Here is a 55,955-nt window from a genome sequence, read left to right as displayed (position 1 = left end):
AAGCACTTGGCCGCACACCGCAAAGCTGGCTTGCGATGCAAGATTCCTATGATCTTTGGCACGCAGGTAAAAGCATTAGGCTCGACAGGGTTCACAAAGTCCAGTTGAACCCCGCATAACCATGAGCCGGTAAGAATTCACTCTGGGTCATAGCCGTATGCCTGTTTTCAGAGCCCGATCATGGATCGGTTGGCGGGGTGTATTCGGGTCCAGTACCAGCACATCGATGGGTTGGTCGCCCAGTGCCATCTGAAGCCGCGCCACCATCCGCAGGGATTGGCGCTTTCGCTCCTCCAGGGGCTGGGGGCACTGGATCAACAGGTCAATGTCCCCACCCCGCAGGGAATCATCCACCCTCGAGCCAAACAGCCACACCTGCACCTCGGGGCCAAACAGATCCCGTGCGGTTTGTTTGATTACCCTGGTCTGATCGGCTGACAGTCGCATCGGCTCACTCGAACACTGAAAGCAGACCCCTCAGGCCTGCTTGCGGACCTGCCGCAGCACCCGGGCCCCCTCCCGGATCATCTCCTCCGTCGTGGCCCAGTTCACGCAGGCGTCGGTGATGGAGCAGCCATAGCGCAGCTTGGAGCGATCCTCCGCCATGGGCTGGTTCCCTTCCTCCAGGAAACTCTCCACCATCAGGCCCACAATGGAGAAAAGGGTCGAGAGTGCCTGTCCATTCCTCCTGCGCCCACCCACGAGTAAAAGACAGCACTCACGGACTCACCGATGAAAGTGCCGACACCAGACCTGCCACCCGACCAAGAACACTCAACTCAAAGCTCATGACTGTCAGACATCTTTACAAAAAGCCAAAAACGCAAGGTCAAGCCACCCCGTCCTCTACCACTCTCCGCAAATGAAGCAAAAATAAATAATTTGCCAATTCCCAGAAAGTTAGCCATGACATCAATATGATACACGCAAAAAACTCAAGCCCAGGAAAGCATCAGGCTCGTTTTTTGCCTAACTTTAACGGGTTCAACCAACCCTAAGTCCTATCACCATGATTATGTGACAGGATTCACAAAATCACGACGCCCGCCCATCACAGGCAGAGCAAAGGCAAAAACGAATTAAATACATAGTCAGAGGCAAATGATCATGCGAAGTTTCAGACCTGCCGTACTATTACTATCGATCATCCTTATCACATACACAGGCAGCGCTTCCGCAAACATCATCAAGGATACCGAAGGTGGCGGCTTTTTCGACATCAGGCCCTTTGTCACCTTTGGAGACATGGAGGGCATCTTGAATGTCACGGCCACCTTTGCAGACGGCGCTACATCCACCTTAACCTGGACCGATCTGGGAGGCGGCCTGAGTGGCGTCAGAGAAGATGATCAACAAGGCCCCTGGACACTGTTCGGCATTAGCCAGGAAGATACTTTCCCAACATTCGACTCAGTTACCGAAACATACACGAGCGGCATCTGGACACTTACCAACGAAGACACTAGCGAAGCAATCACCGAACTGACATTGTGGAGCGAAGGGAAATACCGGATCGTTTTTGATGCGACGCTTGCCGATCCCGGCACAGAGGGTACTCTTGCGGGCATGGATTTCACCCCCGTTTCAGCTGCCGGTGAAATACTGGGTCTGGAGGATTTTACAGCAACATACTCCATTCCTGTCCTGCCGCTTATCACTGATCCTGAACACGACGCCTTTCTTCAGCTGAGCATCCTGCTGCCCGAGGGCGGAATCGCCGCCGGACAGAGCTTCTATTTCGTCCAGGACACGGATATCGCGATCCCTCTTCCCTCCACCATGGCCCTTCTGGCCCTTGGGTTGGGCTTGCTGCCTTGGATACGCAGACGCTCAAGACATCTTTAAATCAGCGCATAACCGGCAATACCGGTGGAGCCGACACCGTCTCCTTGACGCGGCCGGCTCCACCGGGAAGGTGATAGTCTGAGTCTTGGAGCAGCGGGCTGTGAAGACCTTTTATGACCAGCATCCGGCCCAACGATGGATGGGCTATCGGCTCGTTGCCGTGGACGGCACCAAGGCGCGACTACCCCTCAGCGATGAGTTGGCCGAGGAGTTTGGTACCCAGGGGAACCAGACCAAAACCCAGCGGCCGATGGCGCTGCTGGTCAGCCAGCAGGATGTTCTGACGCGAGTGCCCCTGAGTTGCGAGCTGGCTCCATGCGAATGGGTGAGCGCTTCCTCGCAGAACGCCTGCTCAGAGGCCTCAACACCGAAAATCTGGCCCTGTATGACCGAGGGTTCCCTTCCTTTGCCCTGTTCGTAGCCCATCGCCACGCCTCAGAATGAGCGTACATTGGGGAGAGGGGCTCGTAATGTATCTTTCATCACCGGGGGTGCCTCACCACCGTGATGTATGACAGTTAACACGGGCGCTTGATCTGTCCGGGCAGCCGAGTGTCCGGCAGATTCAGGCGCGTCTGAGCATCCTCGCGCAGACTCTCATAGGTGTCCATCAGCATTAGAGCATGATCCCTGGCCAGCAGCAGGCTCGCGGCAAACTCTGCGGGGCAGGTCATGTATTCGTGAACCAGTTCGTTGCGAAGCTTTCGTGCTTCCAACCACTCCGACGTGCTGTTCAGCACCCCAAGCCGCTCGGCCCGGTTCAGCACCTCAATCTGGCTGCCTGGGGTTTCCGCCAGTGCCTTCAGCCAACGAGGCAGCAGCTTGTCGGCGATGGTGTCCTGCATCCTGGAGAATCTCGATACAAAGGCCTCCAGTCTCTCAGCCATTTCCGGCCGATCTTCCAGTTGGCGAACCCATTCCTCGGAGATGTTTTCGGTGTAAAGGCGTCGCCAACTGTAGGCCAGGTGATGCCCCTCTCGAGATACAATCTCCAGGGTGTGGAGAAAACGATCAACCGGTAAAAATTCCTCCCGACTCATAAAGGTATACCTGTTTTCAGCGCCCGATCATGGATCGGTTGGCGGGGTGTATTCGGGTCCAGTACCAGCACATCGATGGGTTGGTCGCCCAGTGCCATCTGAAGCCGCGCCACCATCCGCAGGGATTGGCGCTTTCGCTCCTCCAGGGGCTGGGGGCACTGGATCAACAGGTCAATGTCCCCACCCCGTAAGGAATCATCCACCCTCGAGCCAAACAGCCACACCTGCGCCTCGGGGCCAAACAGATCCCGTGCGGTTTGCTTGATGACCCTGGTCTGATCGGCTGACAGTCGCATCGGCTCACTCGAACCCTGAAAGCAGGCCCCTCAGGCCTGCTTGCGCACCTGCCGCAGCACCTCGGCCCCTTCACGGATCATCTCCTCCGTGGTGGCCCAGTTCACGCAGGCGTCGGTGATGGAGCAGCCATAGCGCAGCTTGGAGCGATCCTCCGCCATGGGCTGGTTCCCTTCCTCCAGGAAACTCTCCACCATCAGACCAACAATGGACTGATTCCCCTCGCGGATCTGATGCATCACATCCTTCATCACCAGCGGCTGCAATTCTGGCTTCTTGGAGGAATTGGCGTGAGAGCAGTCCACCACGATGTTCTTGGGGATGCCCGCCTTCTCCAGGGCCTGCTCGGCCAAGGCTACGGAGACCGTGTCGTAATTGGGCTGGCCATTGCCACCGCGCAGCACCAGGTGCCCGTAGCGGTTGCCCCGGGTGCGCAGGATCACCGACTGCCCGTCGCTGCCGATGCCCAGGAAACTATGCGGGTTGGATGCCGACAGGATGGCGTTCACCGCCACCCCCAGATCCCCATCCGTGCCGTTCTTGAAGCCCACCGGCGTGGACAGCCCCGAGGACATCTCCCGGTGGGTCTGCGACTCCGCCGTGCGGGCGCCGATGGCCGTCCAGGCGATCAGATCCCCGTAATACTGGGGCGCGATGGGATCCAGGGCCTCGGTGGCCGCCGGCAGGCCCAGTTCGTTGATGTCCATGAGAAAACGCCGTGCCTTGGCCATGCCCTCGTCGATCCGGAAGCTGTCATCCAGATACGGGTCATTGATGAAGCCCTTCCAGCCCACGGCGGTGCGGGGTTTCTCGAAATACACCCGCATCACCAGCAGCATGGTGTCGGCCACCTCGTCCGCCAGCAGCTTCAGCCGCCGGGCATAATCCAGCCCCGCCTCCGGGTCATGGATGGAGCAGGGCCCCAGCACCACGAATAACCGCGGATCCTTGCGATCCAGGATGTCGCACAAGGCCTGGCGCCCCTGCAGCACCGTGTGCTCCGCCGCCTCGGACATGGGCAACTGGGCCTTGATCTCCCGAGGCGAGGGCATGTAGTCCACGGAGGCGATGTTGAGGTTGTCGGTCTGTGCAGTGCTCATGCGGCTGTCCGGGTGATGTGAATGGCAATCTCGTCAGTTTAACGCGAAAAACGGGGGCTGTGCGTTGCGGGGGAATGACCCAGGCGGATGGGATCCGTTACACTTCTCGGCAAACAACCAACACAAGCTCCCATGACCCGCCCAGGATTCGAAGAACAATGGCGACGCCGCTTTGTGGAACGTGGCCAGCGGTTTCAGGATGACGCCGGAATTGCGGGGTGGAGCACCTCAGGGCTGGAAACCCGTTTGCGGAACTTTCAGCGCGTATGGCAGGGGGATGTGCCCGATGCGCTGTGGGTTGATGCCGGTTGTGGTGCCGGCAGCTACACCCGTTACCTGGCTGAGCGCGGGGTGTGTGCCATCGGCCTGGATTACTCCCTCCCCTCGGTTCAAAAGGCCAGAGCACGCAGTCATGCCTCCATTCCCTGGGCCGTGGGCGATGCCACGCAATTGCCCATTCAGCCTGGAAGTCTGGATGGGGTGATGTGTTTTGGAGTGCTTCAGGCACTGTCCCGACCGGAAGACGCTGTTCGGGAACTCACCGCCACTGTCCGCCCCGGTGGGCAGATATGGGTGGACGCCCTCAACCGAGACTGCCTGTCCACCCGCGCCAGGCGATTCGTTTCCCGCCTTCTCCGAAGACCACTGAATCTACGCTACGACCGCCATCGTCAGCTCGTTGACTGGTTGCACCAGCATGGGGGTGTCGATGTGAAGGTGCACTGGGTACCGATCCTGCCGGGGCGTCTGCAGCGCTTCCAGCCCTGGGTGGAGCACGACTACCTAAGGCGGCTGCTGGCCCGAGTACCCGCAATGGGAGCCCTGCTGAGCCATGCCATCCTGTTGTCGGCCAGAAAGGCCTGAGCTTCTCGAATACTACCGGCGCTGCTGGCCCTCCAGCCACAGATCCAGCACCATCAGAATCCAGACCAGCTCCCCGTAGTAGGCGGCGTGCTTGTTTCGATGCAGGGAGATCAGTTCATCGATAAAGGCCGGTCGAATGTAACCCCTGGTTTTCATGCGCGACAACGAATCGTAGGCCATTTCCCGCAAGGGCGCGTAGTCACGAAGCCAGATGCCGAATGGCAACCCAAAGCCATGCTTTTTCTTGGCGAGGATGGCCTCCGGCAAAAATCCACGAACCCCTTGTTTGTAAAACCAACGCAGTTGCGAGCCCCGCAACTTGTCCCGCGAGGGTATGCGTGTGGAGAGCAAAACCAGATCATCGGCGACCATGGGATACGCCACCTCAACCCCGGCAAGATGGCAGGCGGTATTCACCTTCACAAGATCGTTGTCATGCAACGTGAAGTGCCAGTCCAGATACAGCATGCGATTGAGCTTGCTGGCGTTCCTGGGCTCGGCAAACAGTGATCGCTTGATCTGGCGAGGCTCGCCGGGATCTACCCGCCCCAAAAAATCCTCCTCGAACACATCCATGGGGTCGTGTCTTTCCAGAAAGGCGTAGGTATCCATGCGGTCGGGCAAGGGTACGCGAGCCTGCGCGATGTAGCTGTGAACCTTGCGAGCCAGCGGGACGCGGGCCAAGGGAACACTGCCCTTCACGGCCAGAGCCTGAAGCCATGCCGGTAAACGATTGAAGTGCTCAAAGACACCCTGCTTGGCATAGCGTTCGTTGCCGGCAAACAGCTCATCGCCGCCATCGCCCGCCAGGAGAAGTTCCACGCCATCCTCGTGGGCCTTTTGGGCGCAGAGAAAGGCTGGCAGCACGGACGAGTTGCCAAAGGGCTCGTCGCAGGCCATGGCCACTTGCGGCAGCCAGCGGGTGACATCTTCCGGCGTAACGTAATATTCGTGCCCATGGGCACCGAAATGGTCTCGAGCCACACGGGCGAAGGCCATCTCATCATATCCGGGCACATCAAACCCGATTGAATAGGCGTGCGCTTCCTTGCTCGCACGGGCCAGCATCCCCGTCACTGTGGAGCTGTCCAGTCCGCCACTCAAAAATGCCGCCGACTTGTCGGCACCCGCTTGAGCGACGTCCGCGCGCACGCTGGATTCGATGATGGACAGCATCTCCCGGCCAGCCATCTGCACATCCACGGGTGATTCCTGGAAATCGGGCAACCAGTAAGGCGCAATCCGTGTCTCGCCCTTGCGCCACTCAAGCACATGCCCTGCCGGCAGTTTTTGAATGCCCTCGTAAATGCTGCGAGGGCTGGGCACAAAATGGCAATACAGGTAGTCATAGAGCGCCTGATCGTCCAGAGCGGGAGGCGCAGAGGAAAGCGCTGCCAGGGGCGACAATGCAGAGCAAAAGCTCAATCCGTCTCCATCGGCGCGACAGTAGAGTTGTTGAATCCCCACCTTGTCCACGGCCAGCAGCGCATGATGGTTTTGTGGGTCCAGTATGGCCAGAGCAAAAGGCCCCGCCAGCCTCTCCAGCACCTTGATGCCAAGACGTCGGTAATCCTTGGCCAGTGCTTGCAGGACGGCATCGACGCTGGTAGCGTCCCCGTAGCGCACACGCCCCACGATGCCAATAATCAAACCCTCATCAATGAGCGTGTTCCCGCCAGTAGCCGCGCACAAGGCGTTGTCCGCACGACTCACCGACGGTGCGCCCTTCAGCCTTTTGGTGAGAACATCCTGCTTCTCGCCGGACACGGCGCCACCTCGCAAGAGGATCCCGCCAAGGCCGGTTGAAAGGGGTTTGTCGCGTAGGTCAACGTTGTCAGACATGGTGATGTGCGCACATGGATGCCCAAATGGGGCATGGTAATCTGAACCACCGGGATGGACCAGCATGAGAATAGCAATCTTTGGCATGGGCTACGTGGGTGCCGTATCGGCCGCCTGTCTGGCCCGGGATGGCCACAGCGTGATCGGCGTCGACATCGATCCACATAAACTGGATCTGCTGCGGCGCGGTCATTCGCCCATTGTGGAAGAGGGCATACAGGAACTCACGCGGGAAGTGGTGGATGCCGGCCGCCTCACGGTTACCGATGACGTGGCGCAAGCCATCTCTCAAACGGACATCTCGTTCATCTGCGTTGGCACGCCTTCCCGAAAGAATGGTAGCCAGGACCTCGTCGCCGTCGACAAGGTGGCCGAGCAGATTGGTCAGGCGCTGGCAGGTGTGGATCATTATCACACCGTGGTGCTGCGCTCCACGGTGAAGCCCGGCACCACCCTTGAGCGCATGAAGCCGCTACTGGAGAGCCATTCCGGTAAAACACTGGGGCAGGAATTCGGGCTCGCCTTCCAGCCCGAATTCCTCCGTGAGGGGTCGTCCATCAAGGACTATGACAACCCTCCGTTTACCGTGGTCGGGGGTGACTCGGCGCGCACACTGGATCAGGTTCGCCCGATTTTCGAACACTTGCCCTGCGATTTTGTGGGCACGGAAATCGGCACCGCCGAAATGGTCAAGTACGCCTGCAACGCCTTCCACGCCCTGAAGATCGTGTTTGCCAACGAGATCGGTCGCCTCTCTCAATCGCTGGGTTTGGACTCGCGGGACGTGATGCACCTGGTCACACTGGACCGACAACTCAACATCTCCCCCGCCTATCTGCGCCCGGGGTTTGCCTTCGGCGGTTCCTGTCTGCCCAAGGACCTGCGCGCCCTGCTGCATATGAGCAAGGAGTTGGATACGGATGTGCCCACCTTGGGCAGCCTGATCCCAAGCAATCATCTGCAGGTGGACCACGCCGCCAATTTTGTTCTGGAGACTGGCAAGCGCCGCATTGGGCTTGTTGGGCTGAGCTTCAAGAGCGGCACCGACGACATGCGCGAAAGCCCACTGGTGGAACTGGCCGAACGACTGATAGGTAAGGGCCTGGAGTTGAAGATTCACGACCCCAACGTGCAGTTGTCGCGCGTGATCGGTGCCAACCGCCGCTACATCGAAGAGACCCTGCCGCATCTTGCATCTCAACTCATGGAGGACTGTCGCGCCATGATTGAGGCATCTGAGGTGATTGTGGTGGGCTTGAGTGATGCGGCACTGGTGGAGCAGGTGATCTCCCATGCCAGAGAGGATCAGCTCGTGATTGACCTGGTGGGACTGAAAGATCGGACGGCCCTCAAGGCGCGGTATCAGGGGCTTTGCTGGTGAGTGATCGCCCCCGCCTGTTATTCGTATCGCCACGTTTCCTGCTGCCACCGGACGAAGGAGGCAAGATCAGAACCACCCAGATCCTGCGGGGCATGAAGGGCGGTCGGTTCGAGATCATCCTGGCCTCGCCGGAATCTCCTGGGCAATCCGAGGCCCATCAAGAGGCGCTTGGCGCCATCTGTGATCGGTTTGTAAGCTGGCCGGCCGTGCCTCGTTCGGGCCTTCAAAAAGCCATGCGACTCCGCCATCTGGTGGCCGATGTGCCGGTGTCCGTGGCGGCAGGGCGCAACCAGCCCGCCATGGACCTCGTGCGGCAACAGTTGGCGCAGGGTATCGATATCGCCGTCTTCGACTTTGTGCATGCCGCCACGTTGATGCCAGAGCAGAGTGATTGCCCCACGCTCATGTTCACGCACAATGTGGAAGCGGAGATCTTCCGGCGCCATGCAATGGTGTCGCCCAACCCTCTCAAACGCCGCGTCTGGTCGTCCCAGTACCGCAAGATGGCAGCATTCGAAGCGCAGCAGTTGCCGCGTTTCGACGCCGTGGTGGCCGTCTCTGAGCGGGATGCCGACAGCTTCTCGAAGCTTGAGGGCGTGCAACGGGTGGAAACCATCCCCACGGGAGTGGATCTCGAATTCTTTTCCTATCATGAGCCGGGAGATGAAGACCATATCGTGTTCACCGGGGCCATGGATTGGCAGGCCAACATCGACGGCATCGGCTTTTTCATGGATGAGGTCTGGCCTTTGCTCACCCGGCAACGCCCCAACGCACGTGTGACCATCGTCGGTCGAAATCCGGCGCCCGCACTGGTGGAAGCGGCGCAAAAACGCCGGTTGCCCTGGACCTTCACCGGTTTTGTGGACGACATCAGGCCACATGTACAGGGCGCGGCGGTCTACGTGATCCCCCTGCGCGTGGGGGGAGGCACACGCATCAAGGCTTACGAGGCAATGGCCATGGGCCTGCCCGTGGTCTCCACCACTCTGGGTGTGGAAGGCCTGCCCCTCACCCCTGATGAGCACTACAGGCTGGCCGATTCGCCCGAGGAGATGGCGCGGGCCATCGATCAGGTTCTGTCCGACGCAGCACTCAAACAGCGTCTATCCCGCTCGGCCCGGCAGCACGTGGAAGATCATTGCTCATCACTGGCCGTGGCACGGTGCTTCGAGGCCATCTGCTGGGATACACTGAACCGCGAATAACAAACCTGCGCTCACACGAATCAAGCGCACGACCCATCAGGGATACAAGCGGCCATGCAGGAATGGTTGATCGGCAAAGGGGTGTTTCCACTTCACGAACGCTTGCGTGGTCGGAGTACTGCCGCCTGTTATCACTCCCTGCGAAACACTGAACGCCTCCCCCTCGAAGACCTCCAGGCCTTGCAGAAACGCAAACTGCAATCCCTCCTGAAGCACTGCTGGGCGCACGTACCCTTCTACCGCCGGCGCTTTGAGGCACTGGGGATCAAGCATACGGAAGAGCTGAGCATTGAGGTATTGGACCAACTGCCAGTGGTGGAACGCGATGACGTACGCGAACACCTGTCCCACATGGTGGCCGATACCCACACGAACCGGCTGATCCGGCACTCCACCGGTGGCTCCACGGGGCAGCCGTTGGTGTTCTTCACCGACAGGCAAAAGGAGTCCTGGCACAATGCGGCCAAGCTGCGTGGGCGAGCATGGTTCGGCATCCAGCCGGGCAGCCGTCAGGTGGATGTGTGGGGCTCTCCGGTCGAACTGAACAAACAGGATGCTATCCGTCGCTTCAAGGATCGCTGGTTTCTCAACCAGATCGTGATATCAGCGCTGGATCTCAGTGATACCGCGCAGGCCCGAAATGCGGCAATACTCAAACGCTTTCGCCCCCGCCTGGTGTATGGTTACCCGACAGTGCTATTCCACATGGCACTCTACATGGAGCGCCACCCCGATGCGTTCGGCGGGTGGCGTCCTGAACTCACCACCTGCACCTCGGAAGTCCTGTACCCCCACCAGCGTGAGAAGATGAGGGAGGTGTTCCAGTGCCCCATCGGCAACGAGTACGGTTCCCGTGATGGCGGTCACCTGGCCCACGAATGCCCCGCTGGCAACATGCATATTGCTGCCGAGCACGTCATGCTCCAGGTAGACAAGCCCGACCCCCAAGGCGCAGGAGACCTGATCGTCACCAACCTGGATGGCTATGGCATGCCCCTGCTTCGGTATCGCCTGGGGGATCGCGTTCAATTGAGCCATGCCCCTTGTGCCTGCGGGCTCACTCTCCCGGTGCTGGCGCAGGTGGAAGGGCGCATGACAGATTTCCTTGTGGGACCCGATGGCAATCTCATTCACAGCGCTGCTCTGGTGGGTATTCTGCGCGACCTGCCAGATCTCAAGCAGTTTCGCATCGTCCAGAAAAAGGACCTCTCCATCGAAGTACGATTGGTGCGCGACGCGCCGGTACCAGAGGCCGAGCTAGCAAGCATGCGCCAGCGAATGCACGCCATGATGCACTCGGATCTGCCCATTTCCTTTTCCTTCCACGACCACATCCCTCCGGCCAAATCGGGCAAGTATGTCACCCTGGAGTCGGAGGCCTACGCGGCCCGAACATGAGTCAGTCGTCTCCATCCTTGCGAATCGGGCTTGTTGGGCCTTTGCCGCCCCCACCGGGGGGGATTGCCAATCAAACCCGACAACTGGCGCGGCTCCTGGAAGAGGACGGCCAGTCAGTGCATCTGGTACCGACCAACGCCCCTTACCGGCCGGACTGGGTAGGCCGCATCCGGGGGCTGCGCGCTCTGTTCCGGCTTGTGCCTTACCTGGTGCAATTGTGGCGGATGTCCGGTCGCGTGGATGTGGTGCATGTGATGGCCAACTCCGGCTGGGCCTGGCATCTTTTCGCGGCACCAGCCATCTGGGTGGCCAGTTTTCGGCGGGTGCCCGTCGTGGTCAACTACCGTGGTGGTGGAGCGCTCAAATTTTTTCAAAGGGCATGGCGTTGGGTGGAGCCATCCATGAGGCGCAGCACTCGAGTCATTGTGCCTTCGGGTTTTTTGCAGGACATCTTCCAACACTTTGGTAAGCGGGTATCCATTGTCCCCAACGTTGTGGATCTGTCTCGATTCAATCCTCAAGTTACCTCTGCGGCAGGTGCACGAGCCGGGGAGGGTGCGGTGGAGGCCCGCCCGCACCTGATAGTGACGCGCAACCTCGAAGACATTTACGACAACGCCACGGCAATTCGGGCCCTGGTGTTCATACGAGCGCGCTATCCAATGGCTCATCTGACGATTGCTGGCGATGGCCCGGAAAGGCCTGCCCTGGAGGCCCTGGTGCAAGAACTCGGACTCATTCCATGGGTGAGATTCACCGGGCGCCTGGATGGCGCAGAACTTCCCGGGCTCTACGAGCAGGCCGACATCATGCTCAACCCCAGCCTCACGGACAACACCCCCAATTCCGTGCTTGAGGCCCTGGCCAGTGGCGTTCCCGTGGTGAGCACCGATGTGGGAGGCGTACCCTATCTGGTAGAGCACGGTCGCACGGCGTGGCTGGTGCCGCCCGGTTCGCCCGAGGCCATGGCTAAGGGCGTGTTGCAGGTGCTGGATGATGGCGGACTGCGGGATGAACTGACTCGAGCCGGTCTTGAAGAGGTCAAGCGATTTCAGTGGGAGCACGTCAGGCCCCTCTTGTATACCACCTATGAGGAGTTGATGATGCCATGAGCCACCCTCCGGCACAGACCATTATGGCGAGGGGCTGGACCCCGCCGCGCGCTGGCGGGTGGGCCGATCAGGGCCTGGTCAACCTCTCCCGGATGTTGTTGCCCCTGTTCAGCCCGGGAAACCAGCGCGGGCGTCTGTCCATCCTGATTTTTCATCAGGTGCTGTCCGAGCCGGACCCCTTTCGTCCGGAAGCTCTGGATGCCGTCACCTTTGACTGGCAGATTGCCCTTCTGGCCCAGCACTTCAACCTGCTGCCACTGCCTGAGGCCATCGACCGGTTGCGCGACGGCACGTTGCCCTCTCGCGCCGCTTGCGTCACGTTCGACGATGGCTATGCAGACAATGCCACCGTTGCCCTGCCCATCCTCGACAAGTACAGGGTGCCGGCGACCTTTTTCATCTCCACCGGGTATCTGGATGGAGGGCGCATGTGGCATGACACGGTGATCGAGGCCGTGCGCCTGATGGAAACGGATCTGCTGGACCTGAGCGATAGCCTGGGGCAACGCTTCCTCACAGGATCGATCCATGAAAAACGCCGCTCCACCCGCCGCTTGATTGCACTGCTGAAGAATCTTGACCCCATGGACCGTGACGCCCTCATTCAGCAAATCATCAGGCCGGTGTCGAGCCGATTGCCGACTGACCTCATGATGACCTCGGACCAAGTGCGCATGATGCAAAAATCCGGCATGGTCCTGGGTTGCCATACAGTGACACACCCTATCTTCACCACGGTGAGCACCGATACGGTACGCCAAGAGATCCAGCAAGGACGCGCCGACCTTCAGTCGCTGCTGGATGATTCAGTCACGCTGTTTGCCTATCCCAATGGCCGCCCGTTCGATGATTACCTGGCCGAGCATGTGGCGCTGGTGCGAGAGCTTGGCTTTGATGCAGCCTTTAGCACCGCCAGCGGTGTGGCCACCCTGGCTTCAGACAACTGGCAATTACCTCGCTTTTCGCCCTGGGACCGCATCCCGGCACGGTTCATGGCGCGGCTTTTACAGAATGCGGCCGATACCCGCTCAATACGTGTGCCTGCCAATCCGTGAAACACGGCGCAAGATGGGCTTGACCAAGGGGCATAACTTGTCCAGTACATATCGCTCCGCACCCGGCGGGCCACCCGACACCCACCAGAGCAACGCTACGGCGAATATATAGCTCAGTACACCGATGGCAACCCTGCATACCAACAGCCACCAATCAGGCCCGGATAGGAGACCACCAAGTCCCAGAACGCACACGCTCATCATAAGAGCAGCAAGGATGGGGCGGTAAACCGCCTTGATGATATCGAGTACGGCGAGTCCTTCCAGTGTGCGGGTAAGAATCCACGCAAAAACGCCCACGCTCAATAAAGCCGTGAGCAAGCGAATGGCGGCGATCTGCTCGGCATCTGCCTGCGTAAAAACTACCGTGGCCAATAGTGCAAACAGGGCTACTTGAAACCAGGCATAAAAGGCCATCAATGCCACGCGGCCCAGAGTGATGCAGACAAAAACCCCGCTGGACATCAAGGCTGTCACCACTGTGACCAAGGCAATGATCTCCACAAAGGGAACGATAAAGCCCCACTGCTCGCCTAGAAGGAGCATGACTGCCCCCTCTGCCACCAGCGCAAGCCCGACACCGGCAGGGATCACGATCAGCGCCTGCACGCCCTGTGCCAGCAAAAACAGCCGTTTAAGCTCGGACAAATCATGTTTAACCTGAACAAAGGCCGGGAACAGCACGCGATTGATGGGGGCCAGCAACTCCGTGGTGGGCATGCTGGAAACCTCATTGGCCATGGAATAACCCCCCGTTACCCCGGTGGTATCGCGGCGTCCCACCAGCATCAGATGAAGGGACTGATCCAGATACACCCCCACGTTACGAGCCAGAACCCATTGCGATACCCCAAAGATCTCCCCAAACCGCGCCAGGCTGGCGCGAGGGCGCATGGGGTGCATGGCGTAACTCAGGGCAAGTCCAACCAACCGCGCCACCAGCGTACCCGCGACCAGGGCCCAGAAGGATTGCAACAGCAGCGCCAGGCTAATCGTGGCGATAAATCCCGCCATGCGCTTGGCGAACAGGAATTGGAATTCCTTGCCAAAGCGCATCTCCTTCTGAAAGTTCACCACCCCGATATTTTCAAGGCCACTCAAAAGAAACGAGATAGCCAATACCTGGATGACCAGCGTAACCTGAGGTTCATTGAAGAAGCCCGCTGCCCACGGAGCGGCGAGCCAGACCAAGCCGGCAGCAAGCGTCGCCTGCAGCAGTCGCAGCGTCCAGGCGGTATCATAATGGGATTGCGTGGCAGAGCGGTTCTGAATGAGGGGGATATGAACGCCTAGATCAAGCAGGGCATCCACCAGACCAATGACCAACGAGGCCATCACGATGATGCCGAAATCCTCGGGCGCCAGCAGGCGCGCAAGGATGATGACGCTGACAAGGCCGATCAGGCGGTCGGCCCAGCGCATGGAGATCGTCAGCGCGGCACCCTTGGTGACGCTCGTGGGGGCATTGGCCAAAAAAGAACGCTCTGACTATCTGTTCAGTTCCAGTGGCCCGCACGCTGGAGCTTGTTTCTCAGGCCCGGTAATGGATGGCCGAGGGAATAGGCTTTCTCAGCTTGTTCTCTGGCCCCCGAGTAGTCTCTTAGATCAAAAAGTAGAAGCCCGAAATTGTAGTGAAATTCGGGAGAGTCCTCACCTAATTCTCTGGCTTCTTCAAATTGGGCGAGCGCGCGCTGAGGTTGTCTTGATAAATGAAGATGCATGCCGTACAACATTCTCACTGTGCCATCATCGGGCGTGAAGCGCATCGCCCGATCAAAGTAGCAATCGGCGCTTCGCCTCCACCCGCTCAACCTTTCAGCACCAGGAAGCGCGCCTCTATTCATTCGCTCCAGACGCGAGATTGCCCATAGGGCACGATGATGGTTTGGCCATTCCCGAAGTGTATAATCAATGTCATCTAGGAGGAAGCTTGTTCTCCCTCGCTGAAGACTTTCGATTTCCGGCGTGAAATGGTTCGTTGACTGGGGTATCCCTCTGCTGAAGTCCGCTTTTCGGTAATCAAAAGGACCATCTGGATTTCTTAGGCTTCCGCATTCTATTTCTCCCCCGGAAAATTCTGCATTTACCTGGGGCACAGAAATAAGCGTCAACAGTATCACGAAGGTGGGTATCGATTTGTGCACGGTTAGATTCCAAAAAAATAATTCAGTACCATGACGTGTATACCGTAACGTCCGCCTTAGGTCAATGTTCTTATTCCGCAGCAGGGTTAGAAATGAATATAGTAGCCGTGATTAACACATTTAATCGAGTGAGCGAGTTGCGGGCGGCGCTCGACTCCATCGAGAGCCAGCTTCGGAAGCCGGATTCAGTGATTGTGGTCGACGACGGTAGCACGGATGGCACCCAGGTATTCATGGAGGGCTTCACTAAGCGTTGTTCATTGCCCTTGCGGTACATCAGAAAGGAAAATTCCGGACTATATCCATCCCGCAATGTTGGGCTCATCGCCGCGGAAGGTGACTATATAGCGTTCCTTGATGATGATGACAGTTGGCGCAAGGATCATCTACATAGGTGCGAACAACTGGCATCAAAGAACTCTCAAGCTACCGTGGTGGGCGGCTTTATCTCTTCTGATGACGGTGACACGCTTGTCATTCCCGGAGAAAAGTATCTGAACGATTTCGATCGGATCCGGGAAGCGAATGTGTCTCTCTTGTGTCGAAAAGCAAAGGTTCCGGATAAACCATTCTTCGCCCCTCACCTGTCAGCTTGTATGCTAAAGCTGAGCTCAGCAAAGTCCGTAATGTTCGATGAGTCATTTCGGTTGCGAGGCGATATCCTGATGGTCTGGAAACTGGGCGCCCTGGGCGACGTCGTCCTAGAGGAAAAAGTGCATGCCGACACAAAAATTCTGCCCGAAAGTCTCTCTTCAGGTATTGATCAAGACGCATGTCCGAAAAAGTTCTCGAAACAACGTGCTGTGGCGAGTCACTGTCAGTTTAGGGTTATTGAACAGACAATCGCTGGTCGCCCATCAAGTCTGGTTCCCGATCTTGCCAGTGAAGCGACCTCCGAGCTTTGTTCGGCGTCCACTCATTACGCCAAGTCGGGAGAGTTTGTCAATGGATTAACGCTCGCCTTCAAGGTGCTCGCATTTGGTCCGTTATCTCGGTCGCTCCCCCTTTGCGCTAAACTCATGACGGCGGCTGTGTTTTACGCGGTGCGAGCACGTTTTCAGAACTGTTGATGCAGCGAAAGACAGGGCTCTGCATTCTTTGGCGTTATTTGTAATGGCAGGGACGACAAAGGATTTAAAAAGACTTCTTTGCGTCTTACTCTTAATTGCTTTTGCTTAGCGCAGTTTTCTGAGGTACTGTCGTATTTTCCTGGCTTCTTGCACTCTTCCCGTTTTGCAAGCGATGAGCTTGTGAAGTCGTTTGTAATTGCGAAGAGTTACGGCTGCGCGATAAGCCTTTTCTGCCTCTCCATGCTTGTCTGAGTGCCAAAGTTCATCACCAAGGAAGTTATACAGTCCAGATAGGATTGCGTCGCTGGAGCCCTCTTTCTCAAGGTGTCTTAAAATCGAGTCGTGATTCTTGCGCATGGTATAGAGAAGGGAGGGTGCCCATTTGTCCATATTGACGGACGATAGGCTGCCAACCTGGCGGGAAAGATAAGTGACAAGGCTCTCGTTTATGATGCCGAAAGGCGCTTGAAATGCAAGCCTGAGCCACATATCGCGATCTTCAACGATGGTGAGAGTTTCATCAAAACATCCGGTTCTTTCTAGAGTCTCCCTGCGGACCATTACGCCAGAGGTTGGAACGAGCGATGCAGTAACGAGGCAGGTAACTATTTTTTCAAGAAGGTCGCCGGTTCCCGTTATTTCTGAATAGAGCGGGTGAGTCTTGAAGAACGACTCATGTAATATTTCCCTATCTTCGCTAATATGGGTTTCGTCGCATATTACAGTGCCTAGCTGAGGCTTGGCGTCGAATAATGCGAGCTGTTTCTTGAGTTTGGCAGGCTGCCAGGTGTCATCCGCGTCAAGAAAGCATATGAATCGACCCTGGGCGAGTTGAATGCCAAGGTTTCTTGCTGCGGAAACCCCCCGGTTTGGCGTCGTGTACACTTTAACCTTGGGGTAATAGGATCGGGCGACTATGTCAGTGCCGTCAGTCGAGCCGTCGTTGATGACAATGACTTCGTGGCTGATAGCGGCGTCTTGGTTTAGCGCGCTCTCGATAGTAGGCTGTAGATGAGTTTCGGCATTGTAGGCTGGTATGATGGTGCTTACTATAGGCATGAGTTCAAGCTCCAAACAAAGACTACTCCAATGTGGTTTTTCGGTTAGGTACGATGGCAATGGATAATGTATTTTTTTTCATGAAAGACAGGGCCCTCTTGGACGACCTGAGCGCGATTGATGTTGAGAGAGACTGGGGTTATTTTAGCACTGGTGTGAAATGTTGGAGCAGTCAGACCTTCTTGAGATTGAGGGCTCAAGGTTACGACGTTAAAGCGGGTAACCACCCACCGCAGGCAGGTGTGGTCTGCTGTCATGCAGATGACCTACATGCATTGATAAACCACCCAAGCTGTAGTGACCATCTGTTGATTGCATGTGCTCGAGCAGACAGGGAGCCACAGCTTTACGCGGATTATGAAATTGTTCAAAATCAATGGAGTAGCAACGACGTGCGTTGTCGGTTTATCCCGCATTGGCCCCAGCCAGGCCTGCGAAGACGTTCTCCAGAGAGGAGGGCCTTGAGGTGCGTGGGCTATAAGGGCGAAGAAGGTAATTTACATCCCTGGTTTCTTGCCGATGAGTGGGGGGGGTTCCTCAAGGAAAACGGCCTCTCCTGGGATTTGGATACTACTGCATGGTCTGGCAGCGAAGCTAGTCATCATTCACGCTGGAATGACTACTCGTCGATTGATGTCTTCCTATCGATACGCAAGGATTTCCAGGGGGGATACTATCATAAGCCCGCAAGTAAACTGGTGAATTCTTGGCAGGCCGGAGTGCCAGCCATTTTGGGCTCAGAAGTCGCTTACCTGGAGCTGAGGAAATCTCCATTGGACTATATTCATGCTCAGAGCCCGGAGCACGTGAAAGAAGCATTGCTTTCTCTCATGCGCAATCCCCAGCTCTATAGCAATATGGTGGAAAATGGGCTGAAAAGAGCCGAGGAATTCACCGCTGAAAAAGTGACCAATCGTTGGGTTCAGGTGTTTTCAGAGCTTGCAATAATCCAAAGGTCCCGATTGTGGCAAGTGTACGCCCGTATGCCAAGGGGGGTGCGGATGAGGATCAGGCGAAGGTTCGCGCGTGGCATCGTAAAGAATAATCGCGAACGATTAGTCACCGATGTAACGCGATGATTGGTCTCGTTTGTCAGTGGTATGGTGGGTCAATCTCCATTGGCTATTTGTGATTCGGTGCTTAATGGTCGAGGCACTGAGAGGTTTTGCGTCTTGATCTGGGGTCGAGGTGTGGTTGTGATAAATCACTTCTTTGCGATGCGGATCCCCCCGCAACCTCGGCGTGTAGCTGGGCTACCTCTCACGGGAGTGTGGGGTTGTTTTTTTTTGCCGCGTGAACAATACATCCACTTGGTGGTTTGGCGTTGTGACAATTTCCTCTAACCGGGGGAAACGGGGTCTGGTTAGATAGTGTGCAATGTTGTAGGGATTGGGGAGCTGGTAGGCCCTGTATCCTGAGCTGAAGAACGATTGAAATATCTGTATCGCATCTTCGTGACCTCTAGGATACAGTTCGGGTGTTACTTCTAATATCCATTCGGTTCCTTCGGAAAATTCCTGAAGTCGAGGGAGTAATGGAGCTAATACTTCGAGTTCCGCGCCTTCAACATCGATCTTGATCAGCCTTGCGTTCGTGATGGTCTTGAAATCAATGACATCTTCGAGGCGGTATGATTGGACTTTGCCTTCCAGGATAAACCCTTCCTGTTGTGCCGCCTTTGCCACGCAAGTAGATTGGCCTAGATTTCGCGCGCCACCCGACCAAAAGTCACGTTCGCCGTGCTCAGAGCCAATTAAAGCCTTTATAGAAGTAATATTGCTTATGCGGTTTCGCTTGATGTTTGCAGTAAGTTCATGATAAATGTTTGGGCTTGCCTCTAGGGCAAAGACCTTTCCGTGCTTCCCGACTATTTCAGAGCCAAGCAACGAGTAATATCCCACGTTTGCTCCAATGTCGATAAAGGTGTCTCCAGTCCTAAGGGTTGCTGAAACATAGGCTGTGATACTTGGTTCCCACACACCCGTCATGTAGATCGAGGTCTGTACTGCGTCGGGTGGCGCGACATTGATTAGATGCCCGGTTTGTGTTTTCGCTTTTCTTGGTGTAAGTGTGGTTCGCCAAAGGCAGTATTTGTATGCCTGCTTCCAAGCGGCTATTTTCTTGAAATTAAAGGGGCTGTACCTGATGTAAGTCCTTAAGATGCTAAGGTACATGTCTGCAAAGGCGGTCTTGATCTTTCGTTCCTTCATTAGGGATGGTTCTCGCAGAGGCCTAGGAAGTATCTACTGTAAGTTGTGGTTGTTCATGATGCTATGAATAAAGGCAGTTCGTGGAGTTCTTGCATACCCATCAACATCATTACCCCAAAGGGCCTGAATGAAGCTCAGCGGAGTTGGCGTCCGCTGCAGTTGCAGTTGGCCGGCGCAGATTATTTTCGGTGTTTTCCCAAAAGACCCTTCATGACGACAGACGGTTTCTTCAGTATCTTACAGATCGATCTGACGCTGCTATGCAGGTAAATTGTCAAATTAAGTAGGATGCACGTAGTATTGACTTGGCTGTCAATCGCTAAGGTGTCTCTGCCTAACTTGTGGGCTTTGTAACGCCGCTCAGTTAGATAGTGTATTAGCGCTTTATAGTCTTCTTCTGGAAGGTTATGGCTCTCAAAGTATATTAACTTGGGCCTTGTGTCGCAGAGATTAGAGTTGAATATAACAACATCATCATATCCCTCGGCATCGATTTGAAGGACATCGATAGGTGTCGGCCAGTTCAGCTCCTGCAATAGCGTTTTGAGTTCTTTGGCGGGTATGTTGAGGACGTCAATCGCACTATCTGGGTCAATGTCTTGATCAGTGAGTGCTTTTTCAAGGTGGGATTTGATTGCTGAAGTGATTCCTGTTGCCGCCCTATATGATGGCCACCCTTTTGCGTAAAAGGGTTGAAAAAGGTCCCAAAACTCTCTTTTCACCGCGTAAAGGGTTAACGTTCCTTCTCTACCAATTGCGCAATTCGCTATCTGGTGTGAGGGGTGTGATGAGTAATTGCTTTTTAAATGTGGAATTAGCAGCTTGTTTGGTTCTATGAGAAGTATGTTAGTTGCGCTTGCTCTGCTCATTACAAAGTCATAAATGGGATCGTTTGTCTTGCCGTCATTGGCCCCTACAGCAACAATATTAATTTTGCGCTTTATCGCTATGAGCGATCTTAGTGCTACTTCGTATGTGTTATAATTCCGCATGATTAAGAGTCTCTATGATGGCCGTTCATTATAGCATATAATCATGTCTTTTCCCCGCGTGCACATTGCCGAAAGATGTCTGCAGGGAGCGCATCGTTACTACTCGGTCGCGTCAAGCGACAATGTGGTATGGGGTGCCGGTATTCGCGAAGGCGCATAACTCCTCGAGTAACTGGTTGCACGATGGCGGTTGCGCATCAAAGTTACCTTAGAATCGCACTCAGCAGATCCATATTACCGGCATGCAGGCCGGTGGCCGACACACCGCCGGGCAACGAAACGGTCAGGCCTTCCGCGGATTCCAACCTAGCGGGGGCTGGAGCCGCCGGGGCAAATCCGGTGAGCACCGCTCTATCTGGTTAGGTAAACCGGACAGCTTCCTGCGCCAATAAACAAACCGACCACCATAGGCCAGCGACTCCTGTTTGCAATAGGCCGTCCCGGACAATCCGGATGATCGCCACCGCGTTATATTCTCCTGCCAAAGTTCATCGCCTTCGCGGGCCATGCCGATTCCGCCTGAGAATGTGGGGAATCAGTGTGGTGAACCTCAGGCCGGTAGGGTAGGTGATGATTCTCTGGCGTGCCTACGTTCTGTGGGGGCCGGGAGCGGGCGGCCGCACGCCCGCAGCTACACGGCCACAATTATTTTTTCGCCACGATCCAGGTGACAATCGGCCATAGTGGATCATTCCTTATCGCCAGCTTATGAAGCGGATGCCACTTTGCATTAGGGACTCCAGTAAACCTGAGGCCATCCTTTACTACCGACCACACGTCGCAGTTACCCCAGCCACCAACGTCAATGATTTGCTGCCAATTAGAGTGCAACAGCAATAGCGCGTCTGGCGAAAATCGCCAAAGATCTTTCGGCCCATAATGTATTGGATTTATGAAACAGGTCGTATGAATGGCTATTCCGCCCGGGCGGAGAACTCGATAACACTCATCGATAGCTTGCTGGGGGTTGCCCTCGACATGTTCGAGCACTTGATCTGTAAGAACAAAGTCGAACGAGCTCTCATCAAAGTCAAGAGAAAGGAGGTTATGCTCCGGGTAATCTGCCGTAACAATCTCGCTTGGCTGAAGGCCAGTCAAAACGGATAAGTCTTCAGAGCCGCTGATAGATAGCGCTCGACCCCCGCTGGTAGGCAATTTCGCCCTAATCGAATGAAGGTGGTTATACATATAGTAGCGCGTAATATGCGGCCCCCGGGGGAGGCCTCGCATTGATAAGCGCCATGCGAGGTTTCTGAGCTTTCGATATTTGTTCATTTTTTCCGCGTAAATGTTCTGTTGTCCATAGCGTGCCTTATCCAAGCCCCGACTCCGGCTACGACGCAGCCGCCTCGGCCTGTACATAGTGCGGCTGACAATCGCAGGCCTCATGCCCGCCGTAGCTATCACAGTATCACCGAAGCGCGTCACTGTCATAAACCTTGTCGGATACGATGTAATCACAGCGAATTACTGGGCGGCCTATCGATCCGGGCAAATGAGCACGCCCCACCACCGGCTTGAACCATCTGGAACCCGCATGCTGACACGGCGACAACTCAAATGCCAGCGGGTGTGTCCATGGCCGTCGCTAATCAAGTGGATCTTGGTGGTCAGGTCGTCGCGAGTGCGTCCTAGCGTGTGGTCTATGGGGTCTTCAGATCACCCTTTGTACCACCTCTAGGAGCAGTGCAAGTCGATGTCGAGTCAAGCATCCACGTCTCCAGTTCCTTCAGGTCTTCCTCGCGAAGCAGCAATCGCAGGCGCCCCAGTTCCGCGTCGTAATTACCGTCACTTGTCGCCAGTGCAGAGAATCCAGCGAATACCATTGTTCATCTCAGGATCTTCATGGCGGCGGGGCATAAGCTGTGGTGTCGATGCGATTTCCTTGACCCGCCTGCGTCGGAAAGCTCGTACTGCCCTACCGCGAGTGACCGAAGCCTGGCGCCCGCTCTTGTTCGCCGATACCGAACGGGAACATCGGGCGCAGGCCGACCCCGTCGCACCGGCCACACGCTCCGATGCAGCGCTGGAAAAGGTCGCCACCAAAACACTCGACGATGGCACGCCTGCCCACAGCTTCCGAACCCTGCTGAACGAACTGTCCACCATCGTCCGTAACACCTGCCGCCGCCGTCATCATGAGGCCGAGGAACCGACGTTCGAGCTCGATACCAAACCCAACGCCAAACAGCGTGCTGCACTGGATCGGATCAACGATATCCGGTTGTAGCCAGACGCCTGAACCTTGAATCGCTGATTAAATCAATCGATTCAACAGGTTAGATTGCTTGGCAGGCTGAAACTTCAGCTTAAGCGTTGCGAGCGAGCGCAAAGTAGGAGTATGTGGCAACTGTTGCCCCCCCCTACGCAGACTTGATGATGGACCTGAGGTAGCGTTCATACCGGTAGGCAATATTATTGGGGTCTAACTCGGATCGTAAACTGTATTTGTATGCTCTATCTGAAAGCTTTTGCCACTCTTGCTCGTCACACCAAACATGATTTAACGCTTGGTGCCAAGCTGGCATATTTTGCGGCTCCACCAAGAGGCCTCCAGGCCCAACGGACTCCGGGAGGCCCCCGATGTCACTCGCTAGTACCGGTATGCCAGAGATATGCGCCTCGGATGCTATGCGTCCCCAAGCTTCTTGCCACTGAGAAGGAGCAATCAATACCCGCGTTTGTGCGTAGACCTTTGCCATCTTTCGCGTGGAACGATGCCAACTAATGTTGCCAAGCTGCTTTGTCTTGGTTTTTAGGGCGGCTTCTTCGCTGGGAGGTATGTGCCAACTCTTCACGAAAAGGAATGGTATGTGTGGGTTTGCTTCAGCTAGCTGTAGCGTTACATTTAGGCCCTTTTTCACGATAGGGTTGATGAGGGTTACGTGCCGGCCAGGTCTTCGGCAAGAATAAAGTTCTTTGTGGAATATGTTATGAATTGTGACGGGCGTTATTCCGTAGCATTCTGCGAATTCCCTGGCTACGAAGTTGGAGCATGCGACGACTCCGGCCGGTGTTGACTGTTTCATATCTCCAAGGGAGTGAAACTCGACATCACGTTGATGTAGCACGGCGGGTATCCCAGAGTTATGAATGGTAGCAACTACGTTCATTGTGTCGCCGCCGCATGGTTGTACTACCGCAATGTCGGGTTTCCATCTTGTGAGTGCTTCGTGGAGGGCGCGATTGTAGTCCCAGCCTCGTGCAACTGGGTAGCCGCACGAATAGTCCACCGGTGCGGCTATGCCGGTAACCTTGCGTCGAATCCTGTTGGTGATGCCAAGCGGGCCGCTCGATATGAGCCCGGCCACGACGAAGCACTCATGGTTCCGTTTTCTTAGTTCCAAAATCAATGAGTGAGTAGAGGATTCGGCCCCACCAAATCTCTGCGGCGTGTAGGCCCTGTCCGTCGCGAATAATATCCTCATTGTGTCCTCGTTGGTGGAGCGAGCGAGCTTTATGGTGGTATATCCTACCATCAAAAGTTGCGTTCCAGTCTAGCCGGAGAGCGATTTTCGAGTAAAGCATACCCAGAGCCGGGAAATTGTCTTGGCTTTACTCTTCGGGGGATACACGCCGGCATCTCCGTTATACCCCTGAGAATCTGGCGCGTCAGACAAGGTGGTGCTTACAAGGGGTGCCTAAGTTACTAAAGCCGACTGAGCAAATATGAATCCCCATGTTCTTTTTTGACATATTGTCTTCGAAGGCGAGTGGCTCTTTAGGGGGGGGGCATCATGGGCACAGGTCTTACCGGTTACGCAAGTGCGGCGGGATGCGATGCGCTTATTTCATCCCAGGTACCCTTGGTCAAGATTTTGCCTTTGTCGATTACGATGATCTCATCGCATGATCTTACAGTCGATAAGCGATGCGCTATGAGTATTATTGTTTTAGTGCCAGAAAGTTTCTTTATGGAGCGCATGACTAGCTTTTCAGTTGCATTATCCAGCGCGCTTGTGGCTTCGTCGAAAAACAGAACATCAGGGTTATTGTAGAGCGCTCTGGCGATTCCGATGCGTTGTCGTTGTCCGCCGGACAGCCGGACGCCTCGTTCTCCAATGATCGTATTATAGCCGGACGGAAGTTCGGATGTGACGAAGTCATGCAATTCGGCTAGTTTGGAGGCGTGGATGACGCTGGCCATGTCGATTTCGTTTTCCGGAATGCCGAGCGCAATATTTTCTTTTATGCTCTGATCCGCAAGGAAGATGGTTTGAGGTACATAGCCTATTGATTTTTGCCATTGTCGGGAAGCAGCGTCGGTCAGTTTAGTGTCATCTATAAAAACGGATCCATTGCCTGGTGTCAGGAGCCCGAGCATGATGTCCGCGAGTGTGCTTTTTCCGGACCCGGAGTGTCCAATAATTCCAATGGTGGTATTGGCTTTGATCGAAAGGGATAACTGATCGAGGGCGAAGCCTTTGCTGTCGGGGTAGCGAAAGCTAATATCTGTTAGTCGAATCGTGTGTTTTGGGCGTAGTCTGGACTCGTTAGTATTCGAAAGAGGCAGTGTTTTGGGGGTGTCGGATTCGAGGTCTTCCAGAACGTTATCCACGGCAGGCAGGTTGAACCGCATTGCGGTAAAAGTGCTGAATATTTTGTGAAAGGCAGGTATTAGCTGCCTTGCTGCGAGGGCGTAAACGCCAATGATTGGTATTGCGTTTTCAATGCCCCCTTCTACTGTAATTAATAGTGTGACGAGGATTAGAACCCCCCCAAAAGTAAATGCCTCGATTGCATATTGGGGGGTGTCGTTTAGTAGCGATGAATTGGCTTCGTGTTTGGCTAGCCGTTTGGCGGGTTGGCGGTATCGCTCCAGGTAATTGTCTTCTCGTCCCAAGAGGCGAATCTCCTTTGCTCCCGTGAATGCTTCTGCGGTGGCAGTGTACCGTTCCTTGTTGGCATCGACTCGGTCTCTACCGATCTTGTTAAGCCACTTTCTTGCGGTCAGGTAAATGGTGAGATATATGACGCCTATGATGGAGGCAGCTAGAATAGAGATCCAAGGGTTAATGGCAATTATGAAAGCGAGAACAAATCCGGCGAGCATGATTTGGCTCAGTAGTCTCATCGCCGGGAGCAGGGCGCCACTAATGGCCTGGCCAGTTTCATGGAGTACAGTTTTGGCCAGATCGCTCGAGTTGCGGCTCAGGAAAAAGCTGTATGGGCGTCTGAGGTAGTCTTTCATCAACCTCCTTGACAGCTCGTATTGCTGCATATGTGTGAATCGGACAATGGCCCAAAAGGTTATCGCCTGTAATGCTGTTCCAGTGACAAAAATTATGAAGGCAATTATCCCTAAAGTGTAAAGAAAGGACTGTGGCGATGCGAATTGCAGCGTTTCGTAAACTGCAGATATCCAAGGGGTTTCTTCTATAGCGCCGGGATTTGAAAGTACGTTAAGGAATGGCATAATGGATGCGATTCCGATGGTCTGCACGATCGCGGTAACAATCATGAGTATCACGAGTGCGTAGACCTTTATCTGATCGTCTTTGTTGATCAAGGCGTGTAGTTTTCTAACAGTTTCTAACATGGTGTGGTTATCACTCGGGGGTACCTGATGTTTAGTTGGGATTTGTCGGGGGCGAAGTTTCGGGTGTCGCGCTGGGTATGCGGTTACGATAAGCGGCGGTTATCGAGCTCATTAATGAAGTGGGGCATAAGTTCAGGTGACGTGCTTATGGTTCATGCTGCTTGGCGCACTACTAATGGGTTTCGTGGGCGACCGGTTGAAATGATCGATACGCTAAAGGAAGTCGTTGGTCCAGATGGATTGCTTGTCATGCCTTCATTGACATACCAGAACGAAAGTTCTCGGGAGTTCTTGAGTAGAGAGATTCCGATGGATGTACGCCGCAGTGCCTCAAGGATGGGGTTATTGTCTGAGGTTTTCCGTAGAGGAAAGGGGGTGTGGAGGAGTTTAAGTCCGACTCACCCATTACTAGCGTGGGGTAGCCAAGCGAAGGCCTTCCTGGAAGACCACGATAAAGTATTGGTGCCCTTTGGCTCTGGCTCACCCTTTTCTCGCTTGCTCGACATGAACGGCAAGATATTGACCATTGACGCGCCCTTTTCGGCAGTGACTTTCACCCATTTCATTGAGGATCGTGTTGCTGAAACCATCCCCGTGCCATTGTACGAGCCTGAGCCGATGGAAGGAATGGTTGTGGACCATGAGGGGACTTCACGGAAGGTGCCTGTAAAAGTGATCAGTGGTGTCGCGAATCGGTCAAGGCGGGATCACGTGCTGGAAGCGGAGTTGCTTAAGCAGGGGGTGTTGAAGCGCCGACGTGTGGGCAATACCCGGTTTGGCCTGCTGGATTGCCAGGCCATGACGGAGGTCGTGGACCATATGGTGGCTTCCGGACGGCATTTTTTCGATTCACCGCAATGATTCCGCAGTTTTTTTTGCGCTGCTCCCCTCGGGGCAGCACAATAACCGATTTCCAGGGCGCCTCTTGAGCCCATGAACCGGTAACGCATCGGTGCCGCCGGTGCCCCAGACAAGCCAGGGTGTGGATATGGCGATTACGGATACATTGCGTCAATACGGCCGTGTGATGGGAGACAGGCTGGGCATGGGGCTGCATGCCCCGCGAGAGATTCGGGATCACCTGCGGGGGGCAATGGATTGGCTCAAGCGTGCCCAGGATGCAACACCCGATGCCGGTGTTGCCCAGACCTGGTTGGTGCGTTCCAGCCGCTGGGCACCGTCCTACCCTGAGACCACGGGCTACATTTTGCCCACATTCTACCGCTATGCCCACCTGACCGGGGATACGGATGCCCTTAGCCGTGCCCGGGCCATGGCCGACTGGGAATGCGAGATCCAGTTGCCGGAAGGCGGTGTGCTGGCCGGTGCGCTGGGCAGTTCGGATCAACCCACCATCTTCAACACCGGCCAGGTGCTGTTTGGCTGGGTGCGGGCATATGAGGAGGAAGGCGACGAACGCTATCGGGAGGCGGCCGTCAAGGCGGCTGCCTGGCTTTGCGATGTACAGGATGAGGACGGTTGTTGGCGGCGTTTCGGGTCGCCATTCACGAGCACCGCAGTCAATACCTACAACACTCGCTCGGCCTGGGGCCTGGCACGGGTCCATCACATCACTCAGGAACCGCGGTTTCTGGCGGCGGCGGTGCGCAACCTGGAATGGGCGCTGTCCCAGCGCCATGACAATGGCTGGTTGCCCCACAACTGCCTGCAGGATGACGCCCAACCCTTCCTGCATACCATTGCCTATGCGATGCGCGGATTCCTGGAAGTGGGAGCCTACGCACAGCGGGAGGATTTCATGCACCAGGCCGTTACCATGGGAGACGCGGTGCTGGCCTCTCTGCCGCCGGATGGCTATTTGCCGGGACGATACGATGCCCGCTGGCAACCGACGGTGAACTGGTCCTGCCTGACGGGCAATGCCCAGATCGCCATCAATTGGGGGCGCTTGCACCAGCTCACCGGCGAGGATCGTTTCCGGGAGGGGGTCAGCCGGGTGAATGGCTTCACCCGTCGGACCCAGCGCCTTCACGGCGGCATCCCGGATGAGCGCGGTGGGATCAAGGGCTCCCACCCCATCAATGGTGGCTACCATCCCTGGCAGTATCCTAACTGGGCCGCGAAGTTCTTTGCCGATGCCTTGATGATGGAAGAATCCATCCTGGCCGGTGCCGGGCGCCCCGCCACACTGTCCACCGACGCCGACTGGTCCTGAGCCCATGGAATCCGTGCACTGGGCCCGGGGTCGACCGGTCAACCTGATTCCCAAGCGCCCCGCGACGATCCTGTACCTGGAGACCGGCGTGGGGTTCGGCGGGGCGGTGATCAGCCTGCGTACCTGCCTGGAACACCTGGACGCGGCCTGTTTCCGTTCCGTGGTGGTGCACTCCCTGGATGATCCCAAGTTTGCCTCTTTCCCTCCGGCGGTGAAGACGATCCACCTACCGCGACGGCACCACGGGGGGAATGGTCGTGGTCGCCCCATCTGGCAACGGCTGGATGCAGAGATATTCCGCTATGCCCACCACCTGGCCCGTATTGCCCGCACCGAGCGGGCGGATCTCATTTATCTGAATAATGATTTCATCGCCAACATGGCCGGTGTGATGGCGGGCCGTTTGGCTGGCTGCCCGGTAGTGCTCCATGAACGCAACATTCCCAGCCCGGACTCCCGGCTGGCGGTGTTTCTCACCCGCTGGATCAGTCGTTTCCTGGCCATTTCCGGTCCCGTCCGTGAGGGGTTGCTGGACCTGGGCGTGGTGCCCGAACGAATCACCATGGTTCCTGAGGGATTGGATCTGGCCTCTTACATGCCGAGAGATAACGCTCAGGTGCAAGTGGTGCGTGAGCGTTTGGGTGCAGGTGCGGGAGATCCGTTGGTGGTGATGGCCGGCATGATCATGGACTGGAAGGGGCAGCACGTGCTCATTGAGGCGGCGCCCAAGGTGCTGGCCGATCATCCTCGAGCCCGCTTTATCTTGATTGGGGAACATCCGCCCGGCCGTGATGACTACCTGCGGTCGTTGCAGCAGCAGGTGAGCGCCCTGGGATTGAATGATGCGGTGCATTTTGCTGGTTATCAGGAGGATGTGCCCTTGTTCATGCAGGCGGCAGATGCCGTGGTTCATGGTTCGGTGTCACCGGAGCCGTTTGGTCGGGTGGTGATCGAGGCCATGGCCATGGGCACACCCATCCTGGCCACCAACATCGGTGCGCCGCCGGAGATCATTCGTGATGGCGAAACGGGTTTTTTGGTGGCCCCGGGGGATCCTGCAGCACTCGCCCATGCCCTCAACCGGGTGCTGGGAGACGCTTCCTTGAGAGAAGGCATGGGTCGGGCGGCGATGGCCGAGGTGGCCCAAAAGTATTCCGTGCAGCGCCATGCAGGCTTGATACAGGCTGTGTTCGATGAGTTGTTGACACCGGATTTTTCCTTGAATCTTTACCTGGGGTGAATATTTCGATGAGTGCTGTGCCGCGCCGTCGGGTGCTGATTGTGGCGGTGGAGTTTCCGCCGGCGAAAGGGATCGGTCGGTTGCGGCCGCTCAAGTTCTGCCAGCATCTTCAGGGGCTGGGCTGGGATGCCGCTGTGCTCACGCTGGCCGAAGGGGACATGCAGCCGGTGGACAGGGCCACCCTGGATGAAATCCCTACGGGCACCCCGGTGTATCGGGTGGCCTTGCCCAGGCCTCGGGACCGCGTGATTCGTGGTCTCAAACGTTTATTGGGACGTGCTCCAGCCGATGGCTGCGAGGATCCCGCTACTCGTGAGGAGCAAGGGGGCACCAAGCAACCCGCCTCGTTCCCTGCGCGGGAGGGCGGGCGTCTGGATTGGGCCAGGCGCATGGTGGCCTCGGTGGATCGTTTCGTTCATCGGCATTTGCAGATCCCGGATGACCTGGTGCTGTGGTGGCCTCCGGCTGTGCGCCAGGGAGCGAAGGTCGTGGAGGAGTTTCGCCCCGACGTGATTCTGGCTACGGCACCTCATTTTACGTCGCTGATCGTGGGGGCCCGTTTGTCTCGCAAGACCGGGGTGCCCTGGGTGGCGGATTACCGTGACCTGTGGACGGGGGATGTGTTGCGTGCCTGGGTGCCGGCCTGGCGGCAGCGGTTGGAGTTGGCCCTGGAGCGCCGCGTGGTGACCACCGCCGGTGCGGTGGTAACCGTCTCGGGGCCCAAGACCGAGGTGATGCGTAAGCGCTTGCCTGGGCTTGCGGATGAGGATCTGGTGACCATCACCAACGGCTACGATCCGGAAGAGTTCGAAGGCGTTGCAGCGGAGGGACGGGAGCCCGGCGTGCTGCGCATCGTATATGCGGGGCGGTTGTTCAAGAATCGGCGGGGGTATGAGCTGCTTGAGGCGGCGGGGGCTTTAATCAGGGAACGCCCCGAGCTGGCGGGGTGCTTCCGGTTTGAATATTACGGGGGGCGGGCCCCGGAGATCGTCGCACGCATGGATGAGTTATTGGCCTCACACGGCCTGGAGCAGACGTTTTGTTTCTTTCCGGATGTTGCCTACGCGCGCTCCAAGGCCTTGCAGAAGGGTGCGGATGTGCTGCTGCTGATCGTGGATGGTGGTGAGACCACGTCGGGGGTGATTCCTGGCAAGCTGTTCGAATACATTGCCGCCGGGCGACCCATTCTGTGTGTGGCTGAAGACGGAGCTACACCCGAGATTATCCGCCGAGGGCGCCTGGGTTGGGTGGAACGCCCCGGCGATGTGGAGGGCATCAAGGCGCGTTTGGCGCAGATTGTTGATGCGACGGATCCCTTCCCCACGCCAGATGCCGCCTACGTGCGGGGGTTTGAGCGGCGTCATCTTGTGAGCCGATTGGCGCAGGTGCTGGAACGCGTGGCCGGGAAACGGTCATCGTAATGGATGACTCCCTGGGGCGCGTCCAGGTGTTCGGCAGTCTGGCGGCGTTGCCCGAGGGGTGCCAGGCACTGTTCGACGAGGCTGCGCCCCATCATCCCTTTTGTACCTGGCCGTGGTTCGAATGCATGACGAACCATGCTCTGGCCCCCGGGGACGAGCCTCGTTTTCTGGTGGCTTGGGCGCCTGGCGGTCAGCCGGCCTGCGTGTTGCCCTGCTTGGTGGAGAAGAGCCGGCCGAGGCGGTGGCGAGCCTTGCAGAACTTTTACGCCCCTTTTTTCAGGCCGGTGATGGCGGGGGGCGGTTTGGGCGAACAGGGGTTACGGGCGATTGTAAGCCATCTGCGCGAAACCCCCGGGCTGTGTGACGCACTGGATTTGGGGCCCGTTTGTCCGGATGACCCATTGATGGGACAACTGGAGATGGCATTACGGGAGGCGGGTTTCCTCGTGAAGCCCTATTTCCGTTTTGGCAATTTGTATCTTCCCACCCAGGGTGTGGGTTGGAGCCGTTATCTGGCCAGCCGGCCTGGAGCTCTGCGGAGTACCCTGCGCCGTAAAGCGCAGCGGCTTGAACGCTTGCATGAGGTGAGGTTTCGTCTGTATGAACATACGAAAGACCTCACTGAGGCGGTTGCGGGCTATAAGGCCGTGTATGCCTCCAGTTGGAAGAAGCCGGAGCCTTTTCCCGGTTTCATGCCGGGGTTGATTGCCATGGCAGCGAAGGCAGGCATGTTGCGGTTGGGGGTGCTGGAAGTGGAGGGTACCCCGGTGGCGGCACAACTCTGGCTGACCCACTACGGGCGGGCCTATATCTACAAGCTCGCCCACGATCCTCATTTCGACAGCTTTTCCCCCGGCACTTTGTTAACGGCGTACATGATGGCGGTTGCGTTGGATCGCGACCGGGTGGTTGAGGTGGATTTTCTCACCGGCGATGACGCTTACAAGTGGGATTGGATGACCCACCGCCGGGAGCAGTGGGGCCTGCTTGCCATGAACCGGGGTACCTGGGTTGGCCGCGCGCTGATGGTCAGGGAGTTTGCCGCGGGCCGGATGGGGTGGTTGCGGCGCCAGTGGTCTGCACGTTTTCGCGGGTCCTGACAAAGTCGCGCGCGGGTGGTGTGTTGGCTGTTGAGTCCAGGTTGCGCACGTGAGCCGGCTGGGTGCTGGGCACCTCGGTTGTGTCCAGTTCCCGGCGCAGGATCACCGTGATGGCCAGCATGACGAACATGAGGTCAAAGTAGGCGCGATCCAGGAAGGCTCCGGCCACCAGGTAGCCAAACAGGCCCACCTGGATGGCCCAGGCGAATTGCCCCATCCATTCCTTGCCTGGAATACGCCGGGACTGCCTGCGTATTCGATTGAGGGTGAGCAGGGTGAACGCTATCATGATCATGAAGACTGCGAACCCGCCGATGCCGTGATGGCCAAGCAACTGGAAATACAGGCTGTGCGCCACGCGTGCGGTGTTGGGATCCCAGGGGCCTATGAAGTTGGCATAGCTTAGCCAGCGTTCGTTCCCCATGTACACACTGTTGAAACCGGCCCCCAGCAGGGGGTTTTCCTTCGCTATATTCCAGTTGACGCCCCAGGCCTGGACTCTTTGCATGGCGGAATGGTCTTCTTCGTAGGTTTCGATGGTTCTCCAGCGATCAAGCAATTGCTCCGGGAGGGTGACTCCGATCACTGTGATGGCCATCACCGCTGCCAGTACCAGGCTGCCCTTCCTGCGCATCTTCAAGAATATGAACGGTGCGACGGCCAGCAGGCCCAGCAGCGCTCCCCGGGAGTAGGTGAAGATGATGGCCAAGCCGGTCAGCCAGAATACGCTGTAAGCCGCATATCCGGTGACTTTGGGGTAGCGTGAGAGGATGCCCAGATCCACCCAGTTCTCCCGGAACATGCGGGCAACGATCAGCAGCATGGGCAGCACCATGATCATCGCCAGACCCAGGTCGGTGTTGCCACCAATGAAGCTGGGGCGTGGCCCCCACACCATGTAATTTCCACCGGTCAGGATTGAAAAAAGCCCCCCCTTGAAGCCGTAAAAGCCAATGGACGCAGCCACTACCAGGATCAACAGCAGGGTGCGGGTTTGGCCATGGATGAGCATGAGCGTGACGAAGGTCATGAGCAGGATCTTGATGACCGTGTCCCACTGGATCCAGGCCATATCAGTCCAGGCGAAGAAAGTGGTCATGGTGATGTAACCGGTGAAGATCACCAGCATGACCACTTCGCGGGTGAAGGGCAGAGGCTTGCGGTCGCGGGTGAGCACCAGCGCCACCAGGGTGACAGCCCCCACCATCATGGCCACCGGCATGTCGGTGATGAAGGACCACCCCAGTCGGTGCGGGTTCATGAGGCCGATCCAGTACCACATGAGTACCCCGATCCAGGGCATGAAGAGGATGAAGGGCAGGGACCCGCCGATGATGGTGATTAGCAGTATGTCGCGCATGGGCTATCGTCGGGTGGTGAGTGGGGGCGCGTCGCCGAGGCTATGTTAGCATTCCCGCTTCTTCATAAGCCTTGGATCATGGAGCATAAACCTTGGAAACGCAGAAAGAAGTCCTGGCAGTGATGGATGAGGCGCTCGGTCTTGGCGGCCGGGCCCTCACGTTCAACGCGGATACCCACCTGCTGGGCAGTGTGCCTGAGTTCGACTCGATGGCGGTGGTTACCCTCATCAACGCCCTGGAAGAGAGATTCGATTTTTTCATTACCGACGACGAAATTGAAGGGGAAACCTTCGCAACGGTCGGTTCTCTGGTGCAGTTTGTCCAGGGCAAGCTGGAATCGTCTTGAGGCGCCGGGCATTTTTTTTGGGTGAGGTGGGCCGTGAGCGCTTCTGCCTGGCTACCGGGCCCCAGGGGCCGCCCTTGGGCGGGGTGCTTTTTGTGCACCCCTTTGGCGAGGAGTTGAACAAGTCGCGCCGGATGGTGAGCCTGGCGGCGCGGGCCTTTGCCGACCGGGGTTGGCTGGTATTGCAGTTGGACAGGCAGGGGTGCGGAGACAGTGCCGGGGACTCCGGGGAGGCCTCGTGGGGCCGTTGGCGTGACGATGTGTCGATGGGGTTTGATTGGCTTTGCCGTCATTGTGAGGGCGTGCCCGTGGTCTGGTCCCTGAGGGCGGGTGCCTTGCTGGTGAGTGATTGGCTTGAGGGCATCGGGAAACCGGTGCCTTTGTTGTTTTGGCAGCCGGTGGATTGCGGTGCACGGCATTTGCGGAGCTTTTGGCGGCTGAAGGCGGCGGCGGACATGCTGGAGGGGCAGGCGGCCTCCCACTCGGTGACGCGCCTGCGGGATGCATTGGCGGCGGGCCGCTCCGTGGAGGTGGCCGGTTATCGCGTGGCGCCGGAGCTCGCCGCTGGAATGGAGGCCGCTCGACTGTCTTTGTCGACCGGTTATGCCGCGCAAGTGGGTGTTGCCGAGGTGAATCCGGGGGGGCGTGAAGGGCTTTCCACCCACATGGCGGAACGGGTGGCTACATGGCGTCAGGCGGGTACGACGGTGGTCTCTGCTTCATTGCGCGGCCCACGTTTCTGGGACGCCCAGGAGATCGAAGTGGCGCCGGAACTCATCGGTTGGTCGTTGGATTTTCTGGCGGGGTTGCGCTCATGAATTGCTCCGAAAGGCCTGTCCTGTTCGAGTGTTCGGGAGAGGAGTTGGTGGGGGTGATCGCGGTGCCCGATCACCTGGTCACTGATGTGGCCTTGCTCGTGGTGGTGGGTGGTCCGCAGTACCGGGTGGGCAGTCACCGGCAATTCCTGTTGCTGTCGCGTGATCTGGCTCGTTCGGGCGTGGCTTGCATGCGCTTTGATTTCCGGGGTTGTGGCGACTCGACCGGTGAAGCCAGGGATTTTCGGTGTGTGGAGGAGGATATTCACGCGGCGCTGACTTGCCTGCTGAGTCAGGTGCCAGGCGTCAGGCGGGTGGTGCTCTGGGGCTTGTGTGATGGTGCCAGCGCGGTATGTCTTTATGGCGCCAGGAGTGACGAACGTGTGGCAGGGGTGGTGTTGCTCAACCCCTGGCTGGAGTCCGATGAAGCTGAACACGCACAGGTGGTGCTGCGGCACTATTATCTGCGAAGGGTGATGGATGGTGATTTCTGGCGTCGCCTGATACGGGGAGGGATGGGGTGGCGATCCCTGAGAACGGCGCTGAGAGTGGTGCATCATGCCCTGGGGCAACGCCGGTCGTCGCGCTCCGTAGCCGATATGCGTTTGGATGAAGCGATGCTGGCGGGGCTTTGCAGTCTTTCGGTGCCCGTTCTACTGGTGTTGAGTGGCAGGGATCTGACGGCGCGCCGGTTTGAACATCATGCGATGAGCAATGCCCGTTGGCGTGCGCAGTTGGAGCGGTTTCGGGTGGAGCATTTGCGGGAAGCGGACCATACCTTTTCCCGGCGCGAATGGCGGGATCAGGTGGCCGCCTGGACATTGGACTGGCTATTGTTGTTGGCTAATGATGCCGACGGGATGCAACAGTCTGCCGGACCCATTGGGCGGCACTGAGCAGCCCATATAGCCAAGCCTGTGTCCGCAGGGGCTGGTAACGGAGGGCCTTGAAAAAGCAGCGAGTGGCGATGTGCGGCCTGCCCGACCAGTAGGCATCGTAGCCAAAATCGAAGCATAAGGCGCCCAGACGTGTCCGGATGGCTCTGGTGGGCGTGCGTTCGCCGCCTGGCCCTTCCGGCCCCCAGCGTTGCAGCGCGCTGTGAATGACCTCGAATTCGTAATCCCTGTCGGGCCATTTGATGGCGCACCCTTGGCCGTGCCGGCGATAGAGCACGTAGGGCTGGTCGATCTGGTCGATGGGGGTGAGCCTGGAGGCTCGCAGCCAGTAGTCGTAGTCCTGACCTCTTTTGAGGTCGGCGGAGAACAGGCCAACGCGGTCAACCAAGGAGCGCCGCATGACTACGGTGCTGGTGAGCAGCAGCGAGGTGAACAGCAGGCGGTTGTAAAGCCAGCCGGAGTGTTCGGGGACGATGTCTGCACCGCTCGCTGCGCCGCTGGCTGGAGCAATCGCCGTCGTGGGTGCTGGGTGGGTGGGTGGTTCGGGGGGTGACCAGACCAACCAACGTGTGTACACCATGTCTACTTGCGGCATGGATTGCAGGTGCTGAACTTGATGGGAGAGCTTGCCCGGCAGCCAGATATCGTCGGCATCGATGAAGGCGATGTACTCCCCCTGGGATCGGGTGATACCCAGATTGCGTGCGGCGCCGGCCCCCTGGTTGGTTTGCGTGAGCAGAATGACGGCGGGTTGATGATCACTGACGATCTGCCGGGTGGCATCGGTGGAACCATCATCGATGATGATCAGTTCCTTGTTGGGGTAGTCCTGCTCCAGAACGCTGGCAATGGCCTCTTGGATGGTGTTTGCCGCATTGTGGGCTGGCATGATTACCGACACCTTGGGCACCGTCGGGCCCAGCGTGTCGGGTTGTTCAGGCATGGGGGGCGGTATTCTGGCCGGAGATGCCTGCGCTAAGCCACGGCTTGAGAATGGCCGCAATGCGTTCGGCGGCATTGCCATCCCAGTATTCGGGGATGCGCTCGGGCCGGCTTGTTGGCTTGAGGGCCGCTTTGAGGGCTGCGATGATCCGTTGCGGATCGTTCCCCACCAGGGTATTCGTGCCTTCAGTGACGGTGATGGGGCGCTCGGTATTGTGGCGCAGGGTGATGCAGGGTATGCCCAGGGCGGTGGTTTCTTCCTGAATGCCGCCGGAGTCTGTCAGGGCGATTCGGGCACTCTTCATCAACCCTAACAACTCCAGGTAGCCCAGGGGCGGCGTGCAGATAATGCGATGTGGATCAAGGCGTTCCAGCAGGCCAAAGGCTTCCAGGCGACTGCGGGTGCGGGGGTGCACCGGAAACACCAGGGGCAGATCGGCGGCGATCTGGTTGATGCAATCCACCAGGGGTGCAAGCACCGCGGGGTCGTCCACGTTGGAGGGGCGGTGCAGCGTCAGTAGGCCATAGGGCGTGTCGGAGCCGATAAGGGTTGTCTCCATGCCCAGTTCCGCAAGGGTTTGTGCGGTGGGCTTGGCCTGGCGCAGGTTGTAGTGCAGCGTGTCGATCATTACGTTGCCCACGAAATGGACGCGTGCGGGATCGATGCCCTCTTGCTTGAGGTTGTCCAGGGCTGTGCGTTCGGTAGTGAACAGCAGGTCGGATATCTGGTCGGTGAGCACCCGGTTGATTTCTTCTGGCATGGTGCGATCCCTGCTGCGCAGGCCGGCTTCCACGTGGATGACGGGAACACCCTTCTTGGAGGCAACCAGGGCGCAGGCGATGGTGGAATTGACATCGCCCACCACCAGGATGGCGGCTGGTGCCTGCTCATCCAGAATGGGCTCGACCTTGCGCATGATCTCGGCCGTTTGCTGTGCATGGCTCCCGGAGCCCACGCCCAGATTGATATCTGGCTGGGGAATGCCCAGATCCCGAAAAAAGGCATCGTTCATGTCGGCATCGTAGTGCTGGCCGGTGTGCAGCAGCGTGGCGGGTATTCCCTGGCTGCTGAACGCTCGCATGATCGGTGCGATTTTCATGAAGTTGGGGCGCGCGCCGACAACGCAGAGGATGGGGGCTTGGGGTGACATGCGGCTGGCCTTCCCTATGTTAGATCCGTTGCCGGGCGATGGTAGCATGCCTCCCGACCCGTCGCGTTACTTGCCATCGCGCCGGACGGGAGGGGTTGGGGTTGAGAGGGGCGTGATCGATGGAGTGGGGAAACGGCATGAGGGTGAATGGATGAGGCTACCGGGATCAGGGCAGTCCGCTTACGGGGTGATTTGGGGGCCGTTGGCGGCAGGGGCATTACTGCTTTGCGCGGCCATTTATCAGGCCGTGAACCATCCGATCAGTCCTTTGGGGGCGCTATTGGGTGTGGCGGCGGTGAGTGCGGTGCTGATGCGCTGGCCTCAGGCATGGCTGTTGTTGGTGCCTGCAAGCCTGCCGGTTCTGGATTTGACGCCCTGGACTGGGCGGCTGTTTCTGGATGAGTGGGATCTTCTTGTCCTGGCTACCCTGGTGGCTCTTTGGCTGCGCTGGGGGTTGGGCTTTGTCGGGTCGGCCCCCTCGTGGCCGAGGCTTGGTCGAGCAGGGCGGCTTTGTTTGATTCTCTTCCTTGGCTCTTACCTGGTGGCGGTAGGCATCGCTCTTTGGCCTCCGGCCTGGCCCAGGCCTCTCGAGTTTACCGATTTGCATACTCCCTACAACGCCCTGAGGCTGGCCAAGGGGGTATTCTGGGCGTTGTTGTTGTGGCCGTTTTTCGCCGTGGGGTCGCGTGATCGGGCCGCAGCTTTTGACCGCTTTGCGCTGGGGATGGTGCTTGGCCTCGCTGCGGCAATTTTGGCGGTGTTGTGGGAGCGGTTGATATTCCCGGGGTTGCACGACTATTCGACGGAGTACCGTGCGGTGGGGCTGTTTTCGGATGTGCACACTGGCGGGGCCTTCCTGGAGGGGTATCTGGTGGCTGCAGCGCCCTTTCTGCTGATCATGCTCTTCTGGCGCGCGAGATGGTTCTGGTGGCCCTTGGCCGGGGTGTTGTTTCTGCTGACTGCCTATGCAGTGGCCGTGACCTTTGCTCGGGCTGGGTACGCCGGGCTATTGGTGGTGGTGATGGTGGTGTTGGCCAGTGCGTTGTGGCGCTTGGGTGCGCAGCCCCGTGCGCTGGCCGGTGGTGCCCTGGCTGCGGTGATCGTGGGGGCGGGCGGGATCTACATGCTTACCCATGTGGCTCAGGATCGGTTCATGAGCGAGCGCACGGAGCGTGGGCAGGTGGAGAGTGACTGGCAGACCCGTATGGAGCACTGGGGGTATGCGGTGGATCCGGTGATGCAGGGGCTGCGGTCGGCAGTGTTCGGTTTGGGTGTGGGGCAGTTTCCCCGGGTGTATTTTTGGGACTCGATGACGGATGAACGCTCCACACCGGCCGTTCATTCCTTGACGGAGGGGGGTGGCAGTGCCCGCTTGAATCTATTTCCCGGAGGTGATCAGCGGTTCATGCAAGCGGTGAGCTTGTATCCGTCCACGGAATATGAAGTGCGGGTGGTGGGGGAGTCCCTGGGCGAGCACTGGAGGCTGCAGGTGGCTGTTTGCGAGTTGTGGGTGTTGTATCCATGGCGTTGTGTAACCCGAAATCTTCGCGCTGAGGCCGATGATGGGCGTCAGTTGCTCGAGGCCACGCTGGTGACGCGCGAGCCTTTGACGCGTTTCAGCTTTTCCGAGCGCCCCACAAAGCTCATTGTTCGCAACACCAGCAGCAGCCACGGGATGATTCTGGACGCGGTGAGCCTTCAGGATCCTTCCGGCCGCGAGTTGCTGGCCAATGGGGACTTTTCATCAGGCCTGGATCGGTGGTTCTTCACCTCGGACGATCACCTGGCCTGGCATATCAAGAATATGGGACTGCAGGTGCTCTTTGAGCAGGGTGTGATCGGGCTGCTGTTGTGGGCTGCTCTGGTTGCCTTGGCGCTTTGGGGGGCATTGCGTCAGGGCATCGATCCACGACCCCAGGGGTGGGCTGGGGTGATGGTGTTGGCTGCCTTGCTGAGTTTTCTGACTGTGGGCATGTTTGACAGTCTGCTGGATGCCCCGAGGATGGGCACCCTGTTTTTCCTGCTGATCTTTCTGGCGCTGCTCGCACCTGAACCACCGCAGTCGTCACCGCCACCACGCCCGCAGCGCTCGCCTCGGCCACGTCGTCGTCGGCGGGACCGCACCGCGGACGGATTTGTACGCGGTGGGGGCGAGTAGTGAATCATGTGCCTGGTGGATTAGGGCGGGTTGTGGGCTCCCAGTGTTGGCCGGGTGCGGGGTTGATGGTTGTGATCCTTGTCCAGGTGAGGGAGATCGAAGGATGAATGCGTGTGATGCTCCAGGCTGAGCGCGCCTTGGCGCGGTCGGGTGTCGATTTGAGGACGCTCGTGCGCCTGAGGCGCGATGAGGTATGTGCTGGCCTGGTCATGGCTTTTGCCGAGATTGTCCCGGTGTTGCACATGCCTGTGGAGGTCCAGAGGTGGATTGGCAAAGATGGCATTACCAGCGACCATCTGTTGCGCGCGCCTGTCTGGATTATCGAATTTGATTCCGAAGCCACGGGCGATCACGGTGTTCTGCAGTACCTGGATGTCCCGGGGCAGGTGATTGTGGGGCCTGAGGATGACGCCATCACCGGCGTGGTTGACGAAGACGTTGTTGTACAGCGCTACGTTGCCTTCCCCCTGGAATAATCTTTCATAGGGGTTTTGGTGAAACAGGTTGCCGTAGATGAGGTAGCGGTCGTTCTGCCCGGGGCCTTCGGGGGGGAAGTGGCCAACCAGCAGGTTGGGCCTTGCCTGGTTGCCGCTATTGCTGTTTTGCGCCTTGCTGAAGGTGTTGTAGCGGATGATGGTCTGGCTGGGCTCGATGGGCATGCCGGGCACGCGATCCCGTACCTTTTGGTGTTTGATCTGGGTGTTATAGCCCAGCGTGTTGATGATGGTGTTATGTTCGATGAGTCCCCCGATGAAGGGGGCGTGCCCATCCGATCCTCCCAGGTACATGCCTGTGCCAACGTCTTCAATGTGATTGTGGCGGATCACCCAGTTCCATGCGGTGGCCCGGGTGGTGATGCCGGTATGGGCCTGGCTGCCGTCGTAATTGCGGATGTCCAGGTGCTCCAGGGTGATGTGGTGTGCAAAGTGGCTGTCGCCTTCCAGGACGATGGCGCCGGCATTTTGCTGGCCTCCGTCCAGCTTGATGTGGCGTAGCACAACATGGGCGGTATTGGCGAGGCTGATGGTGTTTTCGCCGCTGCGGCCCACAAAAATGGCAGCCGGCCCCTCTTCGGGGCCTGAGATCACGATGGGATTGTCCGGGGTGCCCCTTAGCCGGTGCAGGCGGAGTTGGCGCGGGTATTCCCCTGGGGCGAGTTGTAGCCGGTCACCGGGCTGGAGCTGGCGTACCTTGTCGCGATAGTTGTCCGGGTTGGCTTCAACGATTCGAAGCGGCGGGGGGAGGGAGACCCCTTCGTCGGGCTCGGACACCCGGGATGGCGGACGCTGGGGCATGGGGGGCGGTTGTTGCAGCAGGCCGCTGACCATGGAGCCGTGGCGGCTTTGCAACTCGGCAAGAAGATCGCAGTTGCCGGACGCGTATTCGATGGCGCCGATGTCGGCGCGTGCATACCTGGGTTGGTTGCAAAAATCGTGACCCACTCGCGCGGGCTGTGAGCCCTGGGCAACGATCCGTCGGCCATCCTTGAGGAAGAAATTGCCGTTGGCCGGCTCCAGAAACCAGCGCTCGAAAAGCAGGTCACCTTTGCCCAGGGTGGTTCCGGCCAGGGCATCCAGGGTGCCGGCCCCCAAACCCTTGATCCATTGTTTGAGGGCGGCGGCACTCCCTCCCCCAGCGGATGAGGTGGGCTGGGTGTCCAGATTGAGGCGATGCTTGATCACGGGCAGGAAATTGGCCTGATCGAACCGTCCCGTTTGCAGGTTGTGGTTTTGTTCAGCTCGCCCCTGGTCACGCTCCCAGACGGTGCCGGACAGAATGTTGTCGGAGACGTCTGCCCATGTGCCCGGGTAGCGGGCCTGGATGCCAAAGGCGTTGTACAGGGTGTTGTGGGCGATGAGCGGGCGGCTGGCATGCCTCAGGTAGATGCCCGGCTCGTCGGGGCAATTAAGAATGATGTTGTTGGTGACGCGGGCCGTGTGCGTGCCGCGGTTGATGGCATCACGGGGCGAACCGTTGTCTTCCATGACCAGCCCCAGCCGGTGTCCGCCTGTATGGTTCCACTCGCAGATGATCAGGTTTCGATTGAAGTCGAGGCCTTCGGTGTCGCCTTTGACGGTGATCCCGGTACTGACTTTTCCGGGGTTGTCCGGGGACGGTGCAATATCTGCGATGAAGTTGTCCTGGATGGTCCAGTGTTGGCCGGATGCCAGGTGGATGGCCGCCAGGTGGGCGCGAGTGGAGCGGGGCGTGTCGTTGACGAATACATTGCGTTCGACCCTGGCGTGCCGGGGATACTCTCGCGGACTGCCGTCACCGGTGGCTTTGAGGGCAGCGTCAAAGTTTTGAAACCGGTTGCCCTCTATGGTCACGTGATCTGCGTTGCCGATGATCTCCAATGCGTGACGGCTGCTGTGATTGCCCTGAAAGTCGATGTCCTTGATGCGCCAATGGCTGCCGCTGATCTTGATTGGTGGCTCGCGTCTGGCCCAGATGCTGGCAGCGCCCGGGGTGACTGCGCGTAGGGTGATGGGCGAGCCGGGTTCTCCGTCTTGAGCGAGAGTGATGTTGCCTATGAAATAGTCCCCTGGCATGAGTTCGATGACATCGCCTGGTTGGGCGTTTTTCAGGGCCTGGCGAAGCGATTCGTCATCATGCGCAGTATGAGTGGTAGCCAGCGCGGGCGTTGAGAGGGTCAGCAGGAGGAGGGTCAGCAGTGTGCTGAGCGGATGGCGCGGTCGCTGGTGGCTTGAGTGCATGGTGTGATCGTTCCCTCTGGTCCCGAACTTCTGGATTCTGGAGGGTCTGGTATTGGTGAGTAAAGGTCTGGGGTGTGGCGAGATGCAAACCAAGATGGCGCTGGCTGCCTGGGTGTCCTTGTTGGCGGTGCTTTACGCCACGTTGATGCCATTCGAGTTTGGCAATCAGAGTGTGGCTCAGGCGTGGGCGCATTTCACCAGCCTGGAATTCCCCCGGATGAGCGCATCGGGGCGGCAGCAGTGGGTGGCCAATGTCCTCATGTTCGTGCCGCTGGGGCTGTTCTGGACGGCTTGGTTGTCGGGCTATGTGCGTGGTGTGGGGGGGCGTGTAGTGGTGGGGATGTTCGTTGCCCTGCTGGCCTTGGCCACGACGGCGTCGGTGGAGTTTCTGCAGTTCTGGCTGCCATTGCGGGAGCCCTCCTTGCTGGATATGAGTGGCAACTTCGTTGGCGGTGTGGTGGGCGTGCTGGCCTGGTATGGATTGTCGGGACCAGGGCGCCGCTGGCTGGTGATAGTGCGCCAGGGTGGGCTTGCCGCCCTCTGGTGGGCATTGGTGATGTATATGGCGGTGTACATGCTGACTGCCTGGCTGCCTTGGGATTTTATGGTGTCCCTGCAGGAGGTGTCCGCCAAGCTGGAATCCGATCGGTGGGGGCTGTGGCAGGCGCCGGTCTCGGAAGGGGCTGGTGGGGAGTGGTGGGTGCTGCGCAGCATGATTGTGGTGATGACGGCGCCAGTGGGGGTTGTGTTCGGGTGGTGGCTGTCCAGAGCTGTACCTGCGTTGGGCGGGGTGGGGACGTTTGCTGTGGTGATGTTCTTGGCGTTGGCTTTTGGACTGTTGGTGGAGCTTGGGCAATTCCTCACGGTGTCGGGCGTGGCCGAGGGTGGTTCGTTGTTGTCTCGAGCGCTGGGCGTGGCTTTTGGGGCAGTGCTCTTTGTTAAGCGCAGCCATTTCAGCCCCGATCGGGTGCGCCATTGGGCGAGGCCGATGGTGTTGCTACTGTTGGTGCCGTTTCTGGTGCTTATGGGGGTGCTCAATCTAGGGGGAGAGGGTTTCGCTCTGGAGACCGGGTCGGTGTCGGCCAAATTGGACTCTGTGCGGTTTTTGCCATTCTGGTATCACTATACAGTGCCTGAGGCGGTGGCGATTGGCAGTGTGATCGTTCATGTGCTGATGTACCTGCCTGTTGGCATCGGGATATGGTTATGGCGCTGGGGTCCACTGGGAGCCACGCCCCGTAGAGGCGTGTTGGCCGCGGTGATGCTGGCGCTGCTCCTGGCCCTTTTGATGGAGTTGGGGAAGTTGTTCATGACGGGGTTGAGGCCGGACCCTACGAGCCTTTGGATCGCGGTTGGCGCTGCCTGGCTGGGCTGGCAGGTTTGCGCGCTGGTGTGGCGGGGCTTGCGGGGGGCGCGGGATTGGAGAAGCGCTGGTGACGAGCATCCATCCAGGTTGAGTGACCAAGAAGGGCGTCACCGGCAAGCTCCTGTTGAGGGTATTCCTGAATATCCGGGTATTGAGCCGGCAGATTCCGGGTTTGTGCGGGGAGAGTCGGAGGCGGGGCGCGCTCCCCAGCGTGTTGGTTGAAGAGGTATGGCCCAAAGGCTTTGTAGGGGCCGGTGCCGGCTGGCGCCCGACGAAAGGCTTTGCATCTGATTCGGTCTGGCCTGAAAATCATGAGGGATCGGCGGCTTCGGCCCTGAATTCCTTGGCGAGCTGTCGGATTTTCTTGCAGTAAGGGTGCCGCGGACGTGATCTTGCTCACATCAGGATGAGGAAAGTATAGTGGCATAAGGGATTTGCGTGGCCCGGTACAAATAATGCATGGCAGAGGGATGCCCATGTGCCCGGTGTCGAGCGATGGGGTGCGGCAATTAGAGGTGGCAAACGCATGAGCGACAAAGATTTAGAGGGTGTGTCCAAGCTGGCCAATCATGGCGGCCTGGACGAAAGCGCAGGTCGGAGTGGCATGGACGATGTTCGCCGATCCAGACGCCGGTTTGCTCAGGCGGGCTTGGCAACTCCTTTGGTGGTGACGCTGGCCAGCAAGCCTGCTTGGGGTAATACCGGTCAGTGTTCGCTTTCTGGTGATATTATGTCGGCGAATGTCTCTGAAATTGCTCATGATTGTACAGAGGGGCAGGGTATTAGTGCCGGGAAATGGAGGAATAACTTTGATCTTTGGATCTACACCTCTCCGAGTTTTTACCCTGGGGATTGTTCGGAGGACTCGTCGAGTAATGGCTTCAGCGGCAACAGCGGTAACTGCCCACATCCGGAATTCGATGCCTCGGCCTCTCTATTCTCTGAGGCGTTCCCTGGGTATGCCCCTGAAGACGGTAATTTGAGTGCAACGATGATAGAGGTGTTGCATCGACGTGCGGGGTCTACTCTAGACTATCATGCCGTTGCGGCTGCATTAAACGCATCTTATACGGGCATCAACTACGGGGCCTCGTTGGAGGACGTTCGGGAAGCATATGGCATGGCTCGGGCAGATTCCACTATAAGTATTACCGTGGAAAAAGTATTTGAAAATATGAACAATCGCAAGTGAAGCACTTGTCTGGGAGGTCGCCGCTATGCGATCTGTCAGTTTAGTTGAAGCCCTGAAAATAAACGCCTGTAGGGTTTCGTTGCGGCGGCACACTTTCAAAAGGCGCGTTCTGCGCTCCTGAATTATGAGTCTCCAGCATCACATCTGGCTCTTCTAAGCGGGGGGCACGGTGCTAGGTGCAGCGGCTGGATCGAGACTTTGAGAGTATTAGCAATCCTTAGGGCTACTTATTGTCGTGGGTAACGAGTATTTTTCCCTTCTTTGGTTTTTCCGGAATTGGGCAGCCTGCTTGTGTTTGTGGCTGCGAGCGTCATCTCGAGGCGAGGAGTTATGGTCTTTCGTGTAACCTTAGGTGTTTGTGTGCGTCGGTGGGAGAATGAGCTCGTGGCTTACGTGCCGCGCACTGGCCAGACACACCTTATGAAGGGGAAGGTGGCTGAGATGTTTGCCTCCCTCATTGAAGTGCAAGCTTCTCGGGCGAGCTGCATGCCGCAAAGTGACGTGTCGGTGGTAGGCGATAATGCCAAAATCCTGTCGACGGATGCTGCTCAAGAGTTGGTCGAATGTGGATTACTCGAATGGACCGATGTTCCTGACTCTCAAGGGCGCACTTGATTCCGTTGACCCGTGCAGCATCACCCCAGGCCATTGATCTGGGGCCGTTCAAGTTGCTCCTCACTTCGGATCTACCGTCTGTTCACCGGGCTGTCGATTTTTTTTACCATCGGCAGCGTGTGAACGATACCGACGGTTTTTTCGATTTCCACGTGCGCTTGACGCGATCGGGTGGTGTACGCTCCATTTTCCGCCCCCAGGCACGCTTCTTTCTCGATGGCTCGTCACCCTTCAAGCCACTGCCGTTGGTCCAGGCCTATCCTCTGCTGGAATGGGGTTTGAACTGGTGCATTGCGCAGCATGCCCATCACTTCCTCATGGTGCACGCAGCGGTGGTTGAGCGAGGCGGTTCTGCTCTGGTGATGCCTGGTGCCCCAGGGGCTGGCAAGAGCACCTTGACTGCTGCCATGGCGCTTTCGGGTTGGCGTTTGCTGTCGGACGAGTTTGCTCTTGTGTCTCTCCAGGATGGGCTCTTGACCCCATTGCCTCGGCCGGTGAGCCTGAAAAATGCTGCGATTGATCTGATTCAAGAGCGTTACCCCCACGCGGTGTTGGGGCCGAAGACCCATGACACCACCAAGGGTACGGTGGCTCATCTCAAGCAACCCGATAACTGTATCGATGGCGCAGCGATTCGCCCTGCTCCCCGATGGCTGGTTTTCCCTCGCTATGATCCCGGCGCGGCAGATGTCCTGACGCCGCTGAGCAAGGGCCGTGCATTGCTCAAGTTGGGGGAGGCCTCGTTCAATTACAGTGTGTTGGGTGAGTCCGGTTTCCGAGCGGCTGCCGATCTTGTGGAGCAGTGTGATTGCTTCGAGCTTGTCTATGGGCACCTGGACACTTCGCTGCAACAGCTTGATGGTTTGAGGGTTGAGTGATGACCCCGGATCGTGATCGGTTTCTGGGTGCTTTGGTCGATCCAACCCGTGTGACGGCTTGGTCGTTGGCGGAATGGGATCGCATGGTTCGCGTGGCGCGCAAATCGGGGTTGGCGGCGCGCCTGTATCATTTGTTGCTTGAGCGGGGAGTGCTTGAGCAAATCCCACCGCGCCCTGTCTTGCACCTGAGTTCGGTAGCCACGGTTGCCGACCGCCAGCATGTCATGCTGGCTTGGGAAGTTGAGCAGGTGAGGCAGGCCCTGGCTCCACAAGGAACCCGGGTGATTTTGCTGAAGGGGGGCGCCTACGTGATGGCAGGGTTGCCGGTTGCGCGAGGGCGATTGTTTTCCGATATCGATATTCTTGTGCCTCATGACGTGCTGAAGGAGACTGAGCAGGCCCTTTTTGCCTTCGGCTGGCTTTGTCAGGGGTATGACGCATACGACCGGCGTTACTACCGGCAATGGATGCATGAGTTGCCGCCGCTTACCCATATATCCAGGAAGAGCGTTCTGGATGTGCACCACACGATTCTGCCTCCCACGGCGAGGTTGAGGCCGGATCCGCGACGCTTGATGGAGGCTGCTGTACCTGTGGAGCACCACAAGGGGGTGTTTGTCCTATGTCCGGAGGATATGGTTTTGCATAGCGCCACGCATCTTTTCCATGACGGGGAGTTGGAGCATGGCTTGAGGGATCTTGCGGATCTGGATGACCTCCTTCGGCACTTTGCGCAGCGGGATGGGTTCTGGGATCGCCTTGTGGCCCGGGGGTACGAAATGGACCTGGCCCGGCCGCTTTTCTACGCCTTGCGGTATTGCCGGGCGCTGCTCGAGACCCCCGTCCCGCCTGAGGTCATGGCCTCCCTGGAGCGTGCTGGGCCGCCATCATATTTGCGCGCAGTGCTTGATCGGCTCTTTGAACGGGGTCTATCTCCCCACCACCCCCTTTGTGATGACCGCTTTTCATCTCTAGCCCGTTGGTTGTTGTACGTGCGCTCCCACTACCTTCGGATGCCGATGCACCTGCTTTTGCCTCACTTGGTCAGAAAGGCGTTCAAAAAGAATAGAAGCACTGCTGGGTAGAGGTGGTGGCTCGTCAAGCGCTTCCCGAGGGCGTCGTTCTGGACGGCCTGCCGCTTGTGGCTTGAATGCCTGCAGAAACGCAATCTTCCCGTTATATCCAGACCATCGCCGGTAGGGGGCTGTGGCGTGGGCAGGCCCCGGTCCATGTTCAACGTTTGGTGACTGACGGAGGGGGGGGAGGTCGCGTTGTCGGCTAACTTGACACCTCTGCTCGATAATCGTGAAATCAATCACATTTCTGGCCTGTGGTGGTGCTTGAGAGCTCATGGGGCGAGCTTTTCGATAGCATTATTCGCGAAAAATCTGTGATTAATCTCTCAAATTGAGTTTTTGCTGGCGGCTTTGTTTACGTTTGTCGCAGTCCGAGGCTGCGGGGTCGATTTAAGTATATGATATTAAAAGACTAATGTGATGTGGCGTGAATCGTGCTGCTGCGTGCTCATTGCCGCGTCCCTGTGGGACGAGTGAGTCAACGAGCAGAGAGGCCTTCCATGCGTAACATTCTGATTAAATGTGTTTTGTTGCTTTGGCTGGGTGCCGGAGCTGGGGCGCTTCAGGCCTCTCCCATTGAAAGCAATTTGCTGCTGCAGTACCAGGGGTGGCAAACGGGTTGGAAGGTCGGGCAGATTGCGGGGGACGATGTGCTCAATGGCGGAGCAGATGTGTATGCGGGCATGTATCGCATGAGTCCCTTCGAAACACTGGATTCCGGCTCATTGCTGAATCAGTTCTTGGATGACGAGCAGAATTTCAATGCGTTTTGCGTCGAGACGAGTCAGGCGCTGTACACGGGTACGAACCCTGCCGGGAAGGGGATTACATACTCGCTGTGGACCTTGGAGGAGTACCTTGGGAGTCCTGACGATGATGTGGCGGCGGCCGGGGGCTCGCCGGACGTGCTTTCACTAATCGCTGCGCTTTTTTCCTTGACGGATGTGGCTTTGGGGGAAGATGCAATTCATCTGGGAGCGATAGCTGAGGATGACGCAGCTTTTCAGTTGGCGCTTTGGACCATTATCAACGACGAAGACTTCAAGGTGGTTTCCGGCTTCGGGGGCGCTCCTGCCAAGGCTGATGACTGGCTTTCCAAGATCGATAATACCGAAGGCCACGCCCCGTCTCGCTTCGACTTCTACGTCTTGAGGTCGGATGGTTCGCAAAACTTGCTGGTCTGGAAGGCTGCGACGGAAGTGCCTCTGCCTGCCACCCTGTGGCTGATGCTGGCGGGCATCCTGGGAGTCGGGCTGGCCAGGAGGTCATAGGCGGCACTAGGGATGCCTGAGGGGGCATTGGCGATCCTGGATCGGCTCGATGCCGGGGATCAGCGGAAGAGTTAGACGGGGGCCTGTGTTGCTGGTGTGTCCGGGGTGGCGGCGGGCTGAACCTCTCAGGCCGGTGATATCATCGGGCGGCAAGCGCTCACCCTGATCCTTGCCCCCGGAGCCGCCCATGCCCCAGAAACGCAATCTCCCCATTGGTATCCAGGCGTTCGACAAGCTCCGCCGGGGTGGCCACTACTATGTGGACAAGACACCGAACAGGTGGCCATGTTGCGTTTGTTCAGAAGAACAGTCCCGGGTCAATATCAAAGCGCCGCGACAGCGCCTTGATGTGGTTCTTGTTGAGGCTGCGTTCGCCGGACAGCACCCGGGACACCATGGACTTCGAGCCGATCTCGGGAAGGTCGGCGATGCCGAGTTGGTGTTGCGCCATCAGCAAGCGTAGCATCGCGAGATCGGCGGGTTGTTCCAGGGCCCGTTGTTCGAATGCCACCAGTTCTGCATCCTGGTCCTCGTAGGTCTGGATGGCGTGGGTGAGCAGGTCGATGACGGCATTGAGTGGATCGCTGGGGGAATCCTCGGCTTCCTTCAGTAAACTCTCGACCAGCGCCAGTGCCTCTTCATAATGGGCGTCGTCCCGGATGGGGAGATAGGGTGCCGCAGCTTTGGCGAAGCTGTGGCAGGCGTCTTTGAACGCTGCAGCGGTCATGACAGCTCTCCTTTCGCGTAGCGCTTGCAAATTTTGTCGTACTCGGCATGGGTGACAATGTGTTTCACGTACATGCGGTTCTGAACGAACTGGATAAAGGCGATCATCCGCAGGTGATTGCCGCCGACGTCAAGTACCCAGCATTTGTCCTTATGCTTGAAGTTGTCCAGTGAAGGGAACACCCGTCGCATCGCCTCCGGCGTGCCGAATTTGCTCTTGCGGAGCGTACGGTAGAGATCTTCCAGGGCCTGTCGTTGGTTGGGGTGGGCCTTGGCCGCCTCGTTGAACGGGCGCTTGGAAATGACATGCATGGACGCTCCTGTCAGGGTCGACTCCGTTGACTCATTGGCAACCATAGGGCGGGGCTGTCAGTGAGTCAACCTTTACCTTTTGGGTGTGTCTGGGGTGGTGGTGGGTTGAACACTTCAGGCCAGTGATATCATCGGATGGCAAGCGCTCACCCTGATCCTTGCCCCGGAGCCGCCCATGCCCCAGAAACGCAATCTCCCCATTGGTATCCAGGCGTTCGAGAAGATCCGCCGGGGTGACCACTACTATGTGGACAAGACGCCGCATCTGCTTCGGTTGGTGAGTGAAGGCGGGTATTTTTTCCTCTCCCGTCCCCGCCGTTTTGGCAAGAGCCTGTTGCTGGATACCCTCAAGTGCCTGTTCGAGGGTCGTCAGGATCTGTTCGAGGGGTTGTTCATCCTGGAGCAATGGGACTGGCAGGTGCGTCATCCGGTGATTCGCCTGAGCTTTGCCGACGGGGTGCTGACCACGCGGGAGGCGCTGGATGTCCACATCGATGAGTTGTTGCGGGCAGAGGCCTCGCGGCTTGAGGTGGCTCTGACGAATACCAGCATTCCGGGCCGTTTCCGGGAATTGATCCAGCAGGCCCATGCCGTTCATGGCCAGCGGGCGGTGGTGCTGATCGATGAGTATGACAAGCCGATCCTGGATAACATCACCGAGCCGGAGCGGGCGCGGGCGGTTCGGGAAGGGCTGAAGAATCTGTATTCGGTGCTCAAGGACGCCGATCCCCATCTGCGGTTCTGCCTGCTCACAGGGGTGTCCAAGTTCAGCACGGTGAGCCTGTTCTCGGGGCTGAATAATCTCAACGACATTACCCTGGACGAGCCATACGCGGACATCTGTGGTTATACGGATGAGGACGTGGATACGGTGTTTGCGGCGGAGTTGCCGGGGCTGGATCGGGCGGAGATCCGGGACTGGTACAACGGCTACCGCTGGGGTGGGACGGATACGGCCTCGGTGTATAACCCCTTTGATCTGTTGCTGTTGTTCCAGAAACGCCGGTTCGCGCCGTACTGGTTTGAGTCGGCTACGCCGACGTTCCTGGTGGATCTGCTGAGTGAGCGCGGGGTGTTCACGCCCCGGCTGGATGCGATGCAGACGGAGGCGGAGTTGCTGGGGCGGTTCGACGTGGATGGGATTGCCACCGAGGCGCTGTTGTTCCAGACGGGTTATCTCACGGTCCATGCGGTGGAGGAGCCCATGACGGGGTATTGGCTCTACACCCTGGGTTATCCCAACCGGGAGGTGGAGTCGAGCCTGAACCAGGCGTTGCTGCCGGCCCTGGGTGTGCCGGAATCGCCACGGCAGAGGTTGAGTCTGTTCAGGATTTTGCAGGCCCATGACCTGGATGCCCTGGAGGTTCACTTCAAGGCGCTGTTCGCCTCCTTGCCCCATGACTGGTACCGGAACAATCCCATTGCCCGGTATGAGGGGCATTATGCCAGTGTGTTCTACAGCCACTTTGCGGCCTTGGGGCTGCGGATCTCGGTGGAGGATTCTTCCCACATGGGCAAGGTGGACATGGCCGTGGCGTTCGGTGGCCATGTGTATGTGTTCGAGTTCAAGGTGGTGGAGCAGGTGCCCCAGGGGCGGGCGCTGCAGCAGATCAAGGATAAGGGCTATGCGGACAAGTACCGGGGGCGGGGGCAGCCGATCCATCTGATTGGCGTGGAGTTTTCCCGGGAGCAGCGGCAGGTGGTGGCGTTTGAGGTGGAGACGGTGCCAGCAACCTGATTGGGCGAGTCACGGAAACACTACCAGCCGGGTTGGGAGGGATCTGGCGCCTTTGGGGTGGTCAACGCGACTTCCACGGCCTCCGCCCTCTCCGCTGCCACGGCACGAAAGTCCGAGGATATGCGGTCATCTGCCGCAGCTCGCCGCCAGAAATCCAGTGCCATGGCGCCGCCCTGGCGCCACGGCTCGATGCTTCCGTGGGCCGGTGGGGGCTTGAAGACCGGTGTCGGTGGTACCTCGCCAGGGCGGGGTGCGTGGAGCATGGGCAGCATGTCATAGACTGGGGCCAATGCCAGTCGTCCGTCGGGGTGGGGTTGGAGGTTCAGGTTGCCCAGATGCTGGTCGCTGTTCTCGATCCAGTTGGCAAAATTCTGAAGCAGGGTGACCGTCGTCGGGGTGTTGTCGGTGACCCGTCCTTGCCGGGCGAGGGCCTGGATGCCCAGGCTCCAGCCCCGGCCGATACCGCAGAACTCCGCATCCACGGCGAGCAGTGAGAGGGCCGGTAGACGTCCGCCCTGCGCGGTTCGGTCGAAGCGCACCGACTCCAGAAAGAAACGCCTCTCTCGTTCCAGAAGCCGACTTTCGGCGACGGCCAGTCCGTGTTCCGCGAGCGTGGTCAGGGCCAGGTATTCACAGACCAGGAGGTCGCGCAGGCGCTGGGCCACCGCGCTGCCGTCGTCGGGCGGCGAGAACTTCACCAGCACCGGGTGCCCCGCTACCTGAGCGGCGAACTTTGGCTGCTCGCCCCCCACCGAGGAGCCGGGGGCGCCCCCGGAGAGGACACGTTGGGCCAGCACAGGGAAGTCATCGATGGTGGCGCGCTCTGGTTGACATGCTCGCCAACGGTCGAGGGCCGCGTCCCCGAGCAGGAGGTCGCCGGGGGTGTCGACCGCGTGATCCAGTAGCCAGGCGCCGATCTGATCGGTGGACCAGTGCTCCGGGTTGTCTGGAAATGCGGGGAGGGCGCGGGCATTGAGGCGACCGAGAAAGCCCTGGGGCCGCAGGTCCTGGAGGAAGAATGGCAGATCATCGAACAGGCCTGTGCCGGCCTCACCCAGGAGCAGGCCGGGCAGCGGGCCGTGTTGGATGGGGCGCACCAGCATGGCGCCCTGGTCGAGTCCGACCAGTTCGGCAAGGGGATGGACATGGCCATCGGGGTCCACGCGATGGATAGGGAGGGTGGTGTCGGCGCGGTTGAACAGCGGCCCGCGAAGGGCATGGCGGGTGGCGGGCCCACGCCCAAAGGAGACGACCTTTCCCCGGGCTTCGGCATCTCGCAGTCGCCGGTACACGGTGGGTGCGCTGGCGCCCAGGGCGGTGGCCAGCTCGGCCCGCGAGGCGGTTCCGAGGGCGCGCAGCCGGGAGAGGAGTTCGTCGCTGGTCAGGCGCATGGGGGGGGGCGAGTGAAACGATGATGAAACGGTATTTTCTGCCTGTAAGGCTTTTAGATCAAGTGGTTGTATGTTTGCTTGGCGGGGTTGGTGAAACGATTTTTTGGCTTGAATCTGTTGCTGGACACTCGCCCTGGGTCCTTATTGCTGCCCATCCGCCGCGCGCCTTGCGTCCAAACCAAGAAACAACGCAGCGCTCAGCAAGGCATCATCCTCCGTAATCAAACAAGCCTGGTAATATTCTGCGCAAGCCAAGTGAAGGGCATCCAGGGTTCTCAGGCTTGTCTTTCGCGTGCCGATCCAGTGGATGGCGCGCTGATAGTGCACGACATCAATTGGACAGCGCGCAAAGCGTCCCTGCCGAACATCATCACTGAACGCGCTTTCAATCCGATTTGCCTCGGGTTCATTCAATTCACCTGTCCGCACCCATCTTGCGACGGCACTGGCAACTTCCACCTCGGTCAAGTGGCTGATCAGCACCGGCCTTGTTTGCCGGAGCAACAGGACTTGAACCTGTTCACTGGCCTGCTCCTGCCGATAATAGGGAAGCAAGGAACTGGTGTCGAAATACAACATCAGTAACGGGAATCGTTACGAAGGTGCCGAACCACGGCCGTGGCGCTTTCCGAGGCCTGGGGCAAGGCCTGTCTCAACGTGGAACGGTCCGGGAAACGAACCTCCTCAGTTTGCGGTGCCGTCAAGCGAGCCGCTGGCTTTCCATGGCGAAGAATTACAATCTCCTCACCTTGTGCAACGGCATCCAAAAGTTGAGAAAGCCTCTCCCGAGTTTCCCGAACATTCATCGTTTGCATTGTGATCACCTTGGTCTCGTGTCCTTTAAAGGCGCCCGTTCAGTTGGTGGTGCCCCATCAACCGACATGGCCATGTGTTCACGACAGTAAACCAAATTGGTCGGCGTGTACACGCAGGAAGCACACATTCTGCCCGCAGGTCCTGGGGGGCCATCCCGTTGCAGAGCCAGCAGATCCTCGTCGGCGTCGATGCAGTCGATCAGCCGGGTGGGCACATTCCAGGATGTCCGGCCATGGTAGACCAGCAGGGGGAGTTCGTCGGTGGTCAGGCGCATGGGGGGGCCGGTGACACGATGATGAGTCGATATGCTCTGCTGGTAAGGGCTTTGGATCAGGTGGTTTTCGGTTGGTGGAATCGGTTTGAACGCTCACCGGTTTGCTAAGCCGGATGCTGGCATATATGCTGTCACTATGATTCGGCTCGTCATCGATACCAATGTGTTTGTTGCGGGGTTGCGTTCGGGTGGCGGGGCATCGCGTGACGTTTTACGTCGTGCACTTGCCGGAAATTATCAGCCGCTATTCGGCAATGCACTATGGCAGGAATACGACGATCTGTTGGGGCGGGATGTCTGGGGAGCAGGAACGACTTCTGAAGAACGCCGGCAGGTGTTGGCGGCACTGGCACAACGCGGTCTGTGGGTTAGCATCTACTATGGATGGCGCCCCAATCTTCCCGATGAAGCGGATAATCACCTGGTGGAGCTGGCGCTGGCTGGCGGGGCTGCAGGGATCGTGACCCACAATGTGCGTGATCTTGGCCGGGGAGAATTGGTCTTTGATCAACTTCGGGTGGTAACACCTGCACAATGTCTGGAGGAATGGCAATGACGACTTTAACGATCCGGTTACCAGACGACACGGCCGAACGTTTGAAGTTGCTGGCACGCAGCCGTGGTTTGAGTACCAACAAGTTGGTGGAGGAGCTCAGTGCTCGTGCGCTGGCGGCATGGGATACCGAGAATCACTTCCGCGCCATGGCGGCGACAGGGAATGTCCAGGAGGCATTGGCGATCCTGGATCGGCTCGATGCCGAGGATCAGCGGAAGAGTTAGACGGAGGCTTGTGTTGCAGGTGTGTCTGGGGTGGCAACCTTCAGCGGTCTACGCACTGAACGTCTCAGGCCAGTGCTATCATCGGGCGGCAAGCGCTCACCCTGATCCTTGCCCCCGGAGCCGTCCATGCCCCAGAAACGCAATCTCCCCATTGGTATCCAGACCTTCGCCGACATGGTCAGCGGGGCCTATTACTATGTGGACAAGACGCCCCACATTCACCGGCTGGTGACGGAGGGGCGTTACTATTTTCTCTCCCGTCCCCGCCGTTTTGGCAAGAGCCTGTTGCTGGATACCCTTCGCTGCCTGTTCGAGGGGCGCGAAGAGCTGTTCCGCGGGCTGTATGTCGAATCCCGCTGGGACTGGAGTGTGCGTTATCCGGTGGTGATCCTGGATTTCGGAGGCGGGGTGGCGGCCACGCGCGAGGCGCTGGATGCGCGTATTCGGGATCAGTTGCATTGGAATCGTGAGCGGCTGGGGGTGAGCCTGGATCGCCAGACGGATATCCCGGGGGAGTTTGAGGCGTTGATCCGCGGAGCGCATGCCCGTTCTGGTGAGCGGGTGGTGGTGCTGATCGATGAATATGACAAGCCGATTCTGGATAATATCACCGAGCCGGAGCGGGCTCGGGTGGTTCGGGAGGGGCTGAAAAACCTCTACTCGGTGCTGAAGACCGTGGACGCCCATCTGCAGTTCTGTCTGCTCACGGGGGTGTCGAAGTTCAGCAAGGTGAGCCTGTTCTCGGGGCTGAATAATCTGCGAGACATCACGTTGTCACCGGCATATTCCGATATCTGCGGTTATACGGAGGCGGATGTGGATAGCGTGTTCTCGCCGGAGTTGTCTGGTCTGGACCGGCAGGAAATCCGTGCTTGGTACAACGGCTATCGCTGGGGCGGGGTGGATACGCCGTCAGTCTATAATCCGTTCGATCTGTTGCTGCTGTTCCAGGAGCGACGTTTTGCGCCGTACTGGTTTGAGTCGGCTACGCCGACGTTCCTGGTGGATCTGCTGAGTGAGCGCGGGGTGTTCACGCCTCGGCTGGAC

Annotated in this window: 55 protein-coding genes (1 of these 55 running past the window's edge); 30 read left to right on the top strand and 25 right to left on the bottom strand. The window is 58.1% G+C overall.

The genetic code is table 11. The annotated features are described in order from the left end of the window. Positions 1 to 119, top strand: partial view of a HigA family addiction module antitoxin gene (locus tag LPW30_RS07460; RefSeq protein WP_239680485.1) — the 3' portion only. It extends 265 nt beyond the left edge of the window; 119 of the gene's 384 nt are visible here — the last part of the coding sequence; its start codon lies off the left edge, out of view; the stop codon is at positions 117 to 119. Between the two features lie 28 nt (positions 120 to 147). Here the strand turns inward: LPW30_RS07460 and LPW30_RS07455 are convergent, their stop codons facing one another. Continuing rightward, on the bottom strand, positions 148 to 447 hold the full coding sequence (locus tag LPW30_RS07455; RefSeq protein ID WP_239680484.1) for a nucleotidyltransferase domain-containing protein: 300 nt from the start codon (positions 445 to 447) through the stop codon (positions 148 to 150). A 30-nt stretch (positions 448 to 477) separates the two neighbouring features. Then, complete coding sequence (locus LPW30_RS07450; protein WP_239680483.1) at positions 478 to 642, bottom strand: hypothetical protein; 165 nt, start codon at positions 640 to 642, stop codon at positions 478 to 480. 465 nt (positions 643 to 1,107) lie between these two features. Between LPW30_RS07450 and LPW30_RS07445 the strand changes: the two genes are divergently transcribed. Continuing rightward, the gene (locus LPW30_RS07445) at positions 1,108 to 1,845 is read left to right on the top strand and encodes a hypothetical protein (RefSeq protein ID WP_239680482.1); all 738 of its coding nucleotides are present in this window, start codon (positions 1,108 to 1,110) and stop codon (positions 1,843 to 1,845) included. A 518-nt stretch (positions 1,846 to 2,363) separates the two neighbouring features. On the opposite strand, the gene LPW30_RS07440 is transcribed toward LPW30_RS07445, so the two are convergent. The 3 genes from LPW30_RS07440 to LPW30_RS07430 are packed head-to-tail and all read right to left on the bottom strand — an operon-like array spanning position 2,364 to position 4,279. Then, positions 2,364 to 2,885 (bottom strand): hypothetical protein, encoded by a 522-nt coding sequence (locus LPW30_RS07440; RefSeq protein ID WP_239680481.1) that lies wholly within the window; start codon positions 2,883 to 2,885, stop codon positions 2,364 to 2,366. Next, positions 2,882 to 3,181, bottom strand: a complete 300-nt coding sequence (locus tag LPW30_RS07435; protein WP_239680480.1) for a nucleotidyltransferase domain-containing protein — start codon at positions 3,179 to 3,181, stop codon at positions 2,882 to 2,884. The genes LPW30_RS07440 and LPW30_RS07435 overlap by 4 nt, the downstream gene beginning before the upstream one ends. A gap of 30 nt (positions 3,182 to 3,211) precedes the next feature. Then, the gene (locus LPW30_RS07430; RefSeq protein ID WP_239680479.1) at positions 3,212 to 4,279 is read right to left on the bottom strand and encodes a 3-deoxy-7-phosphoheptulonate synthase; all 1,068 of its coding nucleotides are present in this window, start codon (positions 4,277 to 4,279) and stop codon (positions 3,212 to 3,214) included. A 132-nt stretch (positions 4,280 to 4,411) separates the two neighbouring features. On the opposite strand from LPW30_RS07430, the gene LPW30_RS07425 reads away from it, so the two are divergent. Continuing rightward, positions 4,412 to 5,143 carry a class I SAM-dependent methyltransferase gene (locus LPW30_RS07425; RefSeq protein ID WP_239680478.1) on the top strand — a complete coding sequence of 244 codons (732 nt, stop codon included), beginning with the start codon at positions 4,412 to 4,414 and terminating at the stop codon, positions 5,141 to 5,143. Positions 5,144 to 5,155: 12 nt separating this feature from the next. Here LPW30_RS07425 and LPW30_RS07420 read toward each other — a convergent pair whose 3' ends face one another. Beyond that, a complete protein-coding gene (locus LPW30_RS07420) occupies positions 5,156 to 6,910 on the bottom strand; it encodes an asparagine synthetase B family protein (protein WP_239680477.1) in 1,755 nt (584 codons plus the stop codon). A 139-nt stretch (positions 6,911 to 7,049) separates the two neighbouring features. Between LPW30_RS07420 and LPW30_RS07415 the strand changes: the two genes are divergently transcribed. From LPW30_RS07415 to LPW30_RS07395, 5 genes are read left to right on the top strand one after another with little or no spacing between them, the layout of a single operon-like run. Continuing rightward, a complete protein-coding gene (locus tag LPW30_RS07415; protein ID WP_239680476.1) occupies positions 7,050 to 8,366 on the top strand; it encodes a nucleotide sugar dehydrogenase in 1,317 nt (438 codons plus the stop codon). Continuing rightward, the gene (locus tag LPW30_RS07410; protein WP_239680475.1) at positions 8,363 to 9,574 is read left to right on the top strand and encodes a glycosyltransferase; all 1,212 of its coding nucleotides are present in this window, start codon (positions 8,363 to 8,365) and stop codon (positions 9,572 to 9,574) included. The genes LPW30_RS07415 and LPW30_RS07410 overlap by 4 nt, the downstream gene beginning before the upstream one ends. Positions 9,575 to 9,628: 54 nt before the next feature. Then, positions 9,629 to 10,972: a phenylacetate--CoA ligase family protein gene (locus tag LPW30_RS07405; RefSeq protein ID WP_239680474.1), complete on the top strand. Its 1,344-nt coding sequence runs from the start codon at positions 9,629 to 9,631 to the stop codon at positions 10,970 to 10,972. Beyond that, positions 10,969 to 12,084, top strand: coding sequence for a glycosyltransferase family 4 protein (locus LPW30_RS07400; protein ID WP_274521648.1), 1,116 nt, complete (start codon positions 10,969 to 10,971; stop codon positions 12,082 to 12,084). Before LPW30_RS07405 ends, LPW30_RS07400 begins: the two co-directional genes overlap by 4 nt. A 23-nt stretch (positions 12,085 to 12,107) precedes the next feature. Continuing rightward, positions 12,108 to 13,139 (top strand): polysaccharide deacetylase family protein, encoded by a 1,032-nt coding sequence (locus LPW30_RS07395; RefSeq protein WP_239680558.1) that lies wholly within the window; start codon positions 12,108 to 12,110, stop codon positions 13,137 to 13,139. Here LPW30_RS07395 and LPW30_RS07390 read toward each other — a convergent pair. After that, positions 13,113 to 14,612, bottom strand: coding sequence for a lipopolysaccharide biosynthesis protein (locus tag LPW30_RS07390; RefSeq protein ID WP_239680472.1), 1,500 nt, complete (start codon positions 14,610 to 14,612; stop codon positions 13,113 to 13,115). The two genes, LPW30_RS07395 and LPW30_RS07390, sit on opposite strands and share 27 nt — an antisense overlap. Positions 14,613 to 14,635: 23 nt before the next feature. Continuing rightward, complete coding sequence (locus LPW30_RS07385; RefSeq protein WP_239680471.1) at positions 14,636 to 15,283, bottom strand: tetratricopeptide repeat protein; 648 nt, start codon at positions 15,281 to 15,283, stop codon at positions 14,636 to 14,638. A gap of 92 nt (positions 15,284 to 15,375) precedes the next feature. On the opposite strand from LPW30_RS07385, the gene LPW30_RS07380 reads away from it, so the two are divergent. Continuing rightward, entirely contained in the window at positions 15,376 to 16,353 is a 978-nt protein-coding gene (locus LPW30_RS07380) for a glycosyltransferase family A protein (RefSeq protein ID WP_239680470.1), read from the top strand. 105 nt (positions 16,354 to 16,458) lie between these two features. On the opposite strand, the gene LPW30_RS07375 is transcribed toward LPW30_RS07380, so the two are convergent. Continuing rightward, positions 16,459 to 17,427: a glycosyltransferase family 2 protein gene (locus LPW30_RS07375; protein ID WP_239680469.1), complete on the bottom strand. Its 969-nt coding sequence runs from the start codon at positions 17,425 to 17,427 to the stop codon at positions 16,459 to 16,461. A gap of 38 nt (positions 17,428 to 17,465) precedes the next feature. Here LPW30_RS07375 and LPW30_RS07370 point away from each other — a divergent pair, with 38 nt between their 5' ends. Continuing rightward, positions 17,466 to 18,491 carry a glycosyltransferase gene (locus LPW30_RS07370; protein ID WP_239680468.1) on the top strand — a complete coding sequence of 342 codons (1,026 nt, stop codon included), beginning with the start codon at positions 17,466 to 17,468 and terminating at the stop codon, positions 18,489 to 18,491. A 174-nt stretch (positions 18,492 to 18,665) separates the two neighbouring features. On the opposite strand, the gene LPW30_RS07365 is transcribed toward LPW30_RS07370, so the two are convergent. The 4 genes from LPW30_RS07365 to LPW30_RS07355 all read right to left on the bottom strand — a co-directional run bounded on the left by LPW30_RS07365 (position 18,666) and on the right by LPW30_RS07355 (position 21,934). Further along, entirely contained in the window at positions 18,666 to 19,622 is a 957-nt protein-coding gene (locus LPW30_RS07365) for an FkbM family methyltransferase (protein ID WP_239680467.1), read from the bottom strand. Between the two features lie 179 nt (positions 19,623 to 19,801). After that, positions 19,802 to 20,614, bottom strand: a complete 813-nt coding sequence (locus tag LPW30_RS07360) for an FkbM family methyltransferase (RefSeq protein ID WP_239680466.1) — start codon at positions 20,612 to 20,614, stop codon at positions 19,802 to 19,804. A gap of 283 nt (positions 20,615 to 20,897) precedes the next feature. Further along, positions 20,898 to 21,122, bottom strand: coding sequence for an IS66 family insertion sequence element accessory protein TnpA (gene tnpA, locus LPW30_RS16200; RefSeq protein WP_420797713.1), 225 nt, complete (start codon positions 21,120 to 21,122; stop codon positions 20,898 to 20,900). A gap of 137 nt (positions 21,123 to 21,259) precedes the next feature. Next, positions 21,260 to 21,934: a class I SAM-dependent methyltransferase gene (locus tag LPW30_RS07355; RefSeq protein ID WP_239680465.1), complete on the bottom strand. Its 675-nt coding sequence runs from the start codon at positions 21,932 to 21,934 to the stop codon at positions 21,260 to 21,262. A gap of 631 nt (positions 21,935 to 22,565) precedes the next feature. On the opposite strand from LPW30_RS07355, the gene LPW30_RS07350 reads away from it, so the two are divergent. Continuing rightward, positions 22,566 to 22,844 carry a hypothetical protein gene (locus LPW30_RS07350; RefSeq protein ID WP_239680464.1) on the top strand — a complete coding sequence of 93 codons (279 nt, stop codon included), beginning with the start codon at positions 22,566 to 22,568 and terminating at the stop codon, positions 22,842 to 22,844. A gap of 133 nt (positions 22,845 to 22,977) precedes the next feature. Here the strand turns inward: LPW30_RS07350 and LPW30_RS16195 are convergent, their stop codons facing one another. Together LPW30_RS16195 and LPW30_RS07345 are read right to left on the bottom strand one after the other, a co-directional pair. After that, entirely contained in the window at positions 22,978 to 24,042 is a 1,065-nt protein-coding gene (locus LPW30_RS16195) for a glycosyltransferase (protein WP_420797716.1), read from the bottom strand. A 329-nt stretch (positions 24,043 to 24,371) separates the two neighbouring features. After that, positions 24,372 to 26,153: an ABC transporter ATP-binding protein gene (locus LPW30_RS07345; RefSeq protein ID WP_239680463.1), complete on the bottom strand. Its 1,782-nt coding sequence runs from the start codon at positions 26,151 to 26,153 to the stop codon at positions 24,372 to 24,374. Positions 26,154 to 26,180: 27 nt separating this feature from the next. Here LPW30_RS07345 and LPW30_RS07340 point away from each other — a divergent pair, with 27 nt between their 5' ends. The 5 genes from LPW30_RS07340 (at position 26,181) to LPW30_RS07320 (ending at position 32,090) form a co-directional block, all read left to right on the top strand. Beyond that, on the top strand, positions 26,181 to 27,014 hold the full coding sequence (locus tag LPW30_RS07340) for an AAC(3) family N-acetyltransferase (RefSeq protein ID WP_338018814.1): 834 nt from the start codon (positions 26,181 to 26,183) through the stop codon (positions 27,012 to 27,014). 100 nt (positions 27,015 to 27,114) lie between these two features. Continuing rightward, complete coding sequence (locus tag LPW30_RS07335) at positions 27,115 to 28,329, top strand: hypothetical protein (protein ID WP_239680461.1); 1,215 nt, start codon at positions 27,115 to 27,117, stop codon at positions 28,327 to 28,329. A 4-nt stretch (positions 28,330 to 28,333) separates the two neighbouring features. Further along, entirely contained in the window at positions 28,334 to 29,569 is a 1,236-nt protein-coding gene (locus LPW30_RS07330; RefSeq protein WP_239680460.1) for a glycosyltransferase family 4 protein, read from the top strand. Positions 29,570 to 29,577: 8 nt separating this feature from the next. Beyond that, entirely contained in the window at positions 29,578 to 30,990 is a 1,413-nt protein-coding gene (locus LPW30_RS07325; protein WP_239680459.1) for a glycosyltransferase, read from the top strand. Beyond that, positions 30,990 to 32,090, top strand: coding sequence for a GNAT family N-acetyltransferase (locus LPW30_RS07320; protein ID WP_239680458.1), 1,101 nt, complete (start codon positions 30,990 to 30,992; stop codon positions 32,088 to 32,090). Before LPW30_RS07325 ends, LPW30_RS07320 begins: the two co-directional genes overlap by 1 nt. Here LPW30_RS07320 and LPW30_RS07315 read toward each other — a convergent pair. Next, positions 32,020 to 33,450, bottom strand: a complete 1,431-nt coding sequence (locus LPW30_RS07315; protein ID WP_239680457.1) for a putative O-glycosylation ligase, exosortase A system-associated — start codon at positions 33,448 to 33,450, stop codon at positions 32,020 to 32,022. The two genes, LPW30_RS07320 and LPW30_RS07315, sit on opposite strands and share 71 nt — an antisense overlap. 122 nt (positions 33,451 to 33,572) lie before the next feature. Here LPW30_RS07315 and LPW30_RS07310 point away from each other — a divergent pair, with 122 nt between their 5' ends. Genes LPW30_RS07310 through LPW30_RS07300 form a run of 3 tightly spaced genes read left to right on the top strand, consistent with a single transcriptional unit; the run spans position 33,573 to position 35,505 of the window. Beyond that, positions 33,573 to 33,797 carry an acyl carrier protein gene (locus LPW30_RS07310; protein WP_420797715.1) on the top strand — a complete coding sequence of 75 codons (225 nt, stop codon included), beginning with the start codon at positions 33,573 to 33,575 and terminating at the stop codon, positions 33,795 to 33,797. Next, the gene (locus LPW30_RS07305; protein WP_338018813.1) at positions 33,794 to 34,612 is read left to right on the top strand and encodes a hydrolase 2, exosortase A system-associated; all 819 of its coding nucleotides are present in this window, start codon (positions 33,794 to 33,796) and stop codon (positions 34,610 to 34,612) included. Before LPW30_RS07310 ends, LPW30_RS07305 begins: the two co-directional genes overlap by 4 nt. Beyond that, positions 34,609 to 35,505: a hydrolase 1, exosortase A system-associated gene (locus LPW30_RS07300; protein ID WP_239680455.1), complete on the top strand. Its 897-nt coding sequence runs from the start codon at positions 34,609 to 34,611 to the stop codon at positions 35,503 to 35,505. Before LPW30_RS07305 ends, LPW30_RS07300 begins: the two co-directional genes overlap by 4 nt. Here LPW30_RS07300 and LPW30_RS07295 read toward each other — a convergent pair. Beyond that, on the bottom strand, positions 35,453 to 36,448 hold the full coding sequence (locus LPW30_RS07295; RefSeq protein WP_239680454.1) for a glycosyltransferase family 2 protein: 996 nt from the start codon (positions 36,446 to 36,448) through the stop codon (positions 35,453 to 35,455). The genes LPW30_RS07300 and LPW30_RS07295 overlap by 53 nt on opposite strands. After that, positions 36,441 to 37,598 (bottom strand): non-hydrolyzing UDP-N-acetylglucosamine 2-epimerase, encoded by a 1,158-nt coding sequence (gene wecB, locus LPW30_RS07290; protein ID WP_239680453.1) that lies wholly within the window; start codon positions 37,596 to 37,598, stop codon positions 36,441 to 36,443. The genes LPW30_RS07295 and wecB overlap by 8 nt, the downstream gene beginning before the upstream one ends. Before the next feature lie 601 nt (positions 37,599 to 38,199). On the opposite strand from wecB, the gene LPW30_RS07285 reads away from it, so the two are divergent. After that, a complete protein-coding gene (locus LPW30_RS07285; RefSeq protein ID WP_239680452.1) occupies positions 38,200 to 39,756 on the top strand; it encodes a hypothetical protein in 1,557 nt (518 codons plus the stop codon). A gap of 20 nt (positions 39,757 to 39,776) precedes the next feature. On the opposite strand, the gene LPW30_RS07280 is transcribed toward LPW30_RS07285, so the two are convergent. After that, positions 39,777 to 42,473 (bottom strand): chondroitinase-B domain-containing protein, encoded by a 2,697-nt coding sequence (locus LPW30_RS07280; protein WP_239680451.1) that lies wholly within the window; start codon positions 42,471 to 42,473, stop codon positions 39,777 to 39,779. A gap of 94 nt (positions 42,474 to 42,567) precedes the next feature. On the opposite strand from LPW30_RS07280, the gene LPW30_RS07275 reads away from it, so the two are divergent. The 6 genes from LPW30_RS07275 to LPW30_RS07250 all read left to right on the top strand — a co-directional run bounded on the left by LPW30_RS07275 (position 42,568) and on the right by LPW30_RS07250 (position 48,871). Further along, positions 42,568 to 44,061, top strand: a complete 1,494-nt coding sequence (locus LPW30_RS07275) for a VanZ family protein (protein ID WP_239680450.1) — start codon at positions 42,568 to 42,570, stop codon at positions 44,059 to 44,061. Positions 44,062 to 44,365: 304 nt separating this feature from the next. Beyond that, on the top strand, positions 44,366 to 45,031 hold the full coding sequence (locus LPW30_RS07270) for a hypothetical protein (RefSeq protein ID WP_239680449.1): 666 nt from the start codon (positions 44,366 to 44,368) through the stop codon (positions 45,029 to 45,031). A 441-nt stretch (positions 45,032 to 45,472) separates the two neighbouring features. Then, positions 45,473 to 45,646 carry a hypothetical protein gene (locus LPW30_RS07265; protein WP_239680448.1) on the top strand — a complete coding sequence of 58 codons (174 nt, stop codon included), beginning with the start codon at positions 45,473 to 45,475 and terminating at the stop codon, positions 45,644 to 45,646. Continuing rightward, complete coding sequence (locus tag LPW30_RS07260) at positions 45,643 to 46,524, top strand: HprK-related kinase A (protein WP_239680447.1); 882 nt, start codon at positions 45,643 to 45,645, stop codon at positions 46,522 to 46,524. The genes LPW30_RS07265 and LPW30_RS07260 overlap by 4 nt, the downstream gene beginning before the upstream one ends. Then, positions 46,524 to 47,609 (top strand): nucleotidyltransferase domain-containing protein, encoded by a 1,086-nt coding sequence (locus LPW30_RS07255; RefSeq protein WP_239680446.1) that lies wholly within the window; start codon positions 46,524 to 46,526, stop codon positions 47,607 to 47,609. The genes LPW30_RS07260 and LPW30_RS07255 overlap by 1 nt, the downstream gene beginning before the upstream one ends. A gap of 491 nt (positions 47,610 to 48,100) precedes the next feature. Continuing rightward, complete coding sequence (locus LPW30_RS07250) at positions 48,101 to 48,871, top strand: VPLPA-CTERM sorting domain-containing protein (RefSeq protein ID WP_239680445.1); 771 nt, start codon at positions 48,101 to 48,103, stop codon at positions 48,869 to 48,871. Positions 48,872 to 49,169: 298 nt separating this feature from the next. Here the strand turns inward: LPW30_RS07250 and LPW30_RS07245 are convergent, their stop codons facing one another. Continuing rightward, the gene (locus tag LPW30_RS07245; RefSeq protein WP_239680444.1) at positions 49,170 to 49,598 is read right to left on the bottom strand and encodes a helix-turn-helix domain-containing protein; all 429 of its coding nucleotides are present in this window, start codon (positions 49,596 to 49,598) and stop codon (positions 49,170 to 49,172) included. Continuing rightward, positions 49,595 to 49,909, bottom strand: coding sequence for a type II toxin-antitoxin system HigB family toxin (locus LPW30_RS07240; RefSeq protein WP_239680443.1), 315 nt, complete (start codon positions 49,907 to 49,909; stop codon positions 49,595 to 49,597). Before LPW30_RS07240 ends, LPW30_RS07245 begins: the two co-directional genes overlap by 4 nt. 175 nt (positions 49,910 to 50,084) lie before the next feature. Between LPW30_RS07240 and LPW30_RS07235 the strand changes: the two genes are divergently transcribed. Continuing rightward, positions 50,085 to 51,647 (top strand): ATP-binding protein, encoded by a 1,563-nt coding sequence (locus tag LPW30_RS07235; RefSeq protein WP_239680442.1) that lies wholly within the window; start codon positions 50,085 to 50,087, stop codon positions 51,645 to 51,647. A 20-nt stretch (positions 51,648 to 51,667) separates the two neighbouring features. Here LPW30_RS07235 and LPW30_RS07230 read toward each other — a convergent pair whose 3' ends face one another. The 4 genes from LPW30_RS07230 to LPW30_RS16190 all read right to left on the bottom strand — a co-directional run bounded on the left by LPW30_RS07230 (position 51,668) and on the right by LPW30_RS16190 (position 54,128). Next, the gene (locus tag LPW30_RS07230) at positions 51,668 to 53,038 is read right to left on the bottom strand and encodes a HipA domain-containing protein (protein WP_239680441.1); all 1,371 of its coding nucleotides are present in this window, start codon (positions 53,036 to 53,038) and stop codon (positions 51,668 to 51,670) included. A 141-nt stretch (positions 53,039 to 53,179) separates the two neighbouring features. Next, on the bottom strand, positions 53,180 to 53,617 hold the full coding sequence (locus LPW30_RS07225) for a type II toxin-antitoxin system VapC family toxin (RefSeq protein ID WP_238624308.1): 438 nt from the start codon (positions 53,615 to 53,617) through the stop codon (positions 53,180 to 53,182). Next, positions 53,617 to 53,844 carry a type II toxin-antitoxin system Phd/YefM family antitoxin gene (locus LPW30_RS07220; protein ID WP_238624409.1) on the bottom strand — a complete coding sequence of 76 codons (228 nt, stop codon included), beginning with the start codon at positions 53,842 to 53,844 and terminating at the stop codon, positions 53,617 to 53,619. Before LPW30_RS07220 ends, LPW30_RS07225 begins: the two co-directional genes overlap by 1 nt. 14 nt (positions 53,845 to 53,858) lie before the next feature. Next, positions 53,859 to 54,128: an Rpn family recombination-promoting nuclease/putative transposase gene (locus tag LPW30_RS16190; RefSeq protein ID WP_420796524.1), complete on the bottom strand. Its 270-nt coding sequence runs from the start codon at positions 54,126 to 54,128 to the stop codon at positions 53,859 to 53,861. 136 nt (positions 54,129 to 54,264) lie between these two features. Here LPW30_RS16190 and LPW30_RS07215 point away from each other — a divergent pair, with 136 nt between their 5' ends. From LPW30_RS07215 to LPW30_RS07205, 3 genes are all read left to right on the top strand, one after another. Further along, positions 54,265 to 54,684, top strand: coding sequence for a PIN domain-containing protein (locus tag LPW30_RS07215; RefSeq protein ID WP_239680440.1), 420 nt, complete (start codon positions 54,265 to 54,267; stop codon positions 54,682 to 54,684). After that, a complete protein-coding gene (locus tag LPW30_RS07210) occupies positions 54,681 to 54,908 on the top strand; it encodes a ribbon-helix-helix protein, CopG family (RefSeq protein ID WP_025282583.1) in 228 nt (75 codons plus the stop codon). Before LPW30_RS07215 ends, LPW30_RS07210 begins: the two co-directional genes overlap by 4 nt. Before the next feature lie 126 nt (positions 54,909 to 55,034). Beyond that, positions 55,035 to 55,955: ATP-binding protein (locus LPW30_RS07205; protein ID WP_239680439.1), on the top strand; the 921-nt coding region annotated here is incomplete at its 3' end.

This window comes from Ectothiorhodospira variabilis, assembly GCF_022227625.1.
Taxonomy (GTDB): Bacteria; Pseudomonadota; Gammaproteobacteria; order Ectothiorhodospirales; family Ectothiorhodospiraceae; genus Ectothiorhodospira; species Ectothiorhodospira haloalkaliphila.
This window is presented reverse-complemented; position numbering and strand designations above follow the sequence as displayed.

Coding starts and splice junctions, on each gene's coding strand:
- LPW30_RS07230 (WP_239680441.1), bottom strand. CDS start 53,038: ATGCGCCTGACCAGCGACGAACTCCTCTCCCGGCTGCGCGCCCTCGGA.
- LPW30_RS16190 (WP_420796524.1), bottom strand. CDS start 54,128: ATGCGCCTGACCACCGACGAACTCCCCCTGCTGGTCTACCATGGCCGG.
- tnpA (WP_420797713.1), bottom strand. CDS start 21,122: ATGGCCCGCGAAGGCGATGAACTTTGGCAGGAGAATATAACGCGGTGG.
- LPW30_RS07280 (WP_239680451.1), bottom strand. CDS start 42,473: ATGCACTCAAGCCACCAGCGACCGCGCCATCCGCTCAGCACACTGCTG.
- LPW30_RS07215 (WP_239680440.1), top strand. CDS start 54,265: ATGATTCGGCTCGTCATCGATACCAATGTGTTTGTTGCGGGGTTGCGT.
- LPW30_RS16195 (WP_420797716.1), bottom strand. CDS start 24,042: ATGAGGATATTATTCGCGACGGACAGGGCCTACACGCCGCAGAGATTT.
- LPW30_RS07300 (WP_239680455.1), top strand. CDS start 34,609: ATGAATTGCTCCGAAAGGCCTGTCCTGTTCGAGTGTTCGGGAGAGGAG.
- LPW30_RS07440 (WP_239680481.1), bottom strand. CDS start 2,885: ATGAGTCGGGAGGAATTTTTACCGGTTGATCGTTTTCTCCACACCCTG.
- LPW30_RS07415 (WP_239680476.1), top strand. CDS start 7,050: ATGAGAATAGCAATCTTTGGCATGGGCTACGTGGGTGCCGTATCGGCC.
- LPW30_RS07360 (WP_239680466.1), bottom strand. CDS start 20,614: ATGCGGAATTATAACACATACGAAGTAGCACTAAGATCGCTCATAGCG.
- LPW30_RS07220 (WP_238624409.1), bottom strand. CDS start 53,844: ATGAATGTTCGGGAAACTCGGGAGAGGCTTTCTCAACTTTTGGATGCC.
- LPW30_RS07225 (WP_238624308.1), bottom strand. CDS start 53,617: ATGTTGTATTTCGACACCAGTTCCTTGCTTCCCTATTATCGGCAGGAG.
- LPW30_RS07370 (WP_239680468.1), top strand. CDS start 17,466: ATGGCAATGGATAATGTATTTTTTTTCATGAAAGACAGGGCCCTCTTG.
- LPW30_RS07255 (WP_239680446.1), top strand. CDS start 46,524: ATGACCCCGGATCGTGATCGGTTTCTGGGTGCTTTGGTCGATCCAACC.
- LPW30_RS07395 (WP_239680558.1), top strand. CDS start 12,108: ATGGCGAGGGGCTGGACCCCGCCGCGCGCTGGCGGGTGGGCCGATCAG.
- LPW30_RS07325 (WP_239680459.1), top strand. CDS start 29,578: ATGAGTGCTGTGCCGCGCCGTCGGGTGCTGATTGTGGCGGTGGAGTTT.
- LPW30_RS07320 (WP_239680458.1), top strand. CDS start 30,990: ATGGATGACTCCCTGGGGCGCGTCCAGGTGTTCGGCAGTCTGGCGGCG.
- LPW30_RS07405 (WP_239680474.1), top strand. CDS start 9,629: ATGCAGGAATGGTTGATCGGCAAAGGGGTGTTTCCACTTCACGAACGC.
- LPW30_RS07295 (WP_239680454.1), bottom strand. CDS start 36,448: ATGCCTGAACAACCCGACACGCTGGGCCCGACGGTGCCCAAGGTGTCG.
- LPW30_RS07365 (WP_239680467.1), bottom strand. CDS start 19,622: ATGAAGGAACGAAAGATCAAGACCGCCTTTGCAGACATGTACCTTAGC.
- LPW30_RS07345 (WP_239680463.1), bottom strand. CDS start 26,153: ATGTTAGAAACTGTTAGAAAACTACACGCCTTGATCAACAAAGACGAT.
- LPW30_RS07380 (WP_239680470.1), top strand. CDS start 15,376: ATGAATATAGTAGCCGTGATTAACACATTTAATCGAGTGAGCGAGTTG.
- LPW30_RS07400 (WP_274521648.1), top strand. CDS start 10,969: ATGAGTCAGTCGTCTCCATCCTTGCGAATCGGGCTTGTTGGGCCTTTG.
- LPW30_RS07445 (WP_239680482.1), top strand. CDS start 1,108: ATGCGAAGTTTCAGACCTGCCGTACTATTACTATCGATCATCCTTATC.
- LPW30_RS07425 (WP_239680478.1), top strand. CDS start 4,412: ATGACCCGCCCAGGATTCGAAGAACAATGGCGACGCCGCTTTGTGGAA.
- LPW30_RS07310 (WP_420797715.1), top strand. CDS start 33,573: ATGGATGAGGCGCTCGGTCTTGGCGGCCGGGCCCTCACGTTCAACGCG.
- LPW30_RS07250 (WP_239680445.1), top strand. CDS start 48,101: ATGCGTAACATTCTGATTAAATGTGTTTTGTTGCTTTGGCTGGGTGCC.
- LPW30_RS07210 (WP_025282583.1), top strand. CDS start 54,681: ATGACGACTTTAACGATCCGGTTACCAGACGACACGGCCGAACGTTTG.
- LPW30_RS07270 (WP_239680449.1), top strand. CDS start 44,366: ATGAGCGACAAAGATTTAGAGGGTGTGTCCAAGCTGGCCAATCATGGC.
- LPW30_RS07455 (WP_239680484.1), bottom strand. CDS start 447: ATGCGACTGTCAGCCGATCAGACCAGGGTAATCAAACAAACCGCACGG.
- LPW30_RS07275 (WP_239680450.1), top strand. CDS start 42,568: ATGGCGCTGGCTGCCTGGGTGTCCTTGTTGGCGGTGCTTTACGCCACG.
- LPW30_RS07240 (WP_239680443.1), bottom strand. CDS start 49,909: ATGCATGTCATTTCCAAGCGCCCGTTCAACGAGGCGGCCAAGGCCCAC.
- LPW30_RS07450 (WP_239680483.1), bottom strand. CDS start 642: ATGGTGGAGAGTTTCCTGGAGGAAGGGAACCAGCCCATGGCGGAGGAT.
- LPW30_RS07235 (WP_239680442.1), top strand. CDS start 50,085: ATGCCCCAGAAACGCAATCTCCCCATTGGTATCCAGGCGTTCGAGAAG.
- LPW30_RS07315 (WP_239680457.1), bottom strand. CDS start 33,450: ATGCGCGACATACTGCTAATCACCATCATCGGCGGGTCCCTGCCCTTC.
- LPW30_RS07340 (WP_338018814.1), top strand. CDS start 26,181: ATGTTTAGTTGGGATTTGTCGGGGGCGAAGTTTCGGGTGTCGCGCTGG.
- LPW30_RS07330 (WP_239680460.1), top strand. CDS start 28,334: ATGGAATCCGTGCACTGGGCCCGGGGTCGACCGGTCAACCTGATTCCC.
- LPW30_RS07430 (WP_239680479.1), bottom strand. CDS start 4,279: ATGAGCACTGCACAGACCGACAACCTCAACATCGCCTCCGTGGACTAC.
- LPW30_RS07435 (WP_239680480.1), bottom strand. CDS start 3,181: ATGCGACTGTCAGCCGATCAGACCAGGGTCATCAAGCAAACCGCACGG.
- LPW30_RS07245 (WP_239680444.1), bottom strand. CDS start 49,598: ATGACCGCTGCAGCGTTCAAAGACGCCTGCCACAGCTTCGCCAAAGCT.
- wecB (WP_239680453.1), bottom strand. CDS start 37,598: ATGTCACCCCAAGCCCCCATCCTCTGCGTTGTCGGCGCGCGCCCCAAC.
- LPW30_RS07265 (WP_239680448.1), top strand. CDS start 45,473: ATGTTTGCCTCCCTCATTGAAGTGCAAGCTTCTCGGGCGAGCTGCATG.